The sequence below is a fragment of the Neobacillus sp. BP17 genome (genome assembly GCF_059579525.1).
This window is the reverse complement of record NZ_CM184198.1, coordinates 1,157,399-1,215,069: the sequence shown is the minus strand read 5'-3', so window position 1 is coordinate 1,215,069 and position 57,671 is coordinate 1,157,399. Positions and strand designations below refer to the sequence as shown.

Below are 57,671 nucleotides of genomic sequence, written 5' to 3'. Positions count from 1 at the left end.
AAAACCGTATACTCATAGTAACCTTCAGGCACCTCATTACTTTTATAGGACATTTTTACAGCATAACTAAGACTGTATAATGCCTCAGTTGCTAGAGCAAATTCGTCTCCGTTTGGATCTCCTGTTCCACTTATCATAATATAAGACATCTTTGGTACATCAATAATTACAGGGACAGTTTTTGGCAGGTAAATGTGCTTAAACGTTTTCTTATACTCAACTTTTGTGCCCATAGTTTATTTAGCTCCTGTTTCTTTTATAAAAATTATTTTTTCTTACCGGTATAAATATGAATGGCATCTCTTAGAAACGCTGCCGTACCTGGCTGTTCTTTATCATAATAGGCGGTAAATCTTTCATCATCCACGTACATTTGTGCAAGACCTGCGTGAGCTTCCTTATTATATTCATTCCAATAGCAGCATAACCATTGTTTATGGAGATCAGCAGCTTTTTGAGCTAAATCCCCGGCAGGGTCTCCTGTTTTATAAGCCTCAGCTAGTGTTTCTGTTATCAATTCAGCTAACTTAGTAACCTCCTCATATTGCTCTTGTGTCATATTTTGAAGTTTTGCATTGGATTTATTTACAGTATCATCCCCATACTTTTCACGAATCTCTTTTCCATATCTTTCTTCATTTTCATCCACCATTTTTTTAATAAAGCCCTCAAACTTCTCTTTATTTGACATTTTCATTCTCCCTTCCGTTACTGCAATTGTCTTATCCACATTTGCGATTAACAATTCTAATTGTTCCTTTTTCTCAAGGAGTTTTTTTCGATGCTCTTTCAGTGCAGCTGCCCCGTCAAAAGAAGGAGCCGTTACGATTTCTTTGATGCTTTCTAAGCTAATTCCTAATTCCCTGTAGAATAAGATTTGCTGCAGGCGATCCACTTCTGCTTGCCCATAGATTCGATATCCTGATGAATTTATTCTTGCAGGCTTAAGAATCCCTATTTCATCATAATACCGTAGTGTTCTGGTGCTAACTCCTGCTAGACTCCCAAGCTTCTGTACAGTATATTCCATCCGCTTTCACCTCCTTGTAAAACTAACAATACACCTTTGCGCAACGTCAAAGTCAATCATAATATCGCCCATATTTTTAGAAAAAGGTGCCTGACACCAAAGATGGACATTTGTCCTTCTTTGGTGTCAGGCACCCAATTAATTTGGAGGATTTCTTCTCATTAGTATAGTTTGCACTTTTTTAACCAAAATTAAAGATAAAGGATTATCTATCACTCTAGTAGAGTGAAAAGTCCCTCTTCTCTGAATGTATTTACTATTTTAAAAAAACTTTCTTTTTCGATCTAAATTAGTTAAAATTCAGTATTATCAATGTTTACAACTTTCTTTTACTCCTTTTACTAAAAAATGTTTTTGACAATTCAAAACTTAAGAAAGTATTATAATATAATATAAAGGGAGGTAATAACATGTCAAACATCAATAGACAGAAAATTGTGGATAGTGTACCTCAAACAGGATTTTTCGGACATCCTAAAGGTCTATCTACCCTTTTCTTTACTGAATTCTGGGAGCGATTCTCGTACTATGGAATGAGAGCCATCCTTGTTTTCTATATGTATTACGAAGTTTCTAAAGGCGGATTGGGCATTGATCAAAATCTTGCACTTTCAATCATGTCCATATACGGATCACTTGTTTATATGTCCGGAATCATTGGCGGGTGGCTGGCTGACCGGATCTTCGGTTCTTCGAAAGCCGTGTTCTACGGTGGAGTCTTAATTATGTTTGGACATATAGCGCTTGCTGTTCCTGGCAGTGTTGCTATGTTCTTTGTATCCATGGTATTGATTGTCCTAGGTACTGGGATGCTTAAGCCGAATGTTTCTTCCGCTGTAGGTGAATTATATAGCGAAAAAGACGAACGTCGTGATGCAGGATTTACTATTTACTACATGAGTATTAACCTAGGTGCTTTCATATCTCCATTAATCGTTGGGTCGATAAGCAATTTCCACATCGGTTTTTCGATTGCAGCAGTAGGTATGTTCTTAGGATTAGTCGTGTTTAGTGTAACAAAGAAAAAAAATCTTGGCCTTGCTGGAACGATGGTGGCGAATCCACTGGCTCCTGCAGAAAAGAAAAAGGTTTTCACCATTATTGGACTAGCAGTAATTATTCTTGCTGTTCTATGTGCTGTATTAATTCCAAACGGTCTTTTAACTTTTGCTAGCTTTATTAATATTGTCACTTTCCTTGGAATCTTAATCCCAACGATTTATTTCGTTGTCATGTATCGCAGTCCTAAAACTACTACAGTTGAACGTTCAAGAATTATTGCCTATATTCCATTATTTATTGCAGCGGTTATGTTCTGGGCCATTCAAGAACAAGGCTCAACCATCCTTGCCAATTATGCGGATAAGCGGACTCAATTAGACTGGATGGGAATTAAGATTTCACCAGCATGGTTCCAATCTTTAAACCCATTATTCATTATCATCTTTGCACCAGTATTTGCTTGGATCTGGGTTAAATTAGGAAAGCGTCAGCCATCGATTCCACAAAAGTTCTCATTATCATTATTATTTGCTGGTTTGTCATTCCTAGTTATTCTTATCCCGGCTTATTTTGGAGGTACGGATTCTTTAGTAAGTCCACTATGGCTTGTTCTTAGTTATTTAATCGTTGTATTTGGTGAGTTATGTTTATCACCAGTAGGACTATCTGCAACAACTAAATTAGCACCTGCAGCATTCTCAGCACAAACAATGAGCTTATGGTTCCTAGCAAGTGCTGCTGCACAAGCATTGAATGCACAAGTTGTTAAATTCTACACCCCTGAAACAGAAATGACCTATTTTGGTGTGATTGGCGGAGCGTCCATCGCCCTAGGTATTATCCTATTAATGTTATCACCTAAGATTCAAGGTTTCATGAAAGGGATCAAGTAATAATAAAAAAGGTGCCAAACGGCACCTTTTTTATTTGTGATAAGATATATAGTGATAGGAGGTTATTGTATGTACTTAAAGGATAAAGTAAAACACCTTCCTTCTACCCCTGGTGTGTATTTAATGAAGGACTCCAATGGACAAATTATTTATGTGGGTAAGGCAAAAAATCTTAAAAATCGCGTGCGCTCATACTTCCAAAATTCAAAGGCCCATACACAAAAAATCATCAAGCTGAAAGCCAGCTTAAAGGATTTCGACTATATCCTTACTGATACAGAATTTGAAGCCTTTATGCTCGAATGTGAATTAATAAGGGAAATGAAGCCTATTTTTAATCGGATGATGAAAAATCCTCAATCCTATATCTACATCAGAATTGACAGGGATGGAGAATACCAAAGAATAGAAATTTGTAAAGACGCAGATAAGCCCGATAGTCTTTATTTTGGCCCATATAAAAGCAAAAATTTAGTAGAAAAGGCGCTTCTAGGGATGAAAGACTTCTATAAGGTGAATTGCAGCAGCCCTTCTAACAAGAATACTCCATGTTTAAACTATTCCTTAGGTTTATGTCTCGGGATGTGTATGGGAGGGGCAGCACTCATTGAGTACAATGAAAGAATGAACAAAATTATTGCTTTACTACAAGGATTTGATACAAGTCTAGTTAGCATTATGGAGCAAAAAATGATCGAAGCCTCTGAAAAATTTGATTTCGAAGCGGCGGGAAAGTATAGAGATACCTTGAATGCCATCCACTCACTTCTTAATAAAGAAAAAGTCATTGAATTTACGGGAAGTAATAAAAAGATTGCTGTTATTGCCCCATTAACAGACAGGACTTATAAACTATTCCTGATTCAGAAAAACAAAATTCTTTTCTCTGAAAAGTTTAACTGGTCCGATCCAGAATCTGTTCATAAAACCATTAAGAACAGTATATTAACTATTTTTAAAGCAACAGCAAATAATTTTTTTTATAAACTTAGCCGAGATGAAATTGATGCCGCTCAGATTATCTATAGCTATTTAAAAGGAAGCAACTGTACGTATATTATTATTTCAGAACATTTGCTTAAGCCCTCATATACCTCTAAATTAGATGGTCAAATATACAAGTTAATGCAAACCTATATGGTTAATCGATAGATTAAAAATCGCTCATTTGGGTTATGTTCATGAATGTAAGGAAGAATAATTTCTTTATTTAATTCAAACATGGTGTTATTTTCTAAATAATAAATATAATCCTCTGATGGATAATATAAAATAATTTCAACATCCCGTTTCTCCATTTCAACCGAAACTAAGATATTATTAATGATTTTCATAAAAATTTGAATGGAAAAAGGATTAAAAAAATAAAAACGATTATCTAAGGAATCAATTTGATACTCTTCCGCAAGACAACAATGAAAAAAAATATCATCATTAATAGAGTGAGTCATTTTTTGATATTTTTTTCGATTTTCAATTGCTTCCTGATAAAAATCCCTATTCATTTCAATTCCAATAACTGTTGCATGAAAATGATAATGGATAAAGAAGTTTAATCGTCCTTTGCCACACCCAAAGTCAATGATTCGGTCCTTACGGCTTACTTGATAGTGAGTAAATAATTCTTCTAGCGCACTATAAGGAGTGGGCTCATAACGATGGTAATGAAATGACTTATGAAATCCCTTTTGGTCCCCTCCCGTTTTTATCCCCATCAATTTATCATAATAAAATTCTTTCATCTGATACTCCTATTCAGGCAAGGTCATCCCCCACTTTTACGTGAGGGATTTCTTTTTACGCTACCTTTATTGCTTTCCCAAACGGAACTCTTGGCAATATAGAACCAGGTACAAGCCAAATCATTTCATAGCTAACATCTTCAATATCTTCAGAAATAAAGCCAGTTACATCCGTAATGTAAAACAGTGTATCAATATTCTCTTCTTTTGCCCACTCAAGTACCAAAGTATATGAAGATTTCCCATGTGTATGGTATTTAATTGTATCACTTTTAATGGGGGTGGTACTTCTAATTTTAAAATCTGCTTGGACTAATATGGTATCCGGTTTAACTTGTTCAAACAGTTTTACTATGTTATTGATTAAAATGCTTGGGGCTTCATTCGTGGAAGTGTCAACAGCCAGTGCTACCTTTTTATCCTGACGCTGTTGAATCATTGATAGTATCGTTTTGTGCCATTTCAACACAACCAACTCCTTTGGAATGAATAAGTGAACCATCTTATTTTGGTTTAATAACAAGGTGGTTATGATTGGATAATAGCGGTAATCAGTAAGAAGACTGCAGGATAAGCAAATGGCCTTCTTGGTCTGCCCTAGATGTGCTTATACTTATTTATCCTTGTTTTCATTTAGCTCATCAATCAGCTGCTTGGTTCGTTTTGCATTTCCTTCTGCGAAATTCTCGAGACGTTCCTTTAGCTCATCATCATCATGAATTCGCTCTGCGGTTATTAGATAGGTCCGCATTAAATCTTCTTCTGTTTCAATTGCCTCAACAAGAACGTCTTTTAGTACTTCCTTTTCTTCATTCTTACCATTTAACATATTAAACCCCATTTGAAAAACCTCCTTTTCCCCTTTATCGTTCTCCTTTCTATTTCGAGATATCCAACTGATAAATAATAACTTAAACTTGCCACACACAATTAAATCGTGTAAGATTAAATCGTAGGCGACATATTTTCAAACAAATGAATCCTAATATTAAGGGGGAAGCTAAATGACAACAGTTTATGACTTTAATGTAAAAATGACAAATGGTAAGGAAAAATCAATAATGGATTATGAGGGTAAACCATTACTGATTGTGAATACTGCTAGCAAATGTGGTTTGACACCCCAATTCAAAGGACTTCAGGAATTATATGAAAAATATAAAGAGGATGGTTTGGAGATTTTAGGCTTTCCATGTGACCAATTCAACAATCAAGAATTCGCCGACATTGAAGAAACAACCCAGTTTTGTCAACTAAATTACGGTGTGACGTTTCCAATATTTGCGAAAATTGATGTTAATGGCGCTAATGCCGATCCCCTATTTACTTATTTAAAAAACCAGAAGCCAGGTACACTTACTAAAAATATTAAATGGAATTTCACAAAATTTTTAGTCGATCCTAATGGTCAGGTAATTGAGCGCTATGCCCCTACGACTGAACCAAGCAAGATTGAGAAAGATATTAAAAAATTATTGTCATAATTATTTAAAGTAAGGTGATCAGCATGGAAGACTTCATGGTATTAAAAAACCAACTTTGCTTTGCTGTATACGAAACAGCAAGTGAATTCAATAAATTATATTCTAGTGCACTTCAGCCCTACGGCTTAACCTACCCTCAATACTTGGTTCTATTAGCATTATGGGAAAATGATGGGGTTTCGGTCAAAGACATAGGAGAAAAATTGAGTCTAGGGACTGGAACATTGACTCCAATGCTTACAAGAATGGAGGCAAATGGTTGGCTTCGAAAAGAACGTTCAACAGTAGATGAACGAAGGGTCTTTATTTACTTAGAAAAGAAAGCTTATGAAAAAAAGCAAGCTATAACAAATACAATCAGTGACAAAATACAATCCTGTCATATTGAACTCGAGGAATATAAACAATTGATGGAACGGCTGAATCAATTGCATAGTAAGTTGAAAATCGAGAACATTGCCAGTAATTAAAACCACATACAAAAAACAACACTCAATTTTAAAGTGTTGTTTTTTGTACTATTTCATCTGATTGAAGATATTTTCCGAAGGGATGTTCTTTCCCCTCCATCAAAAACTCAATTCTATTAATCTCTTTTTAGTGGGCCTTGAGTTTTACACTAAGACTGTTTTTGGCTTGTTTTTTGCAATTTCTGCTGCCACTTCAACAATCATATCCTCTTGACCGCCAACCACTTTACGCTTACCTAATTCTATTAAAATATCACGTGAATCAACACCAAATTTTGCTGCAGCCCGTTTTGCATGGAGCGCAAAGCTTGAGTATACACCCGCATATCCTAGAGTTAGGCTGTCCTTTGTAATTTCCTGTGGCACTTGTAAAATTGGAGCCACAATATCTTCGGCCAAGTCCATCATTTTATATAAATCTACTCCAGTTTTGATTCCCATCCGTTCACAAACTGCAACTAGTACTTCTGTTTGTGTATTTCCTGCACCAGCTCCTAAGCAGCGTACACTGCCGTCAATACGGGTAGCACCCTCTTCAATGGCCGCAAGTGTGTTAGCCATCGCAAGAGATAGATTGTTATGACCATGGAAACCAACATTCACGCCAATTGATTGTTTAAGAGCCCGAATACGTTCCCTGACTTGGTCAGGAAGTAAGTAACCTGCAGAGTCAACCACATAAACAGTATCTGCTCCATAGCTTTCCATAAGTTTTGCTTGTTCTACTAATTTAGCAACTGGCGCCATATGGTTCATCATTAAGAAACCAACTGTTTCCATTCCTAATTCTTTTGCATAGGCAATATGTTGTGGTGCTACATCGGCTTCTGTAACATGTGTTGCAATCCGTGCCATTTTAGCTCCTAAATTTGCGGCTTCTTTTAATTCATGCAGTGTACCGATTCCTGGCAAAAGAAGAACAGCAATTTTGGATTTATCTGCAACAGATACTGCAGCTTCGATTAATTCCATTTCGTTTGTACGAGAACGTCCATATTGTAACGAAGATCCTGCTAGTCCGTCACCATGTGATACTTCAATAAAAGGGACGTTTGCATTATTCAATGCTTTTGCAATATTAAGTACTTGATCAACTGTATATTGATGATTGATGGCATGGCTTCCATCGCGTAAGGCTACCTCTGTGATAAGAATATCTCTTTCATTTGTCATTATTATTTCCCCTTTCTACAGCTCAAACTGTTTCTTTCGTTAATAGTTTTTTTGCAAATGCTTCAGCAATTTTAACGCCTGCTGATGTCATGATATCTAAATTTCCTGCATATACAGGCAAGTAATCACCAGCACCTTCAACCTCTAGGAATATGGTAACCTTATTTCCCTCAAAAATAGGTTCCGTGCGAAGGCGATAACCAGGAACAAATGCTTGAACTACTTTTTCCATGTCAGCAATAGATTTTCTAATTGCCTCTTCATCCATTTTCCCTTCTTCTACAAGAGTGTAAACTGTATCACGCATCATAATTGGCGGTTCTGCAGGGTTTAAAATCATGATTGCCTTCCCTTTTTTGGCGCCGCCAACTTCTGCGATTGCACGAGAAGTTGTTTCTGTAAATTCATCGATATTGGCACGTGTTCCAGGGCCAGCACTTAAGCTTGCAATTGTCGCAACAATTTCTGCGTATTCTACTGGAGCTACGCGGTTTACTGCGTGAACCATTGGAATGGTGGCTTGACCGCCACAAGTAATCAAATTGATATTATCTTTATCTAAATGTTCATCAGTATTAACAGCAGCACATACATATGGGCCAACTGCAGCAGGAGTCATATCAATGACTTTTATACCAGCCTCTTTTAATACCTTTGCATTGTAGAGATGCGCTTTGGCAGATGTGGCATCAAATACGATGTCAGCTTTTAAAGTTGGATCTGCAAGGAATCCATCAATTCCTGTATCAACCCCTGCATAACCTAATTCCCTTGCACGGCGTAAACCGTCTGATTGCGGGTCAATTCCAATTACTGCTGTTAACTCTAAAAATTCCGAGCGTCCCAGTTTAATCATTAAATCTGTACCAATGTTTCCTGAGCCAAGTACGGCAACTTTTACTTTTGACAAATTAATTCTCCTCCTAAAAAATATTGTATAAATTATTTCTATCTAGTCTTTCTATAAGATGCTTTTACCTTGATAACCTAAACGATTCGAGATCTCAGCTGCAGCCCTTCTAATTCCAGCTATTACTTGTGGCAGCTTATGTTCATCAAGTCTCATTTTAGGTGCAGCACAGCTAATTGAAGCGATTACATTACCTTGATGATTAAAAATTGGAGCTGCAATACATTTCAACCCTAACTCAATTTCCTCATCATCAACCGCATAACCTTGCTCACGAATGGTATGTAACTGCTCTTTAATCTCATCGATATTTGTCATTGTGTGTTTCGTAAATGATTCCAAAGTGATTGATGATAAGATTCTATTTACCTCATTTTCGTTTAAATGAGCAAGGATTGACTTCCCTACCCCAGTACTATGGAAGGGAGCTCTTTTTCCAATTTGCGAATAAATAGTAAGGGCACTTTGTCCTTCTACCTTTTCAATGTAAATAATTTCATCTCGTTGTAAGGAAACTAAGTGAACGGTTTCATTTAGTTCATCGACTAACTCTCTAATTATTGGCTTTGCAACTTTCGCAATATCAAGATTTTTCCCGACAAAATTGCCAAGCTCAAATAGTTTGAGCCCCGGCTTGTACTTTGAATCTTCAGGATTTTGTTGAAGATAACCTCTATGTTCTAAGGTCTTGATGATTCCGTGAACTGTACTTTTTGATAAATTTAAATGCTCACTAATCTCTTTGATACTTAGTTCTGGTTTAGTTACCAAAAATAATTCAATGATATCAGCAGCTCTTTCAACAGATTGAATTAAGCGTTCTGACACGTCTACCCTCCCCTTGTTCGACATTATCGAATGCCGTTCGTATTTATTAAGGATAATTTAATAGTAACTCTCGTTCATTATTCTGTCAATCTTTTAAATATTTAGTTAAAGGGTTTCATTTACCTTTGACATATTAAAAAAAGAGCCGGATTTCTAATAGAAATCAGGCTCTTTTACAGAATATCAAATTGTTTAAAACCAGTGGTATCCGAGATATAATCTAATGTTTTATGATTGAAATAATGGCACTCAGCATTATCAATGATAAAATGGAGCCCATCCTTAGTAATTTCTGTATCATTAGACTGAATTGTTTCTTCCAATGTCACTTTTACTTTCATAAAACAACTTTTTCGCATTTGCAAGCGAATCAATTGATTTGAGCCAGCTACCGTTATTCTATCTTGTAGTTCGGCTTTTGCATTTTCAGTTAATCTAAACACGAAACCACCCCTGTCTTCATTAAAAAAAACAATGCTATCCATATAAAGGATAGCATTATCTTGTACTTCAAGTAAATTACACGATTGCTTAAGTACCACAATAGGTTCGGTAAGGCTGGTTTGATTGTTCCGGAAGTTTACAGTATTCGGCTTGTTCTGGGGAGTGAGCGTATGGGTTTGAAAGGACATCCAGCAGCTTCTCCATTACACTGTAGTCTTCTTGATCCACGGCAGCATCGAGTGCAGCTTCTACCCGGTGATTACGTGGTATTATAGCAGGATTGCTGTTACGCATTAACTGATGAGAATCAGCGGTTGATTCCTGCTGTCTGCCCAGCCGTGCCTGCCATTGCTTAAACCACTCTTTAAATTCTGGAGTCTCCACTAGGAGCGTTTCATCCAGTCTTTCAATGGTTAAGGCTCGGAAAGTGTTCGTATAGTCTGCCTGATTCTTCTCCATTATATTGAGGAGGTTTTCAACAATGGTTGCGTCCTCATCCTCTTCATTAAATATCCCTAATTTTGCTCTCATCCCAGAAAGCCAATTGCTTTGATACAAATCCATATATTTTGAAATCTCATCCTGTGCCAGTTTGACAGACTCTTCCTGATTATCATAAATTAGCGGCAGAAGGGTCTCTGCAAATCGGGCGAGATTCCAACCAGCAATATACGGCTGATTACCATAAGCATAGCGGCCTTGAGTATCAATGGAACTGAATACTGTTGCTGGGTCATACGTATCCATGAATGCACATGGCCCGTAATCGATTGTTTCTCCACTGATCGTCATGTTATCGGTATTCATGACACCATGGATGAAGCCTACTTGTTGCCATTTAGCAACTAACGCTGCCTGTTGTTTAATCACTTCCTGGAGCAAGGTAAGATATCGATTCTCATCCGTTTCAACATCTGGATAGTGGCGATTCAGTGCATAGTCAGCAAGAGCCCGAAGTTCTTCGATCGTTCCCCATTTCGCAGCAAATTGAAAAGTACCGACGCGAAGATGACTGGAGGCTATACGTGTCAAAACGGCACCAGGCAAGGTCCTTTCGCGGAATACTGGCTCTCCTGTTGTCACAACTGCTAGACTGCGCGTGGTCGGGATCCCGAGGGAATGCATGCTTTCGCTGATAATGTATTCGCGCAGCATCGGCCCGAGTGCCGCTCGACCATCACCGCCGCGGGAGTACGGTGTCCTTCCTGGACCCTTGAGCTGAATATCAAGTCGCTCACCCTTTGGCGTTATTTGTTCACCAAGTAAGATTGCCCGGCCATCTCCTAATTTCGTGAAATGCCCAAATTGATGTCCCGCATATGCTTGGGCAAGAGGCATTGCTCCGTCTGGTATCTGGTTGCCTGCAAACATGGCAACGCCAGCTTCGCTTTCCAGTGCCAGCGCCTTCAAACCTAAGTCAGCCGCCAGTGGACGGTTTAGAATAATCAACTCCGGTGATCGCACTGGTGTTGGTTCAGTCCTGGTAAAAAATATGTCAGGAAGCCGGGAATAACTGTTATCAAAGTTCCAGCCAATATCTACTTTTTCTGTTGCCATCGTATCCCCCTTTTTTGTTTCTAGTATGTAATTTAGGATTCCCTATATTTTAATGCTAATCCTTTTAAGAAATTCCGGGCAAATTTATCCCCGCACTCTTTATAATTTTTATGTCCCTCTTTTCTTAATAGAGCCCCAAGTTCACCTTTTGTTACAGTTATTCCTGCACTTTCGAATATTTCGAGAAGATCCTCAGTCGTTAATGCCAGTGCAATTTTTACTTTCTTCAGGAGGAGATTATTTATGTTTGCGCTTTTCTTAATTGTCGGTTCGGGGGTATCCGGTTGTCCTGGTTTGGGCTCTTGTTTTCCTCTTTTATAAATGATTAGACCGTTTAAAAATGAATCAAACATACTGTTATTACATTTTATTTGATCGTCATATTCAGCCTCATCGTCTGATTTTGTGAGAATCTTTATTACCTCAGGAACAGTTACTTCCACACCGCCAAGTTTAAATATTTCTGCCATCTCTTTATTTTTTAACTCAAGTGCATATCTCAATCGAATGAGTATATCATTGTTATCCATCTAAAATCCTCCTTTAAAGTTTGGTGTTCCTATTCAAACAGTCATTTTCCAACTTGATAATGCTAGCCAGTTCTCTCGCTCCTCATAATCGGGTATTATTTTACCAACAAGGCGCCAAAAGGAACGATCATGATTAAGATGGAACATATGGCACATTTCGTGAACAACTACATAATCAATTACCTGCTGTGGTGCCATCGCCAACTTCCAATTGAAGGTTAACTGCTTCCTTGAATCACAGGTCCCCCAATTGCTGTTATTATCTGAGATACGGATAGACCGTGGTTTGGTATTAAAATGTTTTTGATACGAACGAATACTCCGCTCTACTAACTTTTTACATTCTTGATAATAAAATCGTTTTAAAGCTTGTTTTATTTTTGCATCCTCTAGTTGTTTAACATATATTTTTAACATATCCTCTTCAAACACTACATAGTCTGGTATGGTATTTATATCTTGAGTGATCTTAATTGGATATTCTTTTCCCAAATAAAGAAAGATTTCACCATGATCATAAATCTTTACTTTTTGCCCCAGAAGCCTATCCTTCATTTCCTTGGATTTTTGCTGGATCCAATCCCATTTTTCCTCAATTAATTGAAGTATACGTTCATCAGTTGTTCCTCTAGGGGCCTGGACTTGAACATTGCCATATACATCTATAATAATGCCCAACGATTCACGTTTTTTATAAACTAACTCAAAACTCATGGTCTGACCTAAATAATTATGTATCATTTAATCACCTGCATTATGACAATAGGTAAAATCAACAGCAAAAAAATAAGAGTAGCAATAAAACCTTCCTACTCTAACTTTGATTTAGTGTATGCCAGATCGAGAGATTTGTCCATGAGAAGCCTCAATTCCAGGGAGAAGTTAAATTATTTATTTATTTTGTGTAAAATTACCCTTCAAGTATGGGACATTTTTCTTTTTTTAATGCAAAATCTCATCAATGGGCCAATTTTTAAGTCTAATGAGCGAATCTTGGGTTTTAATGGGCGAATTTTGACCTTTCATGGGCGAATCTAGTGTTTCAATGGGCGAATTTATGAAGTAAAAATCTTTAAGAAAAACTCGAAAATATAAGAACATAAATAAAGAAAGGCAGATGAATCCGCCTTTCTTCACTTGTTATTCAATTCATTCACCAATTCTATTTTGCATTTGCATCTGGTTGATGAATTCCGAATATATTTCCTTCAGTATCAATATAGTATCCTTGCCACGCCATTCCAGGCAGAGCATATTTAGGCAATGCAACTTTGCCGCCATTTTCAATAATTTTCGCTTCCGTGGAATCGTAGTTTTCCACTCCCATTGTGCATGCAAATCCATTTAGAGGTTGGTTTGGTACTGGTGGAGCGCTTTGACGCTGCATCAATGCACCATTGATTCCAGGCTCATCTTCATTGCCAGTCACAGCTCCAAAGTAAGGCATTCCTGCATAATCACTCCAATCCTGAAATGACCATCCGAATACCTCACCGTAAAACTTCTTGGCCCGTTCCATATCATCCACATGAATTTCGAAATGAACTAATCTCCCCATAATTACCTCCTAAGAGTCTTATATAACCTCTCTATTATAGGACAAGGTTGGAAAAATATTCAATTAATTAAAAAAACTTTTTCTTAGCTTGTGATTATAACACTACTTCTTTCTCCGAACTTAAGGCAGCTTCCTTTTTTCTAGAAAATAAATTTGCAAGAGCATCTGGAAGAGCCATCAATGCCGGTACAAAAATAGGAAGCAGTATAAAACAAAGGATGACCAGTCCTGAAATTACAGCTATAGCCAGTTCAGATAAAAGTACGATCCCTGCAGGCATTAGTGTTGCAAAGGTACCACCAAGAATAATAACAGCTGCTATAATGACACCGCCTATTTGCCTGGAAGCAAGCACGATTGCATCTTTAGCCTGCATATGAGGATATTCCTTAAATCGCATCATTAAGAATATACTATAGTCAACTCCTAGAGCTACAATAATAATAAAGGAGAAGAATGGCACAAAGGATGAAATACCTTCAAGTCCCTGCAAATCTATGAAAATATAATTTATGATGAACATGGCTGCATAGTAAGCCCCAACTAACGATGCAGTAATAAAAACGGGCGTCCAGAAAGATCTTATAACAAAGAATAGGACAAGCAATACGCCGATAATAACAATCGTTGTTGTTTTATTCAAATCTCTCGTCAGTACATTATTCATATCATTTGTAGTCGCACTTGGTCCGGATGTTCCACTCTTTGCATCAGAAAGAACAGTGCCTTTCAATCCATCAGAGACCGTTTGATTGATCTGTTCAACAGTCTTTAGAGCATTCTCAGAATATGGATCATCTTTCAAAACAACTAAGAATTTGGTGATTTTTCGATCTTTGGACATAAACGTATCAAATGATTTTTTAAAGTCCTTGTTTGTCAAAGCTTCCTTTGGAATAAAAAAGGTTTTATTTGTATTAAGCTGTGTTAAGTACCCATTTGTTTGCCCCAGACCATCCGAAATTTGCTCTAAACCGTTGTTGACATCTGACAGCTTTTCTCCAAAAACACTGAATCCATTAAGTCCGTCTGCCAACTGCTGCTGCCCTGATTTCATCTGGCCCAGTCCATCAGTGACACTGTTCATATTCTTTACGATTGTACCAATCCCTGAAGATGCTTGATCAAGTCCAGATTCAAGTTTTTTCAGTCCATCTGCCATTTGCGATAAACCGCTGCTTATGGCCGTTAGATTTTTATTGGCTTTTCCAAAACCAGCCGTAACGGCATTATAATTAGCATTTAATGTTTGAATTCCTTCAGGTGTAATTTGACCTAATGAAGATGATAATTGATTGATTGTTTGCTTCAATGCTAGATAATTAGGATCACTTTGAGAACCTGCATAACTACTGCCCAAGGCCGTTACCATGGATTCCGCTTGCGACAGAGCATTTTTCATCCCAAGAAGAGCTTGTGCTGCATCTTGATAGTGGGTTCCCATCTCTTTATACCCAGCCTGCATCTTCCCATAATTTTCAGCGAGCAATGCCACACCACTGCTCATCTTGGAGAGATTCGTTTCAATGGCAGCGATTCCGTTCGTGACCGTTTTTGAGTTCCTTGACCCATCATCTATTCCCGCTTGAATTTGCTTTAATCCATTTGTTAAGGCATCCATTCCCTCTTCAAGCTTTGCCGTGCCATCTACCATCTGACCTACTTTAGAAAAGTCAGCTGATCCAAATCCATCTTGTGCTTGTTTCAATCCATCATGGATTTGGTCTACACCGTCTTGAGTTTGGGATAAGCCATCCGTAACAGACCCCATTTGACTGTCCACGTAAAAATCGTCAATTGGCTTACCTTGAGGCTGTGTTATGGAAGAAACCTGCTTCACTCCCTTAATACTCTTCAATCTTACCGTTATATTATCAATGACTGAAAGAGATTCATTATTATCAAGTGGTTTACCAGTATCAATGACTACAGTTGCAGGCATGGCCTGACCTTTGCCAAAATGTTCCGCAACCAAATTAATAGCCTTTGATGAAGGATATTTATTTCCAAGTTCCCCTATGGTATCAAAGTTAAGCTTTTCCTGATGTAAAAATATCATTGGTCCTAATATTAATAGTATGATTACCGTGGATATTATTGGATGCTTTACAGCAAAGGAAGATGTTTTTCCCCAGAACTTGTTTTCCTTATGACCATTTACACTTTTGGATGGCCAGAATAGCTTTTTACCTAGGACCTTCATAACAAATGGTGTTAGGGTTAATATTTCAAGCAATAATATAGATACCCCAATGACAACCACTACACCAGATCGATAGATTGGAGATTCTGCAAAAATGAGAGCAAGAAACGCAATAAATACAGTGAGTATACTGTAAGCAATTGTTTTACCTGCAGTTTTGTATGTGTTTACGATTGATTCATCTATAGAGTGGCCATGTGATAGTTCTTCCTTAAATCGATTAAAAAGAAGGATGTTATAATCCGTACCAATCCCAAATAGGATTAGGACCAGAAGCATTTGGGTCAGACTGGTTATTGGAAATCCTGCTTTATCAATTAATTGAGCTGCAATTCCCATGGAACAAAGATAGGAAAAAGCTACAGCCACTAAGGAGATTAAAGGTGTAACAACTGACCTGAATGCCAGGATAAGGACGACCAAAATAAAGATAACTGTTAATGCAGCACTTTTTTCGACACCTGCTTGAGAAGCCTTCAGATAATCATTATTAATAAAGTCTTCACCGCTCAGATAGTATTCAACCGGTACTGTATCCAAGTTACTTTCAAACTGTTTTTCGATATCATCAATTTCTCGTCCTTTTTTATCAAGCTTAAAACTCACCATTAGTGTGGTTCCATCTTTAGATACTAATGAACTTTTTGCTTCGGGGATACTGAAGGGATCCATGATATCTGCAATTCCAAGCTCTTGGCTACTATTGGTAATGGATGTTACAGCCTCACCAATTTTTTTCAGTTCATTATCTGATATTTTATTTTTATCATAAAAAACGATAAGGTTATTAACCCCTTCTGTTGTATCCATCTTTTTCAAGATAGTATCTGCCATTACTGAAGGGCTGTCACTACTTGTTCCTTGCTGCCCCTTTTGCCGCAGTATGGCATTGATGTCTGGTTGAATGACTGTAAGCACGATTGTCGCAATCAGCCAAATTGAAAATATTGCCCAGCGGCCTTTAATAATCTTTCTCACCTTGAATCCTCCATCATTCTATTTAGTTTTTTCAGGAAAGTACAAAACATCAAAGAATTTATGATTATCCATTCCTTCAGCCTCCATTTTTTCCTTCACAGCTGATACCAATAATTCCATGCCTTTTTCAACCATTTTCTGTTCATCAGGGTTTAACAGACTTAATACATCTACCAATGACTTATTTGCGATTTCCGAAATGTTCTCATTAATCCCATTTGATAATTCGTTCGAAAGTGAAATTTCCACTGAACGTTTATCTTTAGGGTTAGGAGTTTTCACTAGAAATCCTTTGGAAGTAAGTCGATCAACAATATCTGAAACCGTACTTTGGGTCATCTTAAGATTTTGAGAAAGATGTTTAATAGTGATTTTTTTATGGGCAAACACTTCTCCAATTACCCTTGCTTGGGGAATTGTGACCCCCCGTTCTTCGGAATGTTTTTGCAGACTTTTCATTATATAACTTTGCAATAAATCAATAGATTCACGAATAAAATCGGCATTATCATCCATACACTAACCACCTTATAAAAAAATAGCACACGATACATCCCATAAGATACATCGTGTACTATTTATCGTAGATTCATATATCAAATTTGTCAACGGTAAGGTGTTCTTGCCAAAAACAACATAAAAAAAGCTTGCTAATTTTTTTGTTTCACTGATGTCCCAATTTTTTATAATTATTTCCATATAGAAATAACTCATATCTTGCCTCCAAGTTCGGTTGTATAATATACTTTTACCCATTGTTATACCCCATTCCATACCTTTATTTCATTAAGACGGGGACAGATTCAATTTAGCCCCAAAGATAGAATCACATTATTCACAAGAATAACAATCAAGATAGAAAAAACAGCTAAAGTCTAGTAAAATATCCACATGTGATATTAGATAAGGGGTTAGAAAAATGAGCGTATTAAACGTAAAAAATTTAAGTCACGGTTTCGGTGATCGTGCGATTTTTAATGATGTGTCTTTTCGACTTTTAAAAGGAGAGCACGTTGGACTAGTTGGGGCAAATGGTGAGGGTAAGTCTACTTTCATGAACATTGTTACTGGAAAGTTGCAACCCGACGAGGGAAAAGTTGAGTGGTCACGAAAAGTTCGTGTTGGTTATTTGGATCAGCATGCCGTACTTCAAAAAGGTACAACGATGCGTGATGCTTTGAGTACTGCTTTTCAATATCTTTTTGATGCTGAAGCAGAGATCAACGAACTTTATGCAAAAATGGGTGATGAAGGTGCTGATATCGATGCATTACTTGCAGAGGTTGGAGAGCTCCAAGAAACTTTAGATAGTAATGATTTCTATCAAATTAATTCAAAAGTTGAGGAAGTTGCCCGTGGTCTAGGATTAGATGATGTTGGACTCGATCGAGATGTTGATGATCTTAGCGGTGGGCAGCGTACGAAGGTTTTGCTAGCTAAGCTTTTGCTAGAAAAGCCTGAAATCCTATTACTAGACGAGCCTACGAACTATTTGGATGAACAGCATATCGAATGGTTGAAGCGTTATTTACAGGAATATGAGAATGCATTTATCTTGATTTCACATGATATTCCATTCTTGAATAATGTGGTTAACTTGATCTATCACATGGAAAACCAAGAGTTGAATCGCTATGTTGGTGACTATGATAACTTCTTAAAAATTCATGAAATGAAGAAGCAACAGCTAGAGTCTGCTTACAAGCGCCAACAACAAGAAATTGCTGATTTAAAGGATTTCGTTGCTCGTAACAAGGCAAGTGTTGCCACTCGTAATATGGCGATGTCTCGTCAGAAGAAGCTCGACAAAATGGAAGTTATTGAATTGGGGAGAGAGAAGCCGAAACCAGAGTTTAACTTCAAAGAAGCTCGTGCAGCTAGTCGTTATATTTTCACAGCTGAAGATCTTGTTATTGGTTACAATGAACCACTTTCTCGCCCTCTGAATTTGAAAATGGAACGCGGACAAAAAATTGCCTTCGTGGGTGCAAACGGTATTGGTAAGTCTACTCTTTTAAAAAGTATTCTTGGGTTGATTGATCCGCTGGAGGGTAAAGTGGAACGTGGTGAGTATCAACACATCGGCTACTTCGAGCAGGAAGTTAAACAGTCCAACTACAACACCTGTATTGAAGAGATTTGGAGCGAGTTCCCAAGTATGAATCAGGCTGAAGTCCGTGCTGCTCTTGCAAAATGTGGATTAACGACGAAACATATTGAAAGTAAAGTCGAAGTCCTTTCCGGTGGCGAAAAAGCCAAAGTTAGATTGTGTAAAATTATTAACACAGAAACGAATCTATTAATTCTAGACGAACCTACCAATCACTTGGATGTGGACGCAAAAGAAGAATTGAAGCGTGCTTTAAAGGCATATCGCGGAAGTATCTTGATGGTATCCCACGAACCAGATTTCTATCGTGAAATTGCGACCGATATTTGGAATTGTGAGGATTGGACTACAAAAGTGTTTTGAATAAAGCTTAAGGGGCACCCAATGAATAAAAATTCACTTGGGTGCCCCTTTTTATTGCTTTTTGTTCTGTTACCTAAAGATGTCCGAATAAAATTGATGTGCAGCGGCAAACACCATTCTGACTGACGTTGTGACAAAAATACATAAAAACCGATAAAAAATAGAAGCCTAACAGTTAAAGTACATTTCTGTAAAACTCGTTGGTTATTAGCATGAATTAGATTTTAAATCCTTTAAGAAAATTTTAGAATGTTTCCTCCTATACTTGGAACAATACCATTGTAGTAAAAAGGAGGTAATTAGAAATGGATAATCAAAAATTAGCCGATCATGAGTCATTGGATCTACATGAAATTATAAATTTTAAAACCCTTTGCTTAGCGAAATCAAAACTAATGCAAGGATTGGTATTTGATGATGATTTGAGAGCATTAATGCAAAAAGATGTTGAACAATCAATGCAAGCACTTAGAGAATTACAGGCAATTTATCAACGTGCACCTTTTGAAGCTCCTGTTCCTCAAAACCGGCCAACACCAATAATAAATTGAAAGGAAGGCTATTTCATTGAACAATGACTATTTAGACCCTATAAACTCGTTACACGTACCAGAGCTAGCAGATACCACATTTGCGATGGATTTCCTTCTTCGTGCCAAAGAAGGTGTGCGCAATATTGCGGTTGCATTAACGGAGTCCGCATCACCTGATGTTAGAACCCTCTTACGAAACCAGTTAATGCAAGGGATTGCCATGCACCAAGAAATTACAGAATTAATGATTAGTAAAAAATGGTTCCATCCATACGAATTAAGTGAACAATATCAATTAGACCAACTCTCTGCCAACAATACTTTGATGATTGGCAAAATGAATCTATTTCCTGTTGAGACCAATAGAAAAGGTATGTTTGACCGGACACCTGATGAACACTAACACTGGAGGCTGTAACCAATGAAGGCGGTAACGTATCAAGGTATTAAAAATGTTGTAGTCAAAGAAGTTCCAGATCCAAAGATTGAAAAACCAGATGACATGATTATTAAAGTAACGAGTACAGCTATATGTGGGTCTGATTTACATTTAATTCATGGCATGATTCCTAACCTCCAAGAAAATTATGTTATTGGCCATGAACCAATGGGAATCGTCGAGGAAGTTGGTCCAGGTGTGACTAAGCTAAAAAAGGGAGATCGAGTCATTATCCCCTTTAATATAGCATGCGGTGAATGCATTTACTGTAAAAACCATTTGGAAAGCCAATGTGATAATTCAAATGATAATGGTGATATGGGTGCCTATTTCGGATATTCTGGTACGACGGGTGGCTATCCAGGTGGGCAAGCTGAATATTTAAGAGTGCCATTTGCCAACTTTACTCATTTCAAAATTCCAGAGACTTGTGAAGAACCAGATGAAAAGTTAGCAGTTATTGCCGATGCGATGACTACTGGTTTTTGGAGTGCTGACAATGCAGGTGTAAAGGATGGAGATACAGTTATTGTTCTTGGCTGTGGTCCGGTTGGTCTTTTTGCTCAAAAATTCTGTTGGTTAAAAGGGGCAAAGCGAGTCATTGCCGTTGATTATGTCAATTATCGCCTGCAGCACGCAAAGCGCACCAACAAAGTAGAAATTGTTAACTTTGAGGACCATGAGAATGTAGGAAGTTACCTGAAGGAAATCACCAAAGGCGGCGCTGATGTTGTCATTGATGCAGTTGGTATGGACGGTAAAATGACTGATATGGAGTTCCTTGCAAGCGGAATGAAGCTTCAAGGCGGGGCATTAAGTGCGTTTATCATGGCTTCACAAGCAGTGCGGAAAGGCGGGACAATCCAAGTTACTGGTGTTTACGGTGGCAGATATAATGGTTTCCCTCTTGGAGATATTATGCAGCGAAATATCAATATCCGCTCCGGTCAAGCACCTGTCATCCACTATATGCCATATATGTTTGAATTAGTTACGACCGGAAAAATTGATCCAGGAGATGTGGTAAGTCATGTACTTCCACTTAGTGAAGCAAAGCGTGGCTATGAGATTTTTGACACAAAAATGGATGATTGTATAAAAGTCGTGTTGAAACCTTGAGGAAGGAGATATTAAAAATGAACTACGCCTTACATGAAGTTCTTGAGGTCCATGAGATGGCTGCATTTAAGACCACTTGTTTAACTAAATCCAAAACGATGAAAGCGTTAGTTACAGATCCGCTATTAAAAGATATTATGCAGCAAGACATTGATGTATCTACGAGACAATTACAAGAATATGCTTCTATCCTTTCCAACGCTAAGCAGTAAATTAGGAGATGAATGAACATGAATCCAATTATTGAAACTTTAACGGGGATGGACGGATTATCGGATCAAGTCGTTGCTATGGACCTACTCATTTCAGCTAAAAGTGGAATTAGAAATTATGCCATGGCAGCTACGGAGTCAGGAACACCGGAAATTAAAGAAGTGCTCACTCGCCATTTAGTAGAAGCTCTTGATATGCATGAACAAATATCCGCATATATGGTAGAAAAAGGATGGTACCATGCTTGGGATACAAACGAACAAATCAGGTTGGATTTAAGTAATATCGATACAGCATTAAACTTACCTACATTATAAAAATTTCCAGGAACAGTTTAATACAAAATAAACTGTTCCTATTAAACCATTTTGAGTTCACAAAATTCTAAGTCTTTTGCATTATTGAATTACTAACTTATTAATTAGCTTCTCTTTCGCCAGCCAAGCTCCTCCAATGACCCCTGCGTTATTGCCTAGTGTGGCATTAACAATCTCGACACCATGTGCAACTCTCGGAAAAGCGAATTGTATAAATTCCTCTTTCAGAGGTCTCAGCAATGTATCACCAGCTTTTGATACTCCGCCTCCAATAACGATTTTTTCAGGATTTAAGCCATTTGCTAAATTAGCAAGGGCCAATCCTAAATGGCAGGCAACCTCACCTATGACTCTGTTAGCGAGTTCATCCCCTTCATTTACAGCATCAAAAACATGCTTGGCACTCAGAGCCTGTCCATCATAAAAATTTCGTAATATACTAATCTCGTTGGTAGAAGCTAATTTCTCCATTGCCAAACGGACAACTCCTGTTGCTGATGCTACCGTTTCCAGACATCCTGATTTCCCACAATTACATAGGGCTCCATTTTTCGGTAAGGAAGTCATATGGCCAATTTCACCACCGGATCCATTTACCCCATGTACAACCTCACCATTAACGATAATTCCGCCACCAACACCTGTTCCTAAAGTAACACAAATTAAGTTTTTAGCCCCTTTGCCCGCACCTTTCCACATTTCACCGATTGCCGCTATATTTGCATCGTTGTCGACAACAACCGGCAGAGAGGTTTCCCTCTCAAGAATGGTTTGTAAAAGGAATCGATCCCAGCCTAGGTTAACCGCCACTTCAACAGAACCATCCTTCGAATTCACAGGACCCGGCGCACCGATTCCGATTCCAACTAATTGATTTTTTGTTTGATTTAATTCTACTAACTTTTGTTCAATCGCTCTTGCAATCGATCCAGGTATGTGTTTGCCCTTATTACTTAGATCAGTATCGATCTCCCAGCTATATATGATGTCACCCTGCAAACTGATAAAAGCCATTTTAACCGTGGTCCCACCTACATCAACACCAACTAACCATCTTTCTTCCATAACCATTCACTCATTTCCTTTAAGTTTTCCCACTCCGAAAAGCGCCATGTTTGCAAAAGAGGCTCCTCGATTGAGAAGCCTCTTGTTAAGTTTGAGAATTGTCTAGCTCCAACGCCCAGTGACTAATGGGCGCTTCTGCCTATCTCATTATTTTACAGCCGCAGCCGTTTTTTCAAGATTAACCCATTGACCTTTTTCAGCAGATTCAAGAATTGCATCTGCGATTAATTCTATCTGGTAGCCATCATTGAAGTTAGGTGAGAATTCAGTACCCTCACTGATCGCTTTAAAGAAATCATATGTTTCAATGATCTTTGTTTCACCATAACCAATTCCTAGAGCAGGGATTGGCCATAATCCTTCACCGTATGGAGTAGCTGGTCCTGAGTAAACAGTTCTGAAGCCTTTTGCATCACTTGGATCATCAGCAAAGCAAACTTGAAGCTCATCACGGCGCTCATAGTTAAAGTATAGAGAACCCTTTTCACCATGAATTTCAAAAGTTAGGAAGTTGTTGCGGCCATGTGCATTACGAGTTGCTTCAATTGTTCCAATTGCACCATTATCGAATTTGACCATGGTGATAAATTCATCGTCTACATCAACAGCTGCTTTTGGGACATCGTTGCCTCCAGCTTTCACTGTACCTAACTTGTCAATGCCGCCAGTTTGAATTGGTCTTTCAGGAATCCATGTTTTTGTAATGGCATTTACATCTGTAATTTCGCCCACAAGGTAACGAGCATAATCAACCACGTGTGTACCGATATCACCTAGAGCACCTGATCCAGCGATTTTCTTTTGGAAGCGCCATGATAATGGAGAATTCGGATCAGCAGACCAGTCTTGTAAGTATGTTCCACGGAAGCTTAGAACTTTACCAATTCTTCCTTCTTCAATATATTTTTTCGCAAGAGCAACAGCTGGTGTTCTTCTGTAATTGAAAGCAACTGCGTGTTTTACACCTGCAGCTTTTACTGCTTCTAACATTTCCTTCGCTTGTTCAGCGCCTAATGCTAATGGCTTTTCACAAATAATATGCTTGCCTGCTTTTGCTGCTGCAATCGCGATTTCAGCATGAGTATTGTTTGGAGTAACAATGTCGATGACATCGATTTCTGGGTTGTTAACAACATCTCTCCAGTCAGTCGCATAGTTGTCAAAGCCTAATCTTGCTGCCGCATCTTTAGCCAATCCTTCGTTTACGTCCACTACTGTATGGCGATGAGGAATTGCTGGTGCTGGCCAGAAAAACATTGGCATTCCTGCATATGCAAGTGAATGCGCTTTACCCATAAATCCTCCGCCGATCATACCTACGTTTAATTTTTTCATCTTAGTATCCTCCCACTATTTCCTTCTTATTTTTAAAAAGTTTGATATTCCTAATGGATGAAACGTTTATGCTTGATTTACTTTATCAAATTGCTTTAAATAACTGCGGCTGATTTTAGCCCCTTGCTTTGGATCTGGGTAGCTGTCTAACTCAACCGTAATCCAGCCATCATAGTTTGCCTCTTCTAATGCTTTAACCATTTCATCAAATTTTTGATGCCCTTCACCTAATGGTAAAAAATCTCCATTGGCATAATCTTTGAGGTGCACATACTTGATACGATCCACATATTTTCTGATGACAGCCACAGGATCTCCACCGCCTGCTTCGATATGAGCTGTGTCTGGGCAAAGATTAATTGTTGTTAATGGCATTAATTTATCTAGTTGTTCAGGAGCCTGAACATTGGTTCCTAAATGAGGATGATAACTTGCAACAAGATTATATTTTTCAGCAATTTCTACTACTTTATTAAGCGCATTACCAAGAGCGGTATAATCACTTTCAAGAATCCCGTTTGCACGTACTGCTCCGCCGCCGATCACAAGATGCTCCGCACCTACTTCTGATGCGAATGCCGCTACACTTTCGATTTTTATTAATTCTTCTTCTAAAATATCAGGAAAAATAAAGTTCCCGCCTGTATAAACACCAACCAAAGTTAAAGAATGCTCGTTCATCAATTTTAAAAACTCATCTTTTTTATCTTTGTATTCCATCAAATTGCCATCGAAGATTTCAAAGCCATCATAGCCAGCTTCCGCAATGTCCTTTAATGCTTCTTCCGTTGATCCATAGGCAAGGTAGTAATTATCCTTCACACAAGTCACACCTGCCGGATGACCAACTACGCCGCCCCAAGTATTTGTTTGATAACCTAATTTCATTTGATTACCTCCATATCTTTTGGAATTTAGTGTGCCATATTTCATCCTATAAAAACCAAAGCAACTCACCTTTGAATATAGTAATCGATTACATTTTCTTTTTAAAAATTTCTCTAAACTTTCAATAATATTAAGATTCAATCCATTATTTACGGTTTACTCAATGTAATCCATTACATTTTTACATGCAGATGAAGTGCTGTTTTTTAAAAGGAAGTAGTAAATTATCTCTATTTATTTCTAGTCAATACTATCATCAGACCAGAATAATAGATGTTGTATCGCTTACATGAATTATTGTAATCGATTACACCTAAATTTGCAACCTATAATTTTAGAGTGTCACAATTTGTTCACCATAAGCTTAGGAGGAAAGGAAATCGTAAAAGTTGTTCCCTTTACAACCTTCAATTGGTTACGAATTTAGTGAGCGGTACCTACCGCCAGCTTTTCAAGATGTTGACAATGATCCATAGTTAAAGCGTTTGTCTAATATTAATTTTTCGCTGAAGCCTCAAATAATTCTGCATGGATGGGTTCAGCAACTATGGGTTCAACAGCTTTTATGAATCTTTTAAAGTGAGGGGTTTCCTCATGAAGTTGAATCGCTTCTTCATCCTTCCATTTCTCAACAAAGATAAAGCTGTTCGCCTCTTCTGGATTTTCATAATATTGATAACTACTATTTCCTGACTCCGCTTGAGACGGTTTTGTTACAAGCCTTGCCTCTTCCAAAAATATTTCACGATAAGCTGCATTTACCTTTATGTTTGCATGAATGATAATCATGGTACATCCCCCTTAATTGTTGATGGTATTTCTCAAACTAACCTGCGTGTTTTTCTAATACAATTTCGTTTTTATTATTTTCTTCGGAAGGAATCTTCATAAACTTCATTAGATAAGCACCAAGGAAATACGTACCTGCGAAAATCCAAATAACCCCTTTTGCACCGATAAGTCCAATAAATAACCCAACGATTGCCGGTGCGATAAAGTAGGACATTCCAGCACCAAAGCTTACAATCGCCATCGCCGATCCTTTTTTCTCCGGAGCAAGCGAAGCTACTAGAGCTGAAAGTGGGACGAAACCACAAAGCACAATTCCCATAAAAACACCTGCTATATTCAAGGCCAAGAAACTGCTGCCAAATACTTCAGGCGTGTAAAGCAAGACAAGTAACATGACGCCCATACCGAAGCTTCCAAGCCATTGAATCGTTTTTTGCCAACCTAACCATTTATCACTGATGTAAGGAATGATTAAGTTAAAGATAATATTTGCAAACCACATCGTTCCCCACATTTGCAGAAACTGTTCTGTGGTAAATCCATAATTCGACTTTAAATACATCGGGAAAAAGATTGGCAGGGAACCGATCCCAGTAGAATTGATAATCCGGACCACGCCGCCGATCGCCACTTTCGGCTGTTCGATACAAATGGTGAATCCACTCATTAAGCTCTTGAGCTTTTCCTTTGGATCTCCCTTTTGTTCCTTTTTCACATCACCTTTTACTACAATAAGACCAACAATTCCTCCGACTAATACCCATGCTACTGCACTCCACAACAACCCGATATATCCAATCTTTGGAAGCATGTAAGCAGGGAAATAACTTCCTACAACATAAAGTCCGCCGCTCCACGCTGCCCAGAACAAGCCTACAGCTGTTGCCAGAATCCGCTCTGGACTGCGATAAGTAACCCACACTAAGAAAGAGTAGCAGAATAAAGGATAACCTAAACCACGAATCCCATAAGTCGGGAGCATAATAGCGTAATTGTTTAACTTTAAACCATATTCAATGAATAGTACCTGACCGATTAACCAAGTAACAAGACCGATAACCATTACCTTCCTTGGTCCCCACATCTCGGTGAGCACACCAGAAAAATAAGATGCGATAGCTAAGATCGCTCCATAAACCGCAAAAAGAGTAGCTGATTGTTGAACGGTCAATCCCTTTTCAATCAGATAGGGAGACAACCATGCGTGCTCGAGACCGTCACCGGCCATAAAAATTAACGTTGCAACAAATCCCCAAACGACTCCCATTGGAAGTCCGCCTAAAGTACGTTCTTGACCTACAAGCGTTTTCATTTTTAACACCTCTATTTTTATTAATTGGGTGCGGGGGGGCGGTTCTTATGCTCCGGAAACAGGAGAACCGTCCCTGTGCTTTTTCCTTAAGCCCACCACATTTCCGATACTTGCTCTTTAAACAACGTTCCTTTTAACAGTGTGATTGCTTTCATTAAGCCTTCATCGATAGACGCCAACATATCTTCATGTTCAATGGAAACCACGTAATCATACCCTACTGCACGAAGTGTACTGATCATATCTTTCCACATTTTTTCGTTATGGCCATAGCCCACTGAGCGGAAGGTCCATGAGCGATCCAATACTTGACTGTAATGCTTCGTATCGAGAACACCATTCACCTTGATATTAGCCTGGTCTAAATAGGTATCTTTTGCATGGAAATGGAAGATCGCATTTTCACGACCAAGTTTTTTAATTGCCTCAACTGGATCTATTCCTTGCCACACCAAATGACTTGGGTCAAAGTTAGCTCCGATGTTCGGTCCTGCATGTTCTCTTAGTTTTAGTAGTGTTTCCGGATTATAGACAACAAATCCCGGATGCATTTCGAAAGCAATTTGATGAATCCCGTGCATTTCAGCGAATTTCGCTTCTTCTTTCCAGTACGGAATAACGATATCATTCCATTGCCATTCTAAGACTTCTGCATATTCAGGAGGCCAAGAGCAGGTCACCCAATTTGGAAACTTGGCACCCGGATGATCCCCTGGACATCCAGCAAAACCATTGATAACTGGTACCTCTAACTGTTCAGCCAGTAAAACCGTTTTTCTCCATACATCATGCGCCTCTTTGGCAGCCTTTACATTAGGATGTAGAGGGTTGCCATGGCAGCTTAGTCCGCTGATGGTTAGTCCCCTGCTTTCAATCGCCCGTCGGAACGATTTGATTTTATCTGGATTCCCTAACAAGTCATCGGGATTACAATGACTATTCCCTGGATAGTTACCGGTTCCTAACTCAACGGCCTCTACTCCTATTTGGGCTAATTTATCTAACATGGCTTCGAAAGGAAGATTTTGATATAGAACTGTAAACACACCTAGTTTCACACTAAAACCTCCTTATTCGCCTGAACCTTCACCCATTTTTGCTGTTCATGGCTTTCTAAAATGGCATCGGTAATAGCCATCGAAATATGACCGTCTTCGAATGTAGCAAAATTAGCTTGATCCTTTAAAAGATCTTTACCATCACGAATGAACGTATAATAATTTAACATCATATTTTTCAGTGCATCTGGCCAGCCTTCGTTATGACCTCCTGGATGATGAATCGCTGATCTTGCTTCAGGTGCGAACAGTGCCGGATCGGCAAGAAGGATCTCATTCGGCTTATCCCTGTGCCCCATCCATAATTTTTCTGGCTCTTCTTGATTCCAGTAAGCAGAGCTCTTGCTGCCATCGATTTCAAAGCTTAAACGATTTTTTCGGCCTGCACTTACTTGTGAAACAGTGAAGACTCCTCTTGATCCATCTTCAAAACGAACTAGTACGGATGCATAGTCTTCTGTATTGATTGAAACATCCTCATATTCTACATCATCAGTACTTTGTGTACTGAAAGTGGCCACACTTCCAATTGCTTTCTTTCTAACTGGAATGACCGTTGCTAAATCAGCAAATACTTCTACAATCTTTTTACCGGTAACAAATTGAACGGTGTCACACCAATGAGACCCGATATCTGCTACTGCGCGAGATTTTCCGCCGACTTCCGGTGCTAAACGCCAGTTAAAATCCGTTTCATATAGTAACCAATCCTGCAAATAGCTTCCGTGAACCAAATTCACTTTCCCAAGGTCACCGTTAGCAATTTTAGCTCGCAGGTTTTGCACACTCGCATGCTGTCTGTAATTAAAGTTCACACCATGTACAACACCCTGTTTTTGAGCCAATACCAACAATTCCGCTGATTCTTCACTATTCATCGCAAGCGGTTTCTCTGAGATCACATGTTTACCTGCTAAAATAATTTCTTTATTAATCGCAAAGTGCACATGGTTTGGGGTACAATTATGAACTACCTGAATTTCACTGTCACGCAGCATTTCAAGGTAATCTCCGTATGCTTTCGGAATTCCAAGTTCAGCTGCCTTTCTTTCCGCTTGTTCTTGACTCGTCTCGGCTAATGCTACGACTTCCACAAATCCAAGTCTTCTGATTGCTTCAATATGTGTCGGGCCAATGAAACCTGTCCCGATGATTCCTACTTTTATTTTTTCCATTTGTTTTCCGTCCTCCAATCGAACTTTTCGATTCACCCAAGAATGGGTAGAAGAATTTGGTGTAATCGATTACACTACCTTGCAAAAAAATATGTGTTTTGTCCTATAAATAAATAATATACCTATGTTTCAAACCTCTATAAATGTAATGGATTACATTTATATCGAAAAAAATTTGATTTCATTTATACTTTTAAATTAAGAAATAACCTTTCAGAATAAAATACCTTTTCACTTAGCACTAAAATATTTTACTCTTTTTTTTCGACACCCTAATTGTAATCGATTACAGTATAGAATTCAATATTTTTTTTAAAACTTCCTTGATTCTTTTTTTATCAAAATGATTACAACTGTTCTGGAACCAATGGAATCGCTGGTCCCCTAATAATGATAAATAGGGAGTGAACCATTATTAAGTTCACTCCCCTTTTGTTTTTAATTATTTTAATTCTAACAGGAATAGCTAAACTACTCTTCAACGGTAAGTTCTTTGCAAGATTCACGGACAATGAGCTTATCAGGAAGAATAAATTGATCTTTCTCTATTTCTTCATCTTTAATTAATTTTAACAGTAAACGCATCGCTTTTTGACCCATATCAAACGTTGGTTGTGCCACGGTTGTTAGAGCAGGTTCAAAAATCGATGCAAATTGAATATCATCAAAGCCAACAACAGATAAATCTTCTGGAACTCTTAAACCTTTAGATTTAGCGGCTTTAATGGCACCCATAGCCATTTCATCATTACCGGCAAAAAGGGCTGTAGGAGGATTCTCTAGTGATAAAAATTTCATCATTAAATTAAAACCACTTTCAAAAGAGAATTCTCCTTCCTGTACCAAACTTGAATCCACAGACAGGCCATGTTGCGCCATTGCTTGATGAAACCCCCTGCATCGATCTCGTCCAACGACAATATTCAAGGGTCCGGAAATATGTCCAATTCTCTTGTGGTTTAAGCTAATTAAATATTCAGTTGCCTTTCTTGCACTGCTAACATTATCAATGGAGACCGTAGGCAGCTTGGAACCCTCATAGTATTCACACGCCAATACTACAGGGTAATCCCGGGATAAATCTTCTAATATTTTTTGATCGGTCCTTGCCGTTAATAATATCAACCCATCTGCTTTTTTCTGACCTAATATTGTTAAAAAACTAGTTTCGCTTTCGACATCGTTTCGCGCATCTCCTAGAAGTACTTGATATCCGTTTTCGATGGCAACGGATTCAATTCCGCGCAGCACCGCAGAAAAGAAAGTATTGGTTATATCAGGAACCACCACAAGAATTGTCTTGGTTTCAGATCTTCTTAATTGTCTTGCCAGCATATTAGGCTGGTAATTTAATTCTTTTATGGCTTCTAAAACTTTCTCAGCTGTTTCCTTTTTTACAGTCCCTGCATTACTTATGACTCGGGATACTGTGGCCGTTGAAACATTTGCCATTTTTGCAACATCCGCAATTCTGACCATATATTGCTTTCCCCTTCAGTGTTCGTTTACATTTATTGTAATCGATTACATGGATAAATACAATAACTTTACGTAAATGAAACAAGGGATATTGTAAACACTTGAAAATATTCCAATAAAAAACAGAATCATCCCTAATAAAAACGAACTCCTTTTAAAAAGAAGTTCGACAACCTTTTTCATTACCATTAATATGCAGATTCGAAACACAGATATTAATCCCTTTGAGAGGTTTGTCTGTACAAGATTTACCTTCGATATGACTAAAAGGGGGAATAAATATAAGGTCTCCTTCTTGTCCGATAAAAGGTTTTCCTTCATAGATGAATTCTCCGCACCCCTGTTGAATATACACAATCTCTGTATAATTAGGATCGGAATGTTTTTTAATCCAAAATGGACTGATTTCATTTATTCCTTTAATATTGATAAACTGGGGAGTATTTAAAAAAACAGAAGACTTTCCCACGCCGGTATGTCCCCTTTCATTATAAATAGCATTCTTAGTAATCCATTTTTGACTAGAGGTACACTCCGACTGCTTTATTTAATAAATAAGGAGCTTTTACAGTAAAAGAGGCTCTAGAAATCGAGCCTCTTTATTTTCACAGCTGGTTGTTTATTTTACGGCACCTTGAATAGATTTTTGGTGATTTTAATTACCATGTATCTAATACATTTTCTTTCGATACTAATAACGCAAGGACAGCTACTAAGAGTGAGGCACCTTTTATTTGGCTTGCAGCGAAAAGTTGTACTTGGATTGGTTCACTTAATAGTCCCGGGACGATATTAACGAAGTTTTGAAAATGAGCGGTCGCTTCGTGAACACCAATCGCCGCTTGATCCTTCCTTAATATCTTTTATGATAGTGTTTCAACAATTTCCTTCATATGTTTAATAGATTGCTTTGTGAAGTCATCAAAAACATTAGCTTCCCCTTGAAGGCCTGAAGCCACATAAGGATTTGACACGGCAGGCAGGAACTCCATCGTAATATAACCCTTATAACCAAGTTCTTTAAGCAGTGAAATAACTGGTGCAAAATTTGTTTGTCCTAGTCCCGCTGCCTCCCTTGTATTATCAGCGATGTGGACATGGGCAAGATAACGTGAAATCTTCATTATCGAATCCCTCATATCTCGTTCCTCTATGCTCATGTGGAACAGATCCGCCATAACCCCTACACCTTCTACATTCACTTCCTCCACAAAACGTAAGGCTAAGGTTAGGTTATTAACTAAGTAGGTTTCATAACGATTTAATGCTTCAATGGCTATGGTGATTCCTTGTTCCTTTGCATACAGCCCTACCTCTTTCACACTTTGAATGGCATTATTCCATTCTTCCTCAAGCGTCGTTTCTGGGCTAAGTTTACCAACACAAGTAGGAACGACAATTAGAGTTGATGCATGTAAAGTCTTCGCTAAATCAACCGATCTTTTCACATATTCGACTGCCTTTTTTCTAATTTCGTTGTTTGGTGAGGAAAGATCCCTTTCAGGGGTAAAAATTCCACAAATAGAACTGCATTCAAGTTCATACTTTGATAAAAGTTCTTTCGTTTCCTCAATATCAATGGTATACGGCTCGCCAGCGAGTTCGACACCTTGATAACCATATTTCTTCAGCCTTTTTATGCTATCTTCTAAACTTTCATTTCCATATATCCATTGTGTGGCACTATATTTGAACATTTGAATTCACCTCTTAGATTATGAAAAATTCAGAGTTCCCACATAAACCGAAGAGAACTCTGTCTACCTATATATTAATCTGAGATTTTAACTACTGTTTTAAGGATATCCTTATTATGCTCTGCCGTTTCAATTCCGTGTTTCACATCTGCAAATTCAAAATGATTTGTGAAGATTGGAGTTGGATCAAAACGCTTGTTTGCGATTAAATCAATCGCTTTAGAGAAGGTGTCATATGTTCCTGCATAGGAGGAAACAATGGTTAATTCACGGCTGTAAATTTCAAATGGACTTACAGGAATTGTTACATCTGCAGGAGCTGCACCAAAAACCAGTATTTTTCCGCCTTTTCTCACTAATTTAAACGTTTGCGCGTAAGTATAGGCAGAACCAACCGCTTCAATAACAACGTCAGCACCGCGTCCGTCTGTTAATCTTTTAACAGCCTCTATCGGGTCTTCTTCACCTGCATTGATAACATAATCAACACCAATATTTTTAGCTGATTCAATTCTCGCAGGATTTAGTTCGGAAAGGATTACTTTACTAGCACCTTTCAATTTTGCAAGTAAGGCATGAGCGATACCCATTGGACCTCCGCCAATAATCGCGACTGTTTCACCGTATTGGACATTAACTTTATCCTGACCGCTAATTGCACATGCTAATGGTTCAATATAGGCTCCATGGATCCAAGGCATAGAATCTGGTAACTTATGAATATTACTCTCTGGAACTCTTACAAATTCGGCAAATGCTCCGTTAATGTGTACCCCTAATTGAGTTATTTTTTCACAATGCAATTTTTGGCCATGGCGGCAATAATAGCATGTACCACAGCTAATATTGATATCTGCAGTTACACGATCACCTGGCTGTACAAAGCTCACTTTAGAACCAATCTTTGCCACTTCACCGGAAAATTCATGACCTAAGATCAGTGGAAGTTTTGCTGGAAAACGACCTTCATAAATATGAGGATCAGTACCACATACTGCGGTATATTTTACTTTTATCAATACATCCTTATCCCCAAGTTCAGGAACCGGTACTTCTTCTAATCTTAAATCCTCTTTACCATATAACACGGCAGCTTTCATTACTTTTTGATCAAAGCCAGCTTCTACATTTTCAATGTTGACTACTGTATCTTGTGCCATCTTATTTTTCCTCCTTAAAAAGGTTTTTTAGGAAATTAATTGACTCTTCAGTGTATTGATCATAAAACTCTTCACATCTAGTGCCATTAAAAGGATCGGCAAACGGAGGCAATAGCTCCATCGTTAAATAACCGCTATAATTAATATCACGTAAAGCCTGAGCGATTGGCTCAAAATCGATATGGCCGCGACCTGGTGCCGCTCGATTACTATCAGCGATGTGAAGGTGATATAATTTATCTCCAACCATTCTAATGGTGTCGGCAATATCGACTTCTTCAATATTCATATGATAGGTATCACCCATCACACCTACGCTTGGCAGATTTACACGATTGACCAGCTCAAGTGATTGCTCCAATCGATTGATTAAGTAGTTTTCATAGCGGTTCCATGCTTCTACTGTTAAACGAACCCCATGTTCTCCCGCATAAATACCAGCTTCCCGTATTCCTTCCTCAGCCCATTTTATTTCTGTTTCTCGATCCGCCTCTCCATAAATTTTCATACAAGCAGTTGGAGTGAGAGAGATTCCTTTTGCCCCGATTTTGCTGGCAAAATCAACGCAGCTTTTTAAATACTCGACTGCATTTCTTCTAATATTTTCTTTACTAGAAACTAAATCTCTTTCAGCGTTATAAATGGCACAAATAGTGGAAGCTTCAATATTATATTTTTCCAATAATCCTTTAATGCGGTCTGCATCCATTTGCTCTGGCTCGCCAACAAATTCTACACCGTCATAACCGTATTTAGCGAGTCTAGCAATACTAGTTTCAATATCTTCTCCTGCATATACTAGCGTGTTGTAAGAGTACTTAATCATTTGAACATCTCCTTATCACTATTTTGTCTATGTAACTTTCCTGGATTTCAAATTTTTTAAATAGTGGCCGCATATAAAAGCGGCCACTATTTCACTTTTTTCCTGAAAGTTTGTAATCTAGTTTTCTTACTGGTTAAGCGATGTTTATTTTGCTGCCTTTTGGATAACTTCTGGGGCATCCTGACGATAAGCCATTTTCCAAACCTTTAAGACGTTTTCCTTTGTAACTTTCATCGATGGAACAACATAGTATGGATCTAATTGTTTGCCAAGTAATGAATATCCGGCAACAAGAGCTTGCGCAGCTCCGTTTTCATATGGTAACTGTGCTCCAAGACCTTTTACGTTCCCTCCAGAAGCAATTTGAAGCGCCACATTCGTTCCTAAATCAACTGTAGTGATAACTAAATCATTTTTCCCTGCTGTACGAGCTGCAGCAAGTGTTCCTTCCGCTGGTACATCCCAAATCGCAAAAATTCCATCTAAATCTTTATTTTTTGTTAACATACCAGAGGCAACTTTTTCAGCATCGTTAGGAGTGATAATTCCACCATGGGCAACAATTTTAATTTTTGGATATTTTTCTTTAATGGTCTTCTCAAAAGCATCTTTACGCTGGTTATTTACAAAGAAATTAACATCGTGGAAAATGACACCGATCTTTCCTTTTCCTTTTAGTTCATCACCCATAATTTCGCCGGCAAAGATACCGTTTCCATAGTTATCTGATGAAACAACGCTTACATAATCTTTTCCTGCTTGAAAACCTTTTGGCACATTATCCATGAAGACTAGTTTTACGCCAGCTTCTGCTGCCTTTTTAAAAGCAGGAGCCGTAGCAACTGGATCAACGGGTAAAGCTACGATAACATCTGGCTTTTTAGCCATGATGGTTTCGATATCTGAAATTTGTTTTTCAGGCTTAAATTGTGCATCCGTAACGGCCACAACATCTATACCCATTTTTTCAAAAGTTTCTTTTACACCATTGATGATGGCAGTTGAAAAATCGTTTCCTGCATAGTGCATGGAAATAGCCGCTTTGAATTTACCCTCTTTAATTTTCTTTACATCCTCTTCAGATAATTGCAAAGTTGCTGCAGGTGTGGCTGTTTCTCCATTTGGACCTGTACTTAAAATTTTCTGATCGCTTGGTATTTCAGGGTTAATGGTAAGCGGATAAGTAATTTTTGCGGATTCTTCTTTTCCATTTTTTTGCTCACCTGAAGCAGTTGAACTTTGTTTTCCACACCCCATAAGCGCTAAACTACTGACTAAGAGTATCGTAATGATTAGTGAAGTAAGTTTTTTCATAGTAACCCCCAATAATAGATTTAGATAATAATAATGTTTTATTATTTAGCTGCCCCTTTGATAGACTTAGGTGCTTCTTGATGGTAAACAAGTTTCCATGCATCTAATACATTTTCTTTCGTTACATTTAACGCAGGAACAGCCACATAGGCAGGTGCTTCTTTACCAAGTAAGGAATAACCAGCTAAAACCGCTTCTGAAATTCCCTGGTCATATGGCAGCTGAGCACCTAGACCTTTAATCAAACCGTTTGATGCAATGTCTAAGGCAACGTTTGTCCCTAAATCAATAGTTGTAATGACAAAATCTTTCTTTCCTGCCGTACGGGCTGCTGCTAATGCACCTTCAGCTGGAACGTCCCAAACGACAAACATTCCATCAAGGTCACGATTTTTGGTAAGCATACCTGATGCTACTTTTTCCCCATCGTTAGGGCCAATGATTCCGCCTCGTTCAACGATTTTGATTTTCGGATATTTTTCTTTGATTGTTTTTTCAAAGGCTTCTGTACGCTGTTTGGTCACAAAGTAATCCGCATCATGATAGATAACACCGATTTTTCCTTTTTCACCAAGTTGTTTCGCCATGACCTCCGCTGCTTGAACACCATTTCCATAGTTGTCAGCAGAAACTACACTCACATAATCCTTGCCGGCTTCTAATCCGTTGGGTTTATTATCCATAAACACGACTTTTACTCCAGCATCTGCTGCTTTCTTAAAAGCGGATGCAGTTGAAACAGGATCTACTGGGATCCCAACAATAATATCTGGCTTTTTAGCTAAAACCGTTTCGATGTCTGATACTTGTTTTTCAGCTTTGAACTGGGCATCTGTTACGGCAACCACCTTAATTCCCATTTTTGCAAAGGTTGCTTTTAAGCCATTGATTTGTGCTGTTGCCCAGTCATTACCAGCATAGTGCATGACAATCGCCGCTGTGTATTTTCCTTCTTTAATCTTTTGTACTTCTTCTTCCGTCAGCTTCAATGTTTTTGCAGAAACGGCGGCTTCTCCACTCGGACCTTTACTTAAAATCTCTTGGTCTGGAATCTCTTGATTTATAGTGATTGGACCTGAACTAGCGGTTGTTTCTTCTGTTGTTGTGTTCTCTGTTTCTTTGCTACCGCTGCTAGTCGTGCTATCCTTGCCGCAGCCGACGAGTGCGATGCTAGTAATAAAAAGAATCATAGTGAAAATAGATAGTATCTTTTTCATAATTAGCCCCCTTTACGTGCTTTTTATTGATTAATCCTTTGAATAAAATACTCAAGCATTTGTACCGATTTTATGTATCACATCCTCTCCTGCCGTGTAACCGATTACATTTTTCTACTTTTTTGACTTTGAAGATGAAATAGACCTTTTAAATAGATTAATTGGGCGGACCAGTTGCAATTAAACTCCTTCATCCGCCCCGATTACTATTTTTCAATAAATTATTACTTACACCCAATTCCTTTTAACTTTTCTGTCAAGTAATCAATGGATGTTTTTGCATACCAATCAGGATCTGCTTTTCTAGTACCAAATCCAATCTCCATTGAGAGGTAGCCCTTGTAATCGATTTCCTTTAATGCTTTTAATACGGAATCCCAATTTACCGTTCCTTGTCCAGGTGGTAAACGATCGTCATCCGAAATATGAACATGATGCAACTTATCTTTCATTTTATAAACATAATCACTCGGTACTTCATTACGATATAGGGCATGGAATGTATCAAACATCACTTTCACATTGGATTCACCTGATTCTTCTGCCAACTGCAGGGCATCATCTGCCGACTCAATTAAATTACAATCAGCAGCTTGAGGTTCAACTACTAGTGTGATTCCAAGGTCTTTCGCATATTTTGCCACATCTTGCAAACCTTCGCGGCTATATTTCCATGCTTCTTGTTTGTTCATACCAAAACCAAACCAGCCGGCAAGCCACATCACAGTTGGGCATTCCCAGTCATGCGCTAATCGAATGACTTCTTTGTAATGATTGATTGTAAATTCACGCTCTTCTTTCAAAGCTGAACTTGGATTTATTCCAGGTCCTCCTCCAGGAGCGGGAAGCATAGCAGCAACATTAAGATTATTTCTTTGTAAATGCTGAAGAATTTCCTTACGTCTCTGCTTGGATAAATAATCAGGCCATGCATGCGGACTCGCACAACCGATTTCAATTCCATCATAACCAAATGCAGCAATTCGACTAATCACTTCTTCTAATGGATAAAATGGCAGCATGGATGGAAAAGAATTATAAACCCAAGTATTAAATGAAAGTTTCATTTTATTGATCCTCCTCAAAAATTAAGTACCAAAAGGTTTTATTATTTATTAACGTTTATTCCCAAACAAACACAGCTTTCTCAGTCCTTCTTTCGTCAAACATACGGAAAGCTGTTTCCGCTTCTTCCAATTTAAATTGGTGAGTAACCAACTTTTCTACTGGCAGATTCTTTCTTACAATAAACTCAGCAATCTCATCAAATTCTTGAATTGGGAAGTACCAAGAACCCATTACAGAAATCTGTTTTCGAATTAATTGCGCACTTGGTTTGATTGTTGTCTCTTTACTTTCGCCGATAAAAGCGACACGTCCATGTGCTCTCACGCAATCTAATGCATCATTTTCACCGTAAGGGCTTCCGGAACAATCAATTGCAGCATCTGCACCAAGACCCTTTGTAATACGAGCGATTTCTTCTTGAACATTCATTGTTTTACCATTGATGGTATAATCCGCACCCAATTCCTTCGCAAGCTCCAAGCGCTCATCCAGCATATCAACAGCAATAACCGTTGCTCCTAATCCTTTAGCGATCATCACACCAGCGCCGCCCATAGGTCCCATTCCAAAAATAACTAGGTAGTCTCTTCCTGAAATCCCTAATCTCTTTTGCGCGTGGTAAAGGGTTCCTACAGCGTCAGTTGAAACAGCTGCTGTTACAAAACTCATGCTATCTGGCAGTCTCATACAGTTTTCAGCTGGAACCACCATGTACTCTGCGTCACCGCCGTGAGAGTCAAAGCCGATACATTTAAATTCTTTACAGAACATTTTGTAGCCGCTCTTACAATGTGCACATTCACCACAGCCAAGAGCTAAGTAAATAGCAACTCGGTCACCCGCTTTGTAATTGGAAACGCCAGCTCCTACTTCTGTGATAACTCCTGCAGGTTCATGCCCTGGTACCGTGCATCCGCATTTTGTTCCTTCAAAAACGGAAGTTCCATAATATAAGCTCATATCGCTTCGGCAGATCGCTGATGCTTTTAACTGAACTAATACTTCCCCTTGTCCAGGCGTTGGAATTTCAACCTGGCGAATCTCTACCTTTTTACCTCCTGGAAAAAATACAGCATTCATTGTTGTCATTGTACTGCCTCCAATCATTCATCATTAATTTTGAAAAACAATTATCCTATCATATTTCCTTGAAATGAACTACGGGAGGGAACAGCCCCTCCCTTTGTAAGCAAGAGCACCGTCCCCATGCTTCCAAAAAATTAAGCCCACCACATCTCGGTAATTTTCTCTTTGAAAATGGCCCTTTTTAAGAGAGTAATCGCTTTGCTTAATCCCTCGTCCGTGGAAGCCAGCATATCTTCATGTTCAACGGAAACTACATAATCATATCCCACCGCTCTTAGGGCACTGATAATGTCTTTCCACATTTTTTCGTCCGAGCCGTATCCGACTGATCTAAATGTCCAAGAGCGGTCTAAAATTTGGCTATAATGCTTTGTATCTAAAACACCATTAATCTTGATATTTGCTTGATCTAAATAAGTGTCCTTCGCATGGAAATGGAAAATCGCATTTTCCCTGCCAAGCTTTTTGATGGCCTCGACCGGGTCAATTCCTTGCCAAACAAGGTGGCTCGGATCAAAGTTTGCTCCAATGTTTTCTCCTGCATGTTCCCTTAACTTCAGTAAGGTTTCAGGATTATAAACGACAAAACCTGGATGCATTTCAAAAGCAATTTGCTGAATGCCATGCTCTTTCGCGAATTTCGCTTCCTCTTTCCAATAAGGAATAACGACTTCGTTCCATTGCCAGTTCAGCACTTCTAAATATTCCGGAGGCCATGAGCATGTAACCCAGTTTGGATTTTTTGCACTTTTATGATCACCCGGACAGCCGGAGAAGCCATTGATAACAGGAACTTCCAAAAGTTCTGCAAGTAATACTGTTTTTCGCCAAACGTCATGTGATTCTTGAGCAATATTTACATTTGGATGAAGCGGGTTACCGTGGCAGCTTAAGCCGCTGATCGTTATTCCCCTAGTTTCAAGCGCTCTCAGGAATGATTTTCTTTTTTCAGGAGATTCAAGCAATTCATCCGGATTACAGTGATGATTGCCGGGATAATTCCCTGTCCCCAATTCAACGGCCTCCACACCCATGGCTGAGAGTTTATCCAACATTTCTTCAAAAGGCAGGTTCTGATACAAGGGGGTAAATACACCTAATTTCACGCAAGTACCTCCTTGCTAGCCTGAACCTTCACCCATTTCTTCTGCTGGTTACTTTCTAAGATTGCGTCTGTGATACACATCGAAAGGTGTCCATCTGCAAATGTCGCAAAATTTGGCTTGTCTGTTTTCAGGATTTTGCCATCGCGAACAAACGAGTAGAAATTCAACATCATATTTTTCAAAGCATCTGGCCAGCCTTCATTATGCCCTCCAGGATGATGAATAGCAGACCTTGCCTCCGGCGAAAACAACGCCGGATCCGCTAATAGAACTTCATTTGCTTTATCCCGGTGCCCGATCCATAGCTTCTCTGGTTCTTCCTGGTTCCAGAATATTGAAGCTTGACTTCCATTAATCTCAAAGCTCAATCTATTTTTCCGTCCCGCACTGACTTGAGATACAGTAAAGACTCCTCTAGATCCATCCTCAAACCGGACAAGAACAGATGCATAATCTTCTGTATTAATTGGTACATCTTCATATTTCATATCTTCCGCCGTCTTTGCCCCAAAAGTAGCTACGTTTCCTGTCGGTTTCTTTCTTACTGGAACAACAGTGGCTAAATCGGCAAAAACTTCTACAATCCTTTTGCCTGTTACAAATTGGACGGTATCACACCAATGGGAACCTATGTCCGCTACTGCGCGTGACTTTCCGCCTACTTCCGGCGCCAAACGCCAGTTGTAGTCTGTTTCATATAATAACCAGTCCTGCAAGTAGCTTCCGTGAACCAAGTTCACTTTCCCAAGATCACCTTCAGTGATTTTCGCTTTTAAGTTTTGTACACTCGCATGCTGTCTGTAATTAAAGTTCACCGCATGGATGACGCCTTGTTTTTCTGCTAACTCCAATAATTCTGCAGATTCATCACTGTTCATAGCCAGTGGTTTCTCTGAGACAACATGCTTTCCAGCTAAAATAATCTCTTTATTAATGGCAAAATGAAGGTGATTTGGTGTGCAATTGTGCACGACCTGGATTTCGCTGTCTTTCAGCATTTCTCGGTAATCACCAAAGGCCTTCGGAATTCCAAGCTCAGCTGCCTTTTTTTCAGCCATTTCTTGACTGGTTTCCGCCAAACCAGCTACTTCTACGAAACCAAGCCTTCTGATGGCTTCTATGTGAGTCGGCCCGATAAATCCAGTACCGATGATACCAACTTTAATCTTCTCCACCTTTCTTCCTCCTGTTCAAAAGTTGATCGTGTTGTTCAAGGATGCAAAATTGATAGACCTTATAGGGTCATTTTGCTTTTTTTGAAAAGAATACAGCCGCTTTTATCATTAATTCCGCCAATTTCCGAGGAAATTCCGCCAGTTTTCTCATTAATTTTGTCAATTTCCAAGGGAATTCCGCAGAATTCTGCTATTATTCCGCGGAAACCTCTATTAAAAATTACCTCTTCATCGCTTTCTTACCGAATGCCACAGCCAGGATAATGATAATTCCTTTGATAATCATTTGCTGGCTGACATCAAGACCCATGATAATCAAACCATTATTGATCGTACCAATCATTAGGGAACCAACAATCGTTCCGATGATTGTTCCTACACCGCCAAACAAGCTTGTCCCACCAAGGATAACCGCAGCAATAACAGAAAGCTCATCCCCTTCACCGAAGGAAAAACGTCCGGCATTCATACGGCCCGCATAAAGGAGACCAGCTAAACCAGCCATTAAACCAGTTGCAAGGAATACCATTAGCTTTATATTCATTGTCTTTACGCCAGAGAATCTTGCAGCATTTTCATTTCCTCCTGTTGCTAATACCTGACGGCCAAAGGATGTCTTACGAAGTAAGATATGGGCAATCACTGTAAATACTAGAGTCCAAATTAGTAAAACTGGAATTGGACCAATGTCCCCTGAACCAAAGATGAAATTGAAATTTGCGTCTACAATCGGAACTGGAGCAGTATCTGTAACCCACATCGCAGCACCTTTAATGGCTCCCATCGTTCCCAGTGTTACCAAGAAGGAAGGAATCGCTACTTTTGTTACAAGCAGACCATTGATTAATCCAACCACAAGACCTGTACCAACACCGCCGATAAGTCCACCAATGATGCCATAACCAGCTTGGATGGCTAATGCACCTACCAGAGAAGAAAGGGCAGCGATGGATCCGACAGAAAGGTCGATTTCTCCTGTACTAATAACAAATGTCATCGCTAACGCCATCAAAGAAATCGTCGCAGTTTGTCTAACAATGTTTAATAAGTTACCTGAAGTTAAAAACCCTTCATCACTTAAGCTGATAGAAAAATAGATTAATACGCCCACGAAGGCAAAATAGACAATATAATTACGCCACTCGAATCCTTTCAACGCAGGAGTTGCTGGCTTTTGAATACTAGAAACCTTGGATTGCATATTGTAATTCCTCCTCTGATTTAATCTCCCTGCGGGTCATTTCCTTTTTAATTTTCCCATCATGCATAACGATCACTCGGTCACTCAAAGCAAGCAGTTCTGGGAGCTCGGAGGAAACCACAAGGATCGCCTTGCCGTTTTCGGCCATAGCTCGAATAATTTCAACAATTTCCGTTTTTGCACCTATATCCACACCAATTGTTGGTTCATCCAACATCAAGACAGTAGGGTCGTTCGCCAGCCATTTGGCTAGAACAATTTTTTGCTGATTACCGCCCGATAACAACCCGGCCTTTTTAAAAATATTATCTGTTTTAATATTTAACTTCCTTACAAATTCATTACTAATCTCATTGGACTTCTTACTATCAATAAATGCTCCTTTTTTCACCTTCGAAAGTATTGGAAGAATCATATTATCCTTGACACTATGTTCAAGAACCAATCCTTGCATCCGGCGGTCCTCCGGAATCAGTGCAAGTCCGGCTTCTATCGCATTCTTTGGATTCTTAATGGATTGTTTTTGACCATTGATGTAGATGTCTCCACTCTTAATTGGGTCAATCCCAAAGAGATTTCGAAGTAATTCCGTCCGGCCGCTTCCCATTAACCCGGCAATTCCGACAATTTCACCCGGCTGAATTTTTAGATTAATATCTTGGACATGTTCAGCATTTAAGTTTCTTACTTCAAAAATCGGCGGCACGTCCGTTGCATAGAAACGTTCTTTCCATTCAAATGCTTGGTCAAATTGCATACCGACAATATGTGAAATTACAGTATCAAGATCGGTTTCACTGCAATTTTCTGTTGTTATATAACGGCCATCACGCATAATCGTGATTCGGTCACATATTTCAAAGATTTCATCCATCCGGTGAGAAATATAGATGATGGAATAACCTTTTGCTTTCAATTTGTTAATAAAACTAAAGAGTACTTCCGTTTCATTTTTGGTTAAGGACGAGGTTGGCTCATCCATAATCAGAATCTTTGCTTCTTGGGAAAGTGCTTTGGCAATTTCCGTCATCTGCCAGTAGCCAACCCCCAAATTTTGAACTACATCATTTGGTCTAATATCTACGCCTAATTCTTCTAGCAATTTTTCTGTTTTCTTCTCACAATCCTTATCATCGAGCAGCCCTAATGATGTTTTCTTCTCACGAGTAAGATAGATGTTTTGGGCGACGGTAAGGGTAGGAATTAAACTAAACTCTTGGAAAATCATCGATATATTATTCTTTTGAGCATCATCATAACTTTTAATGCTTACCGGTTTTCCTTCAATTAAAATCTCGCCGTTGTCTACAGAGTATACGCCTGTGAGGATTTTCATTAACGTCGATTTCCCGGCACCATTTCCCCCCATCAAGGCGTGAACTTCACCTTTTTTGACGGAAAAATGGACATCGTTTAAAACGGTAATCCCATTAAAAGCTTTATTAATACCTCTCATTTCGAGAATCGGTTGTTCCATCCAAGTCCACCTTCTTTTTATGTTAGAGGCTGCTTTCAAAAGCAGCCCCTATCCTTTTTTTAAAATTATTTCATCGCATTTTTTACTGTTTCAGGAGCGTCTGTTCCGTAGATTAACTTCCATTCATCTAAGACATTTTCTTTCGTAACTTTGATGGATGGTGAAGCGACATACGCTGGTGCTTCTTTTCCTAATAAGGCATAGCCGGCAAGGATTGCTTGAGCTACACCTTGGTCATATGGGAGCTGTGCTCCAAGACCTTTAACAATTCCATCTTGTGCAATGGAGATAGCTACGTTTGTACCTAAATCAACTGTTGTAACAACTAGATCATCCCTGCCAGCCGTTCTTGCTGCAGCCATAACACCTTCAGCCGGTACATCCCATGGAGCGAAGATACCATCAATATCATGGTGTCTTGTTAACATAGCAGATGCTACTTCTTCTGCCTGATTTGGACCAGTAATCCCACTTTTTGCGACAATCTCAATATTTGGATATTTTTCTTTGATTCTTTTTTCAAAAGCATCAGAACGGTTTTTGGTTACAAAGAAGTTTACATCGTGATACACAATGCCGACTTTACCCTTTCCGCCAAGTTTTTCAGCCATAATGTCTGCTGCGGTTGCTCCGTTACCCATGTTGTCACCAGACACAATACTGATGTAATCTTTACCTGCAACTAAACCTTGTGCAGCACCATCCATGAATACTAACTTTACGCCTTGGGCAACAGCCTTTTTATAAGCTGGTGCGGTAGATACGGCATCAACTGGAACAGAAATCATAATGTCCGGCTTTTTCGCTAAAACGGTTTCGATATCATTTACTTGCTTTTCCGCTTTGAACTGTGCATCTGTTACAGCAACGATCTTGATGCCCATCTTCTTAAATGTATCCTTCATCGCACCAACTGCGGCATTCATATAGTCAGTACCAGAGTAGTGCATAACAATCGCCGCTTTATATTTACCTTCTTTAATCTTCTTTAGCTCATCTTCCGTAAGCTGCAATGTCTTAGCTGAAACGGCCTGTTCTCCGTTCGGCCCTTTATCTTGTACCGCTAAATCAGGAATCTTTGGATTGATCGTTAATGGACCTGAAGCTGTTTCTGAGTAGTTTTCATTCTTCTCCGTGCTCGCTTGTTCAGATGTAGATTTTTTTCCCCCACACCCTGCAAGAAAAACACTTAAAACAAGTAACAGTAAAACTGTAAAAGAAAAACTCTTTTTCATTTAATTACCCCCACTATAGTAGTTATTTAGTTGAAGCTCTTTATTTGTCGGTACCACCTTACAATCTATAAGTGTGGCACCACCCCCTTTTTATAAATGTAAGCTTAATAGAATATTACTAGTAATGGATTACATTCATTTAAGTTATAAAACCAGGCTTCTATGGGCTTCAAAAAATGTAATAGATTACATTTTTTTCTAAAAAATTTTCGCATACTGCTGACAAGACTGTCTTACAATCAACTGGTTAGCTAAAAACATTTGCTCGTGTTTGATTTCCTCTTTGTTGATGAGCTTCAATAGTAATTCCGCCACTTTCTCACCAATTTCAAACGCGGGCTGGGCAATCGTTGTCAGACCTGGTTCGAATATGGACGAGAATTTCAGATTATCAAAACCGAGAACCGAAATATCCTCTGGCACCTTAAGTCCCTTAGATTTAATGGCTTTAATGACTCCCATTGCCATTTCATCATTGGCAGCGAAAATCGCAGATGGGAGTTGACCAATGGCAAAAAACTTCATCATAAGGTTAAAACCGCTTTCAAAAGAGAAATCACCTTCCTGGACTAACACAGGATCCACGATAAGGTTGTTGCTTGACATTGCTTGATAAAATCCTTTGAGACGGTCTCGGTTCAAGACACTATTAAGAGGTCCAATTATGCAGCCAATTCTTTCGTGTCCCAAATCAATTAAATATTCCGTTGCATTTCTGGCACCGCTTATGTTATCAATCGAAACAGTTGTGATGTTGGAACCTTCCATATACTCACACGCAAGGACCAACGGAAATTTTTGGGCCGCCTCTTTAACGGTTGCTGCATCCGTTTGGGCAGTTAATAAAGCGATTCCATCTGCTTTTTTTTGATCCAAAAGGTTTAAAAACCACTTTTCTCTTTCCAGATCATTGTCTGTATCGCCGAGTATAACTTGATATCCATTTGTAACCGCTACTGCTTCAATCCCCCTAAACACCTTTGAAAAAAAAGGATTTGTAATGTCAGGCACAACAACTAGAATGGTTTTAGCAGAATCAATTTCCTTCTTTGCTACATCTACAATCCCTACCATCTTTGTGATTTGTCCTTTCCTGTTTCTATATTTGAATTGTAATCGATTACAAAATTGTCGTCTAATCATCTTCCGACAAGGTTTTTTTCCAACTGAAGTCGTTTTCTATCCTTTTAGACACAATCATCGTTCATTCGAACAATAAAATCATAAATTTTTTAAAAAAACAAAAAAATTGAGGTCCGATAAACCCGGACCTCACAACGATTTATTTTTTTGTAATTCTGCTAACTTATTCTTGGAAACTTTTGCTGTCTCCTCATAATTTTTAAAATATGCTTTGTACGTTTGCCCTGTCGTTTCAATCCTCTTTAAATATTGCAAATTAATAATATAGGAACGATGGGAGGCTACAAAACGGGAATCAAGGAGTTCTTCAAGATTCGTTAGCGCCTCATTTACCTCTACTTTTTGATCAATTGTATGGATGACGGCCTTTCGGTCCGCTCGTTCAATAAAAATAATGTCATCTAACGGGATAAAAGAAAACTGATTGGACTGTTTAACCATTAAATCCTTCTTAACGGTTGGGCGCTCGCTTTCTGCTGGAGTCTTAGCAAGTGCAGCTGCTCGTCCTAATGCTACATAAAGACGGTCACGGTCAATAGGTTTGACAATGTAATCGATTGCATTTACACTAAAGGCTTCTAAGGCAAACTCATCATGCCCGGTGATAAAGATAACTTGCAATGACGGAACTACTTTTTTACAAGATTTCACCGCTTCCATCCCATTCAACAATGGCATATTAATATCTACCAAAATGATGTCTGGCTTTTCTATCGTCACCTTGCAAATTAAATCCTCACCATTAACGGCTTCTCCAACCATTTCATAACTCTGCAAAGGTTTAATGAGATGCTTCAATAGTTTTCTCGATGGTGCATGGTCCTCTGCAATTAAAACTCTCAAAAGATCACCTCATATTAAAAGCTTCTATTTAAGTGGAACATTAATATAAAAATTAATAGCTAACAAATTACTATTTGGAATCGCTGTCAAACTAACTACTCTCAGTATAAGGCAGTTTAAGCCGGATAGGAAGTATTTTACGATTAAATAGATATGGTGGTTTTTTGCAGTTTTAAAGAAGAATTACCGTGGACTATACTAAAGCTATGGCTTCAGGAAAATCCATGACTATTCTTTCGGAAGGCAGGGTATAACAATGGAAATCACCCCTAACGAAAATTTATATAAAGAAGTTTTACAAACCATGTCTGAATGCGTCATTATTCATAAAAAGTCGGGCAGAATCATTGCGCTTAATGAAAATGTTGAAAAAGTACTTGGTATTAAATCCGATTTATTAACGGAAGCAAATGTAAGCAAATTAGATTATGTAAAAGAAGACGGATCCTCCCTGCCCTATTCAGAATTGCCTGGAATCATCACCCTCGAACAGGGGATTCCTTTCCATGATTATGTCTTGGGAGTAAGCGATCGAAATAATGGGACTAAATGGCTTTCCATTACTTCAAAACCACTTAAATTACATAATGACGGGGAACAAGCAGCGCTTGTGACCATATCGGATATTACCGAACGAAAAAAGATGGAACAAACAATCATTCAGGCTAAAGAAGCGGCGGAAAAAGCAAACCTAACCAAATCAGACTTTCTTTCCAAAATGAGTCATGAACTCCGGACCCCTTTGAACGGAATCCTTGGTTTTGCCCAGCTATTAGAAATAGATGAAACCCTAAATGAGGAGCAGCAGGACTTTGTCCAAGAGATCTTAAGCGGAGGGAAGCATCTATTAAGCTTAATTAATGATATTTTAGATTTATCCAGAATCGATACAGGCCAATTAAAAGTTTCAATTGAAGAGGTAGATCTGCTGACCATTATCAATGAATGTATCCATATCGTGCTGCCGCTTGCCATGAAAAAAGGAATTACAATTCATAATCAAATGGACCATTCGGAAACAGTAACCGTTCTTGCCGATCCGATTCGCCTGAAACAAATCCTTCTTAATCTTCTCGATAATGCCATCAAATATAACCGGGAAGACGGCAAAGTCATGATTTTCTCTTATATGAAACAAAACGAGGCTGTTATTCATATCGCGGATACAGGAGTCGGGCTTTCAGTGGAAGAATATCAGAAAGTGTTTGTCCCATTCTATCGGATTGAAGGGACACAAGAGGAAGGTACGGGCATTGGATTGTCTTTAGTAAAGCAACTTGTCCAACTTATGAGTGGAAAAATTAGTGTAACGAGCCAAAAAGGAATCGGCAGCGATTTTCGCTTTAGCCTCCCCCTTCCCCATGATTTAACGACCGCGATGAAATGGGGGGAAGAAGTGATGGATTTACCAACAAAGAATCCTAAGTCAGATCACTATGGTTTGCTGTATGTGGAAGATAATGAATCTAACTTACACCTTGTGAAAAACATCCTGAAATCCCAGCCATCCTATACGATCTTAACTGCTCGTTCCGGAAAAGAAGGATTGGCACTGGCTAGGACTGAAAAAGTAGATTTAATTTTACTAGATCTTAACCTCCCAGATATGCATGGCTATGAGGTGTTTGACCTTATAAAACAGGATGAAAACACGAAGGATATAGCGATTATTGCTGTCAGTGCCAATGCCATGCCTCAGGACATCCAGCAGACATTAGGCAAGGGGTTTGATAATTATCTGACAAAACCTATTAATGTAAAGGAGTTCTTAACAACTATTTACGAAACTTTAACTAGTACAATTAATCAAAATATACCCGAACATAAAATTTTAAGTACCGGACCAAATGGAGAGGAAGCGGTATCTGCCAAGACATTGCAGTTGTCTATGAAAGATTTAAAAAAGCTAAGAGAAAAGAACTATACAGCTGCTATTGCCATGCACTATACCGGGAATAATTGGGCAAGAGCACAAATTGAAGGATTGAAGACAACTTTTAATAAAATGGGGATTAGGGTCGTGGCTGTAACTGATGCCGAACTGAACTGGGAAAAGCAAGTTGTAGACATTCAAGAGATATTAGCAAAAAAACCGGATATTATTGTTAGTCTTCCAATCGATCCGTTATCAACCGCGGGTGCCTTTCAAACCGCAGCTCAATCAGGTGTGAAGCTGGTTTTTATGGACAATACACCATACGGGTTGGAAGCGGGTAAGGATTATGTAAGCGTCGTTTCAGCCGACAATTATGGAAACGGGTCTTATGCAGCCGACATTATGGCAGAGAAAATAGGTTTTAAAGGCAAGATTGGGGTCATATACTACGATGCTGATTTTTTTGTAACGAAACAAAGATTAATGGCTTTTGAAAAAACGATTAGAGAAAGTTATCCTGACATTCAAATCGTAGTCCGCAGCGGTTTTACTAGTCCGAATGATGGGAAAGAGCTTACAGACGCTATGATTTCTCAACACCTCGATTTGAAGGGAATCTTTGTTGTATGGGATTTGGTAGCGGAAGGTGCTATGGCCTCAGCCCGTGCCCTAGGAAAACATGATTTAGTTATTACGACAATCGATTTGAGTACCAATACCGCTATAGAAATTGCTAAAGATGAACTTATCAAGGGCTCGGGTTCGCAGATGCCCTACCATCAAGGAGTGGCCGAGGCAATCCTGGCCGGTTATGCACTGCTCGGCAAACCAGCACCGGCTTATGTAGCTGTACCGGCACTAAAAGTAACAAAAGAAACTCTCCTTGAGGCATGGAAACTTGTGTATAACCAAGATCCCTCAGAATTAAATGGGTACTTAAATATTCTTTGATGACCGTGATATAAACAGGGAATGAGTATGCTAATTCATCGTTACACCTCTTTCCCTAATTTTTTTCTGTATAGTTTAAACAGTGATGAGGAAAGCCCATTCGATGAAAGAATATCTGATATTCCAATGTTTTTTTCATTATCCTTTTTCTAATTAACTCATTAATTGATATGATTCTTTTAAAAGAACTAAAAACTCTTGATTTAGTTCGTCTTCACTATGAAATCTAAAGTTATTGTGAAATCTGTTTTTTGAAACTTGTTCAATTTTAGTAATCTTCTCGTGTTCAATTTGATGGTTTGTTACTAAATTAAAATCTAACCATTTCTTTTTTGGATGAACTCCTCCGAAGGCAGATTTATTCAAAAGATGTATAGAAGTCTTTTTAAACTCAATTTCAAAAGGTCCAATTTCTTTCAATAAATCGAGTATTTTTGAATATATTTCATAAACATTAGATGCCTTATTTGAGAATAATTCATCTTCTGACATATCACCATCTCCTACTTTCACTTTAACATATTAAACTTTATTACCTTTATTTTGCCTCTTTTTAAATCCTTTTACCATTTCTTTATTCACTAACCTGCTCCGTTAGCTGAACAAGAAAGACCGCCGCAGCAATCTCATCTTGAACTCTTGCACCCAGTTACTTTAAGTGAATTGATTCGCAATCTTACTGGGTATTTACCTAAAAAAGCTGAATTACTTTAGATATAAAGGCTAAAGGAAAATAGAAGGATTTACTTTCCTCTTTCGTCCCTTAAAATACATAGTAGGAGGTTGAGCAGCATGTTATTGCATCAAATATTGAATGGAATGCTTCTTTCGATAAAAATAGGAACATGTAGAAGTATAATGGAAACATGTAGTTTTAGTTAAGGAGGGTTGATAAAGTTGGGGGAATTTCTAAATTTTTCATATAAGGGTTTTAGGTACAAACTTTATGTTCCGAGCGAATATCAAGCGGAAAAAGATACTCCTTTGATGGTGATGCTTCATGGATGTGAACAAGATCCGGATGATTTTGCTGCTGGAACAAATATGAACGAGCTTGCTGAAAAAGAAAACTTTCTCGTACTCTATCCTGACATGAATCACCTGTTTAATCCTTCGAATCCGGCTGCTTATAACCCTTTTGGCTGCTGGAACTGGTTTTTGGATAAAAATCAGCACCGTGGAGAGGGACATCCCAAGTTAATTAATGCGATCATTAATCAGATTAAAGGTACATACCGCATTGATTCAAGTAAGGTGTACGCAGTTGGTTTATCTGCAGGTGCGGCACTTGCTTGCATTCTTGGAGTTACCTATCCAGATGTATTTAGCGGTATCGGAGTGTGTGCGGGACTTCCCTATGATGCTGCGAATGTATTTTTTCTAACCGATCCAATGGCTAAGGCTGCTAAAGAAAGCATGCAAAAAGGCGTTTCGGACCCCTATGCATGTGGTAACAGCGCCTTTCAGGAAATGGGAAAGTTCAAGAAGAAAATGCCTGTTATTGTTTTCCATGGTATCTGCGATACAGTTGTACATCCCATTAATGGACAACAGGTTATCATACAGTGGGCACAAACTAATTTTCTTGTAGAAGGTGGTAGTGGAAGAGCTGATATTACACCTCACCAGGTCAAATCAGACCTTATCAATGGAAAAAGTTGTACTAAACATGTATACGGTGATGGGGGCGGTGAACTTTTAATGGAACTATGGATAATCGATCAAATGGGGCACGCATGGTCTGGCGGGAGCTTAAATGGTTCATATACCGACCCATTAGGGCCAAATGCAACAGAAATCATTTGGAATTTTTTCACCAAACATCATCAGCACACTGTTGATAATCTGGTTGATAATCTGGTCGAAACACCTAAAAAGAACTTTTTTCGTGACCTTTTTACAAAGCTTTTTAAGAAAAGAGGATAAAACTATTCATCTTATTCTCTTAAGTCCACCTACTCCAACCACATCCTCGAATGCCACCCGATTAAACTCGCAAGGCTTTACTGCTTCACGAAGTTGATGAGTAATTGGATCAACGTAATGAAATCAAACGTTGCATATCGAATGCTAAATGTAAAAAAGACGCATGTCTAGACAATCCAATCCATAGATCTAAGTATTGAGACTCTCTTCATTTTTTTCTGATAATCTGCCAACTTTAAGTATATTCGCTATACGGGATTAACAAATTATCTATAAATGTTTTTCCATTCATTTTTGAAAAAATATCATTATATTCATCCTTTAAGTTAGCTCCACCTTTACGCTTTTGTATGATCATCCGAATATGTTCAAAATGTACAATATTATGTATATAAATTTGCACCGTATTTGTGGTGCTTTTTGTTTAATAAAATAGCCTAGTTCCGTATGACTAAGCTACGAAGTGGTCTGGCACTCTAGGAGGCAGACCACTTTAGAAGGAAAGGAGAAGGATATAAAAACATTGCATATATAGAGAACTCAGAAAATAAGTCTCGCTACTATTTCTGTGAAGATATTTCGAAGATTCATCCTTTGTCTATTCATTTACCAATCGCCTCCAGGAGCTTAATTGAATTATTCTCCATTTCGCACATTGATTCAAGCGGGTACTCTAAATAACACTCGTCCGAGCACATAAATTCATGTGTTCTCCCCCAACAAATTACTCTCATCCAACATTTACTTTAGTATGTGCTGTGAACGATAGAGACCTGGGGTTGTTCCGATATTTTTCTTGAATACTTGATTAAAGTATTTTTGATTTTCGTAGCCTACCTGTTTACAAATCTCGGATACCTTTAAATTGGTGGTTCTTAACAGTTTTTTGGCATTATTTAATCTGACCTTTGTAATATATTCAAAGATGGTGCTGCCAACTGCCTTAGAAAACAAGTTACAAAGGTAGGCAGGGTTCTTATGGAATAGCTTGCCTAAATCATCTAAAACAATTGGTTCTTTATAATTAGCATTAATGAAACTTTTTAAATCGATGATTAATTTTTCATTATATGACACGTGATTTTCATTTAAATTAGCAGTGGATTGCCCAATAAATTGTTCTAGCCAAACTCTGATTTCTTCAAAAGACTGCAGTTGATTTAATTCTTGGTAAACTAAGTATCGTTCGCCGCCGCTTTTATTTATTTCATATTCACTTTCGATATATTCCAAGAAATGATTAACGATTTTAAAACAGACGTATTTTGTTTTTTCTGGGGGGAGGCTACTCTTTTGGCAATCGAGAAAAACTTGGTCCATGAAAAGATTCATGTTGCTAAGAAGGTCTGGGCCTTTTCCATTAAAAAATGTATCAATTTTTTCAATAATACGATTACCAAAGGAATGATTGAACGTTTCTAATTCTTTATAATAGGTTATTAACTGGTTTGAAAATATACCATTTTTCAACGCTTCTTTTGCTTCACTATAGGCTTTCTTTATGCCCGAAATAGTTACATAGATATTACTTACTCCAACCATCGGTCTTATGTTCATTTCATGAAAAAGCAATGACACAAGATTCTGAACCAAGTCATTCACTAGCTCTGAACCAGCGTTTGAAATCATGATGACGATTTCACTATCAATCGTATAGACAAAGTTCTGTATCTTCCTGTTTTCCAATAGGCTTTTTAAACACTCTAAGGAAGCTTGAATTTTTTCAGTGGCATTTGAATCATCCCAGTCACCCCCCCTCAATCCGATGTTTAAAAAAGAAAAACTTTGTAGCTTTTGGTCCTTTTCCGGCACAACAAATCTTTGGCCTAAAATGTAATCAAGGACACGCTTTTCTTCTAAAGCCATTTGATATTCATTAATCCGCTCAGTTGCTTGTTTTTCATTTTTTATTTTTTCTAGTTTTAAAATGGCATTTTTAATAGAATGAACAATTTCTTCTACTTCAATAGGTTTAACTAGATAGTCGATTGCCTCGAGTTGAATAGCCCTTTTGGCGTAATCAAACTTTGAATAACCGCTTATAATGATAAAAACAGCATCAAGATTAAGAGCCTTTGTTTCTTGAATTAAATCCAATCCATTTAATTTAGGCATTCTTATATCTACTAACACAATATCAGGCTTTTTATTCATGATTTCTTTAAGTGCTTCTTCTCCGTCTAAGGCAGATCCTACAATTTCAATGTGATGATCCTTCCAGTTAGTGGCTGATTTTAAGCCTTCAATTACAATTTTTTCATCATCAACAATTAAAAGTTTATACATAATTGATAACTCCTTAAAGATTGTTATGAGTAATTCCGTCGTTCTTTAGGCCAACCTTAAGATAAACGGTAGTTCCATTTCCTATTTCACTCTTAATCTTTAATCCATATTCTTTTCCATAATAAAGTTTCAATCGTTCATTAATATTTTTCAAAGCATAGCCCTTTTTGTTAATATCTACTTCATTCATGTCAAATCCTTTTCCTGTATCACGAATAATGAAAAGTAGACCATCTGCGACCTTAATGCCTTCAATCATGATGGTTCCGCTTTCCTGATGTTCTAACCCATGGTAAACAGAGTTTTCTACAATGGGCTGTAACAGCAATTTAATGATACTTTCTTCCATGATTTCAGGTTCAATCGTAATTGTGTAGTGGATTTTTTGGTCAAAACGAATATTTTGGATATCCATATAACTCTTTACTTGATCCATTTCATTCTTTACGGAGGTAATATGACTTCCATCATTTAAGGTAAGTCTAAAAATTTTTGACAAATTAATCGCAATTTTTGCTATTTGTTTCGCTTTTACTTTCTCTGCCATCCAATAAATAGTGTTCAATGTGTTATATAAAAAATGTGGATTAATGTGGCTTTGCAAGGCTAATAGCTCTGCTTCCTTTTCCTTAATCTGTGATTTATATAACCTTTTAGTTAAATCATTATTCCAATTATAAAGGTGAACAATCTTGTTCCCGATTTCTCCAAGTTCATCCTCATTATTAAAATGAATACCTACTACAGTCTCTCGTTTTTCCATTTTTTCAGTAACCATGCGCAGCAAACTTAACTGGTTTGTAATTCTCCTGGTAATAAATAAGGCAATAATTAAGGAGAACATTAATGCCATCACTAATAAAGAAATCGTTACTAATCGAAGTTGATTGACCTCACGAACAATTTTTTCATAGGGGATAATACTGACAACATCCCAATTTGTTTTTTTGTTTGTATGATAATTAAAGAAATATTGCGTTCCATTCATTACTTTTTTAATGGTTCCGCTTTTCTCACGACTTTGAATGATTTTGGCTACCTGAGATGAAGAGAAACTATGATTGCTAGAGAACAAAATTTTATCCCCATCCAGTATTAAAATATCGCCTGGAGGGTTACTATTTTTAAACATATTATCAAAATACGCTGGATCAAGATCAATCAGAACCAGCCCCATTTGTTCCTTCGTTCCAAGATCTCGAATATTTCTTCCGTATAGTAAAGATTGGTTAGCACCTTTAACAAGTTTTGTATTACTTCCATTTAACCATTCACCCTGCCATTCGCTATGGAGTAAACGCGGATAGATATTGGACTTTTTTATCGTTTGATAGATATCATTCTTCAAATTTTGTTCCCCGCGGTTTACTTTCAAAAAGCCGTGATTTTCATTCCCAACGTAGATGGCATTAATATAGGGATTGTTTACCACCGTTATATTATTCATGTTTTCTAGAGATGACGTCTCCAACCTGTATAACTTTGCATCTGTTTTTTTATAGAATAAATAGTCCTGAATTTCATCCGAAAGAAAAATGTCATTAGATAGATTCTCTACATTGCTTCCAAATGAGTTAATATTCCAATCGACAATAGTTAAGAAGTTATCAATCGTGGAAGATACTTTATTTTCTATTACTTTATTAAAATAAATGAACGTAAAAGGACCAATAACAAGTAAAGGGATTAGGGCTGAAAACAAAGCTAATAAGATAATTTTACGCTTAATTGGAGAGTCGATTAGTCTCATTAGGTTAGTCATTATGTTTCTCCAGCTTTAAGAATTTTGTCCATGGTTGTGCTTACTCTGGTGATAGCACTAGGAAGCACCTGGCGTGGGAGTGGCTCTGAATGCATTTACAGTCTTATCCATAACAACCTGAGCATCACTTCCCGAATCAAGAATCGTATTTTGAAGCGACTCTTTTTCTATCAATACTGTTGTTACGGTAAGCGGTTCTGATGCTTCGGTAGTTAACAAAGCTTCTACTTGCGCAGAGAAACAAGAATCACTTATCTTGGCATGAACCTCCGTGGCAACAACATGATTATTAGAAATATAATTTCCATTACCCGAAACAATACGTATGATTACAGGTGTTGCACCTACCGGCTTGATGTTCTGAGTATTAATTACTTCAGAAAAGTGATTAGCAATTACAGAATTATTATAGCCACTGATATAGAGGAGACCATACAAATCATCTAAACCATTGTCTATTCCCAGAAAAGGAGTCCAAGGTTCATGGTCACGTAAAAAGTGATTTGAAGAAACCAAATTTTCCGAACAATCCCCCCTGAATACCACCATTCCTGGATAAAATGAATGAAGTCTATTATTTGTGATACTAGAACGAGTCACACCATCAAAATAGATACTGCTCGCACCTCGTGGAAAAACATTATTCGCTGTAATCAAAAGTCCACCAAAATTTTGAGCGTAAATTGAATATCCTTTAAAACCGGCTCCTATCAAGTTATCGGTTATTTTTGAAGCCTGTCCCCAACCTCGCAGCTCTACACAGTTTCCACATTCAGCTATGAAATTATCATGTATAGTCAGTGCATCTGCATGATAAATAGTAATTCCATGCTCTAAATACACCAACCCCATGCCTGTAATCCGAAATGAGTCACAAGCACTTGCAACATAAATTCCCGTTTTCCCGTTGGTGTATGTGTTCTCCGGATTTGTTTCTCCTGAGCCATCTTCAATAAAATGCAAACCATCAATACAAAAGTCAGAAAACTCTACTGAACTTATTCGGGGATTTCCACTTCGTTCAACATAAAATGCAGCTCCTTTATATTCCTCGTCATTTACTTCAAGGGGAATATCTACGAGTATGCGACTTCCTCCCGGCCACAATTCATGCAAATCCGCCCATTCATTCTCAGAAGTATTAAAACGAATACTCGAAGATGTAAACCCGTGTCCAGAACCCATAATTTTAAGATAACTGATGTCTATAACTACTTGACTACTAAGATGATAATCTCCCGGTGGAATATAGATAACCGCACCCGGCTTTCCGCCTTTATTCAAATCAGCGTCCGATTGCCTACTTTTAATATCTGCTATAA

Annotated in this window: 54 protein-coding genes (2 of these 54 running past the window's edge); 12 read left to right on the top strand and 42 right to left on the bottom strand. The window is 38.3% G+C overall.

Annotated features, from left to right (window positions below; genetic code table 11):
• Positions 1-233, bottom strand: the 5' end (the start) of a protein-coding gene (locus AC4QJR_RS05740; RefSeq protein WP_496525602.1) for a GyrI-like domain-containing protein. The gene continues 391 nt to the left of window position 1, outside the view; the window shows 233 of its 624 coding nt (coding positions 1-233); it begins with the start codon at positions 231-233; its stop codon lies beyond the left edge, outside the window.
• 32 nt (positions 234-265) lie between these two features.
• Positions 266-1,030, bottom strand: coding sequence for a MerR family transcriptional regulator (locus tag AC4QJR_RS05735; protein ID WP_496525601.1), 765 nt, complete (start codon positions 1,028-1,030; stop codon positions 266-268).
• A 410-nt stretch (positions 1,031-1,440) separates the two neighbouring features.
• Here AC4QJR_RS05735 and AC4QJR_RS05730 point away from each other — a divergent pair, with 410 nt between their 5' ends.
• Both AC4QJR_RS05730 and AC4QJR_RS05725 read left to right on the top strand, forming a co-directional pair.
• Positions 1,441-2,925 carry a peptide MFS transporter gene (locus AC4QJR_RS05730; RefSeq protein WP_496525600.1) on the top strand — a complete coding sequence of 495 codons (1,485 nt, stop codon included), beginning with the start codon at positions 1,441-1,443 and terminating at the stop codon, positions 2,923-2,925.
• Between the two features lie 69 nt (positions 2,926-2,994).
• A complete protein-coding gene (locus AC4QJR_RS05725) occupies positions 2,995-4,077 on the top strand; it encodes a GIY-YIG nuclease family protein (RefSeq protein ID WP_496525599.1) in 1,083 nt (360 codons plus the stop codon).
• On the opposite strand, the gene AC4QJR_RS05720 is transcribed toward AC4QJR_RS05725, so the two are convergent.
• The 3 genes from AC4QJR_RS05720 to AC4QJR_RS05710 all read right to left on the bottom strand — a co-directional run bounded on the left by AC4QJR_RS05720 (position 4,059) and on the right by AC4QJR_RS05710 (position 5,508).
• Entirely contained in the window at positions 4,059-4,667 is a 609-nt protein-coding gene (locus tag AC4QJR_RS05720) for a methyltransferase (RefSeq protein ID WP_098576266.1), read from the bottom strand. The two genes, AC4QJR_RS05725 and AC4QJR_RS05720, sit on opposite strands and share 19 nt — an antisense overlap.
• A gap of 55 nt (positions 4,668-4,722) precedes the next feature.
• Positions 4,723-5,133: a VWA-like domain-containing protein gene (locus AC4QJR_RS05715; RefSeq protein WP_098576267.1), complete on the bottom strand. Its 411-nt coding sequence runs from the start codon at positions 5,131-5,133 to the stop codon at positions 4,723-4,725.
• Positions 5,134-5,280: 147 nt separating this feature from the next.
• The gene (locus tag AC4QJR_RS05710) at positions 5,281-5,508 is read right to left on the bottom strand and encodes a hypothetical protein (protein WP_496525598.1); all 228 of its coding nucleotides are present in this window, start codon (positions 5,506-5,508) and stop codon (positions 5,281-5,283) included.
• 163 nt (positions 5,509-5,671) lie between these two features.
• Here AC4QJR_RS05710 and AC4QJR_RS05705 point away from each other — a divergent pair, with 163 nt between their 5' ends.
• Together AC4QJR_RS05705 and AC4QJR_RS05700 are read left to right on the top strand one after the other, a co-directional pair.
• Positions 5,672-6,151, top strand: a complete 480-nt coding sequence (locus tag AC4QJR_RS05705; RefSeq protein WP_496525597.1) for a glutathione peroxidase — start codon at positions 5,672-5,674, stop codon at positions 6,149-6,151.
• A 23-nt stretch (positions 6,152-6,174) separates the two neighbouring features.
• Complete coding sequence (locus AC4QJR_RS05700) at positions 6,175-6,621, top strand: MarR family winged helix-turn-helix transcriptional regulator (RefSeq protein ID WP_098576270.1); 447 nt, start codon at positions 6,175-6,177, stop codon at positions 6,619-6,621.
• A 144-nt stretch (positions 6,622-6,765) separates the two neighbouring features.
• Here the strand turns inward: AC4QJR_RS05700 and dmpG are convergent, their stop codons facing one another.
• The 10 genes from dmpG to AC4QJR_RS05650 all read right to left on the bottom strand — a co-directional run bounded on the left by dmpG (position 6,766) and on the right by AC4QJR_RS05650 (position 17,318).
• Complete coding sequence (dmpG, locus tag AC4QJR_RS05695) at positions 6,766-7,794, bottom strand: 4-hydroxy-2-oxovalerate aldolase (protein WP_496525596.1); 1,029 nt, start codon at positions 7,792-7,794, stop codon at positions 6,766-6,768.
• Positions 7,795-7,816: 22 nt separating this feature from the next.
• Positions 7,817-8,704 (bottom strand): acetaldehyde dehydrogenase (acetylating), encoded by an 888-nt coding sequence (locus AC4QJR_RS05690; protein ID WP_251459123.1) that lies wholly within the window; start codon positions 8,702-8,704, stop codon positions 7,817-7,819.
• Between the two features lie 51 nt (positions 8,705-8,755).
• The gene (locus tag AC4QJR_RS05685; protein WP_496525595.1) at positions 8,756-9,532 is read right to left on the bottom strand and encodes an IclR family transcriptional regulator; all 777 of its coding nucleotides are present in this window, start codon (positions 9,530-9,532) and stop codon (positions 8,756-8,758) included.
• A gap of 173 nt (positions 9,533-9,705) precedes the next feature.
• Positions 9,706-9,975, bottom strand: coding sequence for an iron-sulfur cluster biosynthesis family protein (locus AC4QJR_RS05680; RefSeq protein ID WP_251459127.1), 270 nt, complete (start codon positions 9,973-9,975; stop codon positions 9,706-9,708).
• 88 nt (positions 9,976-10,063) lie between these two features.
• On the bottom strand, positions 10,064-11,533 hold the full coding sequence (locus tag AC4QJR_RS05675; RefSeq protein WP_496525594.1) for a protein adenylyltransferase SelO: 1,470 nt from the start codon (positions 11,531-11,533) through the stop codon (positions 10,064-10,066).
• Positions 11,534-11,565: 32 nt separating this feature from the next.
• Positions 11,566-12,063: a YehS family protein gene (locus tag AC4QJR_RS05670; protein ID WP_496525593.1), complete on the bottom strand. Its 498-nt coding sequence runs from the start codon at positions 12,061-12,063 to the stop codon at positions 11,566-11,568.
• Positions 12,064-12,096: 33 nt separating this feature from the next.
• The gene (locus AC4QJR_RS05665; protein WP_496525592.1) at positions 12,097-12,804 is read right to left on the bottom strand and encodes a M48 family metallopeptidase; all 708 of its coding nucleotides are present in this window, start codon (positions 12,802-12,804) and stop codon (positions 12,097-12,099) included.
• A 421-nt stretch (positions 12,805-13,225) separates the two neighbouring features.
• Positions 13,226-13,621 carry a VOC family protein gene (locus AC4QJR_RS05660; RefSeq protein ID WP_098576278.1) on the bottom strand — a complete coding sequence of 132 codons (396 nt, stop codon included), beginning with the start codon at positions 13,619-13,621 and terminating at the stop codon, positions 13,226-13,228.
• 94 nt (positions 13,622-13,715) lie between these two features.
• Entirely contained in the window at positions 13,716-16,802 is a 3,087-nt protein-coding gene (locus AC4QJR_RS05655) for an MMPL family transporter (RefSeq protein WP_496525591.1), read from the bottom strand.
• An 18-nt stretch (positions 16,803-16,820) separates the two neighbouring features.
• A complete protein-coding gene (locus AC4QJR_RS05650) occupies positions 16,821-17,318 on the bottom strand; it encodes a MarR family winged helix-turn-helix transcriptional regulator (RefSeq protein ID WP_496525590.1) in 498 nt (165 codons plus the stop codon).
• A gap of 403 nt (positions 17,319-17,721) precedes the next feature.
• Between AC4QJR_RS05650 and AC4QJR_RS05645 the strand changes: the two genes are divergently transcribed.
• The 6 genes from AC4QJR_RS05645 to AC4QJR_RS05620 all read left to right on the top strand — a co-directional run bounded on the left by AC4QJR_RS05645 (position 17,722) and on the right by AC4QJR_RS05620 (position 21,896).
• Positions 17,722-19,275 carry an ABC-F family ATP-binding cassette domain-containing protein gene (locus tag AC4QJR_RS05645; RefSeq protein ID WP_251459149.1) on the top strand — a complete coding sequence of 518 codons (1,554 nt, stop codon included), beginning with the start codon at positions 17,722-17,724 and terminating at the stop codon, positions 19,273-19,275.
• Positions 19,276-19,580: 305 nt separating this feature from the next.
• A complete protein-coding gene (locus tag AC4QJR_RS05640; protein ID WP_496525589.1) occupies positions 19,581-19,826 on the top strand; it encodes a spore gernimation protein GerQ in 246 nt (81 codons plus the stop codon).
• A 16-nt stretch (positions 19,827-19,842) separates the two neighbouring features.
• Entirely contained in the window at positions 19,843-20,211 is a 369-nt protein-coding gene (locus AC4QJR_RS05635) for a spore coat protein (protein WP_098576282.1), read from the top strand.
• Positions 20,212-20,229: 18 nt separating this feature from the next.
• Positions 20,230-21,366 (top strand): zinc-dependent alcohol dehydrogenase, encoded by a 1,137-nt coding sequence (locus AC4QJR_RS05630; protein WP_496525588.1) that lies wholly within the window; start codon positions 20,230-20,232, stop codon positions 21,364-21,366.
• Between the two features lie 17 nt (positions 21,367-21,383).
• On the top strand, positions 21,384-21,578 hold the full coding sequence (locus AC4QJR_RS05625) for a hypothetical protein (protein WP_026576189.1): 195 nt from the start codon (positions 21,384-21,386) through the stop codon (positions 21,576-21,578).
• 18 nt (positions 21,579-21,596) lie between these two features.
• Positions 21,597-21,896: a spore coat protein gene (locus AC4QJR_RS05620; RefSeq protein ID WP_098576284.1), complete on the top strand. Its 300-nt coding sequence runs from the start codon at positions 21,597-21,599 to the stop codon at positions 21,894-21,896.
• An 81-nt stretch (positions 21,897-21,977) separates the two neighbouring features.
• Here the strand turns inward: AC4QJR_RS05620 and AC4QJR_RS05615 are convergent, their stop codons facing one another.
• The 23 genes from AC4QJR_RS05615 to AC4QJR_RS05505 all read right to left on the bottom strand — a co-directional run bounded on the left by AC4QJR_RS05615 (position 21,978) and on the right by AC4QJR_RS05505 (position 47,548).
• Complete coding sequence (locus tag AC4QJR_RS05615; protein ID WP_496526625.1) at positions 21,978-22,961, bottom strand: ROK family glucokinase; 984 nt, start codon at positions 22,959-22,961, stop codon at positions 21,978-21,980.
• A gap of 147 nt (positions 22,962-23,108) precedes the next feature.
• On the bottom strand, positions 23,109-24,296 hold the full coding sequence (locus tag AC4QJR_RS05610; RefSeq protein WP_098576285.1) for a levoglucosan dehydrogenase: 1,188 nt from the start codon (positions 24,294-24,296) through the stop codon (positions 23,109-23,111).
• 66 nt (positions 24,297-24,362) lie between these two features.
• On the bottom strand, positions 24,363-25,184 hold the full coding sequence (locus AC4QJR_RS05605) for a sugar phosphate isomerase/epimerase family protein (RefSeq protein WP_496525587.1): 822 nt from the start codon (positions 25,182-25,184) through the stop codon (positions 24,363-24,365).
• 495 nt (positions 25,185-25,679) lie between these two features.
• Positions 25,680-25,973, bottom strand: a complete 294-nt coding sequence (locus AC4QJR_RS05600) for a putative quinol monooxygenase (RefSeq protein ID WP_098576287.1) — start codon at positions 25,971-25,973, stop codon at positions 25,680-25,682.
• A 37-nt stretch (positions 25,974-26,010) separates the two neighbouring features.
• Positions 26,011-27,288, bottom strand: coding sequence for an MFS transporter (locus tag AC4QJR_RS05595; RefSeq protein WP_496525586.1), 1,278 nt, complete (start codon positions 27,286-27,288; stop codon positions 26,011-26,013).
• 86 nt (positions 27,289-27,374) lie between these two features.
• Positions 27,375-28,346 (bottom strand): sugar phosphate isomerase/epimerase family protein, encoded by a 972-nt coding sequence (locus tag AC4QJR_RS05590; RefSeq protein WP_098576289.1) that lies wholly within the window; start codon positions 28,344-28,346, stop codon positions 27,375-27,377.
• Entirely contained in the window at positions 28,343-29,521 is a 1,179-nt protein-coding gene (locus AC4QJR_RS05585; RefSeq protein ID WP_251459162.1) for a Gfo/Idh/MocA family protein, read from the bottom strand. Before AC4QJR_RS05585 ends, AC4QJR_RS05590 begins: the two co-directional genes overlap by 4 nt.
• Positions 29,522-29,992: 471 nt before the next feature.
• Positions 29,993-31,000, bottom strand: a complete 1,008-nt coding sequence (locus AC4QJR_RS05580) for a LacI family DNA-binding transcriptional regulator (protein ID WP_496525585.1) — start codon at positions 30,998-31,000, stop codon at positions 29,993-29,995.
• A 154-nt stretch (positions 31,001-31,154) separates the two neighbouring features.
• Positions 31,155-31,469 (bottom strand): cupin domain-containing protein, encoded by a 315-nt coding sequence (locus tag AC4QJR_RS05575; RefSeq protein WP_496525584.1) that lies wholly within the window; start codon positions 31,467-31,469, stop codon positions 31,155-31,157.
• 394 nt (positions 31,470-31,863) lie between these two features.
• A complete protein-coding gene (locus AC4QJR_RS05570; RefSeq protein ID WP_496525583.1) occupies positions 31,864-32,697 on the bottom strand; it encodes a TIM barrel protein in 834 nt (277 codons plus the stop codon).
• Between the two features lie 74 nt (positions 32,698-32,771).
• A complete protein-coding gene (locus AC4QJR_RS05565) occupies positions 32,772-33,857 on the bottom strand; it encodes a zinc-dependent alcohol dehydrogenase (protein ID WP_496525582.1) in 1,086 nt (361 codons plus the stop codon).
• Position 33,858: 1 nt separating this feature from the next.
• On the bottom strand, positions 33,859-34,683 hold the full coding sequence (locus tag AC4QJR_RS05560) for a TIM barrel protein (RefSeq protein ID WP_496525581.1): 825 nt from the start codon (positions 34,681-34,683) through the stop codon (positions 33,859-33,861).
• Positions 34,684-34,827: 144 nt separating this feature from the next.
• A complete protein-coding gene (locus tag AC4QJR_RS05555) occupies positions 34,828-35,997 on the bottom strand; it encodes a substrate-binding domain-containing protein (RefSeq protein WP_496525580.1) in 1,170 nt (389 codons plus the stop codon).
• Positions 35,998-36,038: 41 nt separating this feature from the next.
• Positions 36,039-37,214: a substrate-binding domain-containing protein gene (locus AC4QJR_RS05550; protein WP_098575668.1), complete on the bottom strand. Its 1,176-nt coding sequence runs from the start codon at positions 37,212-37,214 to the stop codon at positions 36,039-36,041.
• A gap of 224 nt (positions 37,215-37,438) precedes the next feature.
• Positions 37,439-38,281 (bottom strand): sugar phosphate isomerase/epimerase family protein, encoded by an 843-nt coding sequence (locus AC4QJR_RS05545; RefSeq protein ID WP_375377578.1) that lies wholly within the window; start codon positions 38,279-38,281, stop codon positions 37,439-37,441.
• A 55-nt stretch (positions 38,282-38,336) separates the two neighbouring features.
• The gene (locus AC4QJR_RS05540; RefSeq protein WP_496525579.1) at positions 38,337-39,371 is read right to left on the bottom strand and encodes a zinc-dependent alcohol dehydrogenase family protein; all 1,035 of its coding nucleotides are present in this window, start codon (positions 39,369-39,371) and stop codon (positions 38,337-38,339) included.
• A 131-nt stretch (positions 39,372-39,502) separates the two neighbouring features.
• Positions 39,503-40,474, bottom strand: coding sequence for a sugar phosphate isomerase/epimerase family protein (locus AC4QJR_RS05535; RefSeq protein WP_496525578.1), 972 nt, complete (start codon positions 40,472-40,474; stop codon positions 39,503-39,505).
• On the bottom strand, positions 40,471-41,649 hold the full coding sequence (locus AC4QJR_RS05530; protein WP_496525577.1) for a Gfo/Idh/MocA family protein: 1,179 nt from the start codon (positions 41,647-41,649) through the stop codon (positions 40,471-40,473). Before AC4QJR_RS05530 ends, AC4QJR_RS05535 begins: the two co-directional genes overlap by 4 nt.
• A gap of 220 nt (positions 41,650-41,869) precedes the next feature.
• A complete protein-coding gene (locus AC4QJR_RS05525) occupies positions 41,870-42,850 on the bottom strand; it encodes an ABC transporter permease (protein ID WP_496525576.1) in 981 nt (326 codons plus the stop codon).
• On the bottom strand, positions 42,831-44,327 hold the full coding sequence (locus AC4QJR_RS05520; RefSeq protein ID WP_496525575.1) for a sugar ABC transporter ATP-binding protein: 1,497 nt from the start codon (positions 44,325-44,327) through the stop codon (positions 42,831-42,833). Before AC4QJR_RS05520 ends, AC4QJR_RS05525 begins: the two co-directional genes overlap by 20 nt.
• 65 nt (positions 44,328-44,392) lie before the next feature.
• Entirely contained in the window at positions 44,393-45,562 is a 1,170-nt protein-coding gene (locus AC4QJR_RS05515; RefSeq protein WP_496525574.1) for a substrate-binding domain-containing protein, read from the bottom strand.
• A 198-nt stretch (positions 45,563-45,760) separates the two neighbouring features.
• Positions 45,761-46,636 (bottom strand): substrate-binding domain-containing protein, encoded by an 876-nt coding sequence (locus tag AC4QJR_RS05510; RefSeq protein ID WP_496525573.1) that lies wholly within the window; start codon positions 46,634-46,636, stop codon positions 45,761-45,763.
• A gap of 198 nt (positions 46,637-46,834) precedes the next feature.
• Positions 46,835-47,548, bottom strand: coding sequence for a LytR/AlgR family response regulator transcription factor (locus AC4QJR_RS05505; protein ID WP_496525572.1), 714 nt, complete (start codon positions 47,546-47,548; stop codon positions 46,835-46,837).
• A gap of 256 nt (positions 47,549-47,804) precedes the next feature.
• Between AC4QJR_RS05505 and AC4QJR_RS05500 the strand changes: the two genes are divergently transcribed.
• Positions 47,805-50,375 (top strand): substrate-binding domain-containing protein, encoded by a 2,571-nt coding sequence (locus AC4QJR_RS05500; RefSeq protein ID WP_496525571.1) that lies wholly within the window; start codon positions 47,805-47,807, stop codon positions 50,373-50,375.
• A gap of 153 nt (positions 50,376-50,528) precedes the next feature.
• Here AC4QJR_RS05500 and AC4QJR_RS05495 read toward each other — a convergent pair whose 3' ends face one another.
• Positions 50,529-50,867 carry a DUF5655 domain-containing protein gene (locus tag AC4QJR_RS05495; RefSeq protein WP_496525570.1) on the bottom strand — a complete coding sequence of 113 codons (339 nt, stop codon included), beginning with the start codon at positions 50,865-50,867 and terminating at the stop codon, positions 50,529-50,531.
• 405 nt (positions 50,868-51,272) lie between these two features.
• Between AC4QJR_RS05495 and AC4QJR_RS05490 the strand changes: the two genes are divergently transcribed.
• Positions 51,273-52,301, top strand: a complete 1,029-nt coding sequence (locus tag AC4QJR_RS05490; RefSeq protein WP_496525569.1) for an extracellular catalytic domain type 1 short-chain-length polyhydroxyalkanoate depolymerase — start codon at positions 51,273-51,275, stop codon at positions 52,299-52,301.
• A 741-nt stretch (positions 52,302-53,042) separates the two neighbouring features.
• Here AC4QJR_RS05490 and AC4QJR_RS05485 read toward each other — a convergent pair.
• The 3 genes in view from AC4QJR_RS05485 to AC4QJR_RS05475 are tightly spaced (at most 57 nt apart) and all read right to left on the bottom strand, a layout consistent with a single transcriptional unit that may run on beyond the window.
• Complete coding sequence (locus AC4QJR_RS05485) at positions 53,043-54,587, bottom strand: response regulator (RefSeq protein ID WP_496525568.1); 1,545 nt, start codon at positions 54,585-54,587, stop codon at positions 53,043-53,045.
• 13 nt (positions 54,588-54,600) lie between these two features.
• On the bottom strand, positions 54,601-56,349 hold the full coding sequence (locus AC4QJR_RS05480) for a cache domain-containing sensor histidine kinase (RefSeq protein WP_496525567.1): 1,749 nt from the start codon (positions 56,347-56,349) through the stop codon (positions 54,601-54,603).
• Between the two features lie 57 nt (positions 56,350-56,406).
• Positions 56,407-57,671 carry the 3' portion of a NosD domain-containing protein gene (locus AC4QJR_RS05475; RefSeq protein WP_496525566.1) on the bottom strand. The gene runs 82 nt beyond the window's last position, so only the last 1,265 of its 1,347 coding nucleotides appear in the window; its start codon lies off the right edge, out of view — the gene reads right to left on this strand; it ends in the stop codon at positions 56,407-56,409.

Excerpts from the sequence above, each read along its gene's own strand:
- AC4QJR_RS05735 (WP_496525601.1), bottom strand. The coding sequence starts at position 1,030 with ATGGAATATACTGTACAGAAGCTTGGGAGTCTAGCAGGAGTTAGCACC.
- AC4QJR_RS05730 (WP_496525600.1), top strand. The coding sequence starts at position 1,441 with ATGTCAAACATCAATAGACAGAAAATTGTGGATAGTGTACCTCAAACA.
- AC4QJR_RS05725 (WP_496525599.1), top strand. The coding sequence starts at position 2,995 with ATGTACTTAAAGGATAAAGTAAAACACCTTCCTTCTACCCCTGGTGTG.
- AC4QJR_RS05720 (WP_098576266.1), bottom strand. The coding sequence starts at position 4,667 with ATGAAAGAATTTTATTATGATAAATTGATGGGGATAAAAACGGGAGGG.
- AC4QJR_RS05710 (WP_496525598.1), bottom strand. The coding sequence starts at position 5,508 with ATGGGGTTTAATATGTTAAATGGTAAGAATGAAGAAAAGGAAGTACTA.
- AC4QJR_RS05705 (WP_496525597.1), top strand. The coding sequence starts at position 5,672 with ATGACAACAGTTTATGACTTTAATGTAAAAATGACAAATGGTAAGGAA.
- AC4QJR_RS05700 (WP_098576270.1), top strand. The coding sequence starts at position 6,175 with ATGGAAGACTTCATGGTATTAAAAAACCAACTTTGCTTTGCTGTATAC.
- dmpG (WP_496525596.1), bottom strand. The coding sequence starts at position 7,794 with ATGACAAATGAAAGAGATATTCTTATCACAGAGGTAGCCTTACGCGAT.
- AC4QJR_RS05675 (WP_496525594.1), bottom strand. The coding sequence starts at position 11,533 with ATGGCAACAGAAAAAGTAGATATTGGCTGGAACTTTGATAACAGTTAT.
- AC4QJR_RS05670 (WP_496525593.1), bottom strand. The coding sequence starts at position 12,063 with ATGGATAACAATGATATACTCATTCGATTGAGATATGCACTTGAGTTA.
- AC4QJR_RS05665 (WP_496525592.1), bottom strand. The coding sequence starts at position 12,804 with ATGATACATAATTATTTAGGTCAGACCATGAGTTTTGAGTTAGTTTAT.
- AC4QJR_RS05660 (WP_098576278.1), bottom strand. The coding sequence starts at position 13,621 with ATGGGGAGATTAGTTCATTTCGAAATTCATGTGGATGATATGGAACGG.
- AC4QJR_RS05650 (WP_496525590.1), bottom strand. The coding sequence starts at position 17,318 with ATGGATGATAATGCCGATTTTATTCGTGAATCTATTGATTTATTGCAA.
- AC4QJR_RS05645 (WP_251459149.1), top strand. The coding sequence starts at position 17,722 with ATGAGCGTATTAAACGTAAAAAATTTAAGTCACGGTTTCGGTGATCGT.
- AC4QJR_RS05640 (WP_496525589.1), top strand. The coding sequence starts at position 19,581 with ATGGATAATCAAAAATTAGCCGATCATGAGTCATTGGATCTACATGAA.
- AC4QJR_RS05630 (WP_496525588.1), top strand. The coding sequence starts at position 20,230 with ATGAAGGCGGTAACGTATCAAGGTATTAAAAATGTTGTAGTCAAAGAA.
- AC4QJR_RS05625 (WP_026576189.1), top strand. The coding sequence starts at position 21,384 with ATGAACTACGCCTTACATGAAGTTCTTGAGGTCCATGAGATGGCTGCA.
- AC4QJR_RS05620 (WP_098576284.1), top strand. The coding sequence starts at position 21,597 with ATGAATCCAATTATTGAAACTTTAACGGGGATGGACGGATTATCGGAT.
- AC4QJR_RS05615 (WP_496526625.1), bottom strand. The coding sequence starts at position 22,961 with ATGGAAGAAAGATGGTTAGTTGGTGTTGATGTAGGTGGGACCACGGTT.
- AC4QJR_RS05610 (WP_098576285.1), bottom strand. The coding sequence starts at position 24,296 with ATGAAAAAATTAAACGTAGGTATGATCGGCGGAGGATTTATGGGTAAA.
- AC4QJR_RS05605 (WP_496525587.1), bottom strand. The coding sequence starts at position 25,184 with ATGAAATTAGGTTATCAAACAAATACTTGGGGCGGCGTAGTTGGTCAT.
- AC4QJR_RS05600 (WP_098576287.1), bottom strand. The coding sequence starts at position 25,973 with ATGATTATCATTCATGCAAACATAAAGGTAAATGCAGCTTATCGTGAA.
- AC4QJR_RS05595 (WP_496525586.1), bottom strand. The coding sequence starts at position 27,288 with ATGAAAACGCTTGTAGGTCAAGAACGTACTTTAGGCGGACTTCCAATG.
- AC4QJR_RS05585 (WP_251459162.1), bottom strand. The coding sequence starts at position 29,521 with ATGGAAAAAATAAAAGTAGGAATCATCGGGACAGGTTTCATTGGCCCG.
- AC4QJR_RS05580 (WP_496525585.1), bottom strand. The coding sequence starts at position 31,000 with ATGGTCAGAATTGCGGATGTTGCAAAAATGGCAAATGTTTCAACGGCC.
- AC4QJR_RS05570 (WP_496525583.1), bottom strand. The coding sequence starts at position 32,697 with ATGTTCAAATATAGTGCCACACAATGGATATATGGAAATGAAAGTTTA.
- AC4QJR_RS05565 (WP_496525582.1), bottom strand. The coding sequence starts at position 33,857 with ATGGCACAAGATACAGTAGTCAACATTGAAAATGTAGAAGCTGGCTTT.
- AC4QJR_RS05560 (WP_496525581.1), bottom strand. The coding sequence starts at position 34,683 with ATGATTAAGTACTCTTACAACACGCTAGTATATGCAGGAGAAGATATT.
- AC4QJR_RS05555 (WP_496525580.1), bottom strand. The coding sequence starts at position 35,997 with ATGAAAAAACTTACTTCACTAATCATTACGATACTCTTAGTCAGTAGT.
- AC4QJR_RS05550 (WP_098575668.1), bottom strand. The coding sequence starts at position 37,214 with ATGAAAAAGATACTATCTATTTTCACTATGATTCTTTTTATTACTAGC.
- AC4QJR_RS05545 (WP_375377578.1), bottom strand. The coding sequence starts at position 38,281 with ATGAAACTTTCATTTAATACTTGGGTTTATAATTCTTTTCCATCCATG.
- AC4QJR_RS05540 (WP_496525579.1), bottom strand. The coding sequence starts at position 39,371 with ATGACAACAATGAATGCTGTATTTTTTCCAGGAGGTAAAAAGGTAGAG.
- AC4QJR_RS05525 (WP_496525576.1), bottom strand. The coding sequence starts at position 42,850 with ATGCAATCCAAGGTTTCTAGTATTCAAAAGCCAGCAACTCCTGCGTTG.
- AC4QJR_RS05520 (WP_496525575.1), bottom strand. The coding sequence starts at position 44,327 with ATGGAACAACCGATTCTCGAAATGAGAGGTATTAATAAAGCTTTTAAT.
- AC4QJR_RS05515 (WP_496525574.1), bottom strand. The coding sequence starts at position 45,562 with ATGAAAAAGAGTTTTTCTTTTACAGTTTTACTGTTACTTGTTTTAAGT.
- AC4QJR_RS05510 (WP_496525573.1), bottom strand. The coding sequence starts at position 46,636 with ATGGTAGGGATTGTAGATGTAGCAAAGAAGGAAATTGATTCTGCTAAA.
- AC4QJR_RS05500 (WP_496525571.1), top strand. The coding sequence starts at position 47,805 with ATGGAAATCACCCCTAACGAAAATTTATATAAAGAAGTTTTACAAACC.
- AC4QJR_RS05495 (WP_496525570.1), bottom strand. The coding sequence starts at position 50,867 with ATGTCAGAAGATGAATTATTCTCAAATAAGGCATCTAATGTTTATGAA.
- AC4QJR_RS05485 (WP_496525568.1), bottom strand. The coding sequence starts at position 54,587 with ATGTATAAACTTTTAATTGTTGATGATGAAAAAATTGTAATTGAAGGC.
- AC4QJR_RS05480 (WP_496525567.1), bottom strand. The coding sequence starts at position 56,349 with ATGACTAACCTAATGAGACTAATCGACTCTCCAATTAAGCGTAAAATT.